Here is a 56,735-nt window from a genome sequence, read left to right on the forward strand (position 1 = left end):
CCCGGAAGCTTAGCCCCACAGCGCCGATGGTACTGCCCTGGTGACGGGGTGGGAGAGTAGGACGCCGCCGGACAACCATTCCCAGGAGGGGGTGGAGTGATAATCCTTGACGGGGTTGTCACTCCACCCCCTACCTGCATTCCCGGAACAATCTCTCGGCGTCGGCATGCGATGCCCAACAGCACGGCACATGCCGGCGTCCGGCATGTGCGCCGGTTGTCGGCCGCGCAGCGGCCGCGGCTATCGTGGCGGTGTGAACGCAGACTCGACCCGCACTGCCGCGGGCTCCACCAGCACCCAGCCCGCAAGCAGCACCGAGGCGGCGTGGCGTCGCGAGCACTTTGTGTCGCTACTGCGGTTCGCCGAGGCCTCGATCCGTACGGACGGCGCTGCTTGCTGGCTCGACGACGAGGGGCACCCCGATGACTCGCACCCGGTCGAGACCTGGATCACCGCGCGCATGGCGCACACCTTCGCCGTCGGGCACCTGCTGGGGGTGAGCGGGGCCGAGCAGTACGCGACACGTGCGATCGCCGGGCTGCGGGAGGTGCTGGCCGACGCCGAGTTCGGCGGCTGGCTCGCCGCACGCGGCGAGGGCGACGAGCTGATCGGGACCAAGGAGGCGTACGCGCACGCGTTCGTCGTGCTGGCTGCCTCGACCGGCAAGGTGGCCGGCATCGCGGGCGCCTCCGAGCTGCTCACAAACGCCCTCGCTGTACTGGACGCGCGGTTCTGGGAGCCCGAGCGGAACCTGCACCTCGACGAGCGGTCGCGGGACTGGTCCACCGCGTCGGACTACCGCGGCGTGAACGCGAACATGCACTCCGTCGAGGCGCTGCTCGCGGCCCATGCCGCGACCGGGGACGCCCTGTGGCTGGAGCGCGCGTCGGCCATCGGCGACCGGGTCGTGAGCTGGGCGGAGGCCAACGACTGGCGGATCCCCGAGCACTTCGACGCCGACTGGAACCCGCTGCTGGAGTACAACGCCGACCGGCCGCGCGACCAGTTCAAGCCGTACGGCGCCACGCCCGGCCACGGGCTCGAGTGGGCCCGCCTGCTGCTGCAGATCGACGCCGAGGCGAACACTCCTGGCGTACGCACAGCGGCCGCCGCCGCGCTCTTCGACCGGGCGGTCGAGGACGGCTGGGACGCGCAGGGCGGGGGCGGCTTCGTCTACACGACGGACTGGTCCGGTACACCCGTCGAGCCCCGCCGCTTCCACTGGGTCGCCGCTGAGGGCGCCGCCACGGCCAACGTGCTGGGCCGCGTCACCGGGGACGCCCGCTACACCGAGCTCGAGCGCGAGTGGTGGGCCTGGATCCGGGAGTACCTCGTCGACGGCGAGCACGGCTCCTGGCACCACGAGCTCGACACCGAGAACCGGCCCTCCGGCCTCACCTGGGTGGGCAAGCCGGACGTCTACCACGCGGCGCAGGCCGTGATCCTGCCGGAGCTGCCGCTCACGGGCTCGTTCGCTGCCTCGGCGCGGCAGGCCGGCCAGATGCTGGCCTGACGGGAGTCGGAGCCGACGGCGAGTCAGGGCCTGGACCGCACACCCGTCACGGAGCACACGTACCCAGCGATCACGCCGGGTACAGGTCGACCTCGGTCGCCTTGACGGTGAACCACACCTCGTCGCCCGGCGTGATCGCGAGGTCGGCCGCGGCCTGTGGGGTGATGTCCGCGCTGAGCCGGCCCGCCCGGACCCGGACCAGGTCGCCCTGAGGTTCGAGGGCGGTGACGGTCACAGGCCAGGAGTTGCGCGGCGAACCGGTCGCACGCGCGGGGAACACCGAGACGGTCGCGGGCCGGAACGCGGCGACCATCGGCGTCCCCGCGACCGGGACGCCGCGATCAGCACGGTCGGCTCGCTCGGCGCCCCCGCCGTCGTCGTGCAGGCGGCCGTGGACCAGGTCGCCGGTGGTGGTGCGGACGGCGTCGTCGTCGGCGGACCAGGTGCCCGAGGTGATGTTCAGGCCCGCGATGCGAGCGGCGAAGGCGCTCCGCGGCCGGGACAGCACCTCGCGGGTGGGCCCGTGCTCGACGACGCGGCCGCAGTCGAGCACGACGACGCGGTCGGCGAGCAGCAGCGCGTCCAGGACGTCGTGCGTCGCGATGACGACCGTGCGGTCGGCGAGGACCTCCCGGAGCAGGTGCCGTAGCGCCGGTGTGACGTCCACGTCCAGGGCGGCCATGGGCTCGTCGAGCAGCAGCAGACGCGGCTCGGCAGCCAGGGCCCGGGCCACGGCGACGCGCTGGGCCTGCCCGCCTGACACGGCTGACGGGCGGCGTTCGCCGAGGTCGGGCAGGCCGATGCGGTCCAGCCAGCAATCGGCCTCCAGGGCTGCCGTGCGGCGGGAGGCGCCGCGGGAGCGCGGGCCGAACGCGATGTTGTGCCGCACCGAGAGGTGGGGGAAGAGCAGCGGGTCCTGCGCCAGCAGGGCCACCTGGCGCGCGTGCGGTGGAACCCAGGTGTGGGTGCGGCCGCCCTCGACGTGGGTGAGGGTGCGATCGTGGAGGGTCACGCGGCCGTCCTGCGGGCGCAGGAGCCCGGCGGCGATCGCGAGCAGCGTGGACTTGCCGGCGCCGTTGGGGCCGAGCAGGGCCACGGTCTCGCCGTCGGCGACCTCGAGGTCGACCTGGACGTCGCGTTCGGGCAGGTGTGCCGACAGGGAGAGGCTCACAGTGCGCTCCTGCTGCTCCGGGTCAGGCCGATCACGAGCACCGCCACCGCCACCAGCACGAACGACAGGGCGACGGCGGCGTCAGGGTCGGTCTCCCGCTGCAGGTAGATCTCCAGCGGGAGGGTGCGCGTGACACCCTGCAGGCTGCCCGCGAACGTGATCGTCGCGCCGAACTCGCCCAGGCACCGGGCGAACGACAGCACGGTCCCGGACAACAGGCCCGGCCAGACCAGGGGCAGCGTGACGCGGAACAGGACCGTGGTGGGCCGTGCGCCCAGGGTGGCCGCGACGACGTCGTACCGCGTGCCGGCCGTGCGGACGGCGCCCTCCAGGCTGATCACGAGGAACGGCAGCGCAACGAACGTCTGCGCCAGGACGACGGCGGCCGTGGAGAACGCGATCTGGATGCCCGCCAGCTCCAGGGACTCACCGAGCAGCCCGCGGCGCCCGAACGTGTACAGCAGCGCGATGCCGCCGACGACGGGCGGCAGCACGAGCGGGACCAGCACCAGGGACCGCAACAGGTCGATCCCCGCGAAGCGGGCCCGGGCCAGGACGAGCGCCAGTGGCACACCGACCACCAGGCAGAGCAGCGTGCTCACCGTGGACGTGCGCAGGCTCAGCAGCAGCGCCGCCACCGAGGACTCGCTGGTGATCAGGGTCCAGAAATCGGCCCAGTTGACGCGGGCCGCCATCGTCGCGAGGGGGAGCACCACCAGGAGCGCCCCCACCGCCGCGACGGTGGCGACCCAGCGGGGAATCATGGTGCCGCGAATCCCGCGTCGCTCAGCACCCGCTGCCCGTCCTGGTCCAGCACGGCGTCGACGAACTCCTGGGCGAGCTCGGGCTCCGGGCTCTGCTCGAGGGCGACGATCGGGTACACGTTGACCGCGCTGTCCGACTCGGGGAGCTCGATGCCCTCGACCTTGTCACCCGCGCCGCGGACGTCGGTCACGTAGACCAGGCCGGCGTCCGCCTCGCCGGTGATCACCTTGTTCAGCACGTCGGTGACGCTCTGCTCCTCGCTGACCGGAGCGAACGTCAGACCGGCGGCTTCCTCGACCCGTTCGGTCGCGGCCCCGCACGGCACCTCGGGCGCGCAGACGACGAGGCGCACGTCGTCGTCGGCCAGGTCGGCGAGTGAGGCGACGTCGGCCGGGTGGCCCGGCGGGACCGCGATCATCAGGGCGTTGGAGGCGAAGTCGGTGGGCGTTCCCGCCTGCAGGTCGTCCGCGACGATCTTGTCCATGTTCGCGGTGTCCGCCGAGGCGAGGACGTCGGCCGGGGCACCCTGCTGGATCTGCGCCACGAGGTCGGACGAGCCGGCGAACGACAGCTTCACGTCGACGCCGTCGTGTGCGGCCTCGAAGTCCTCCGCGATCTGCTCGAACGTACTCGTCAGTGACGCGGCCGCGTAGACGGTCAGCGTCCGGTCCGCGGCGCCGTCCGCGTCGGACGTCCCGCCCACCCCGGAACTCGCGCCGCACGCCGTCAGGGCGCCGGCCGCCAGCAGGCCGACGGAGCCGGCGGCGACGATCCGGGCCGACGCCCGGCCCCTGTGCGTGTACCCGGTCATGCGGATCCCCTCTGGTTCTCGGTCTCGATGACGACGTTGGTCGACTTGATGACCGCCACCGCCACCGATCCCGGCTCCAGGCCGAGGTCGCGCACCGCCTCGCTGCTCATCAGCGAGACCACACGGAACGGGCCGCACTGCAGCTCGACCTGCGCCATGACGGCGTCGGCCCTGATGTCGGTGACCAGGCCCACGAACCGGTTGCGGGCCGAGCTGCGCAACCCCGGCGGCAGGCGCGGCGGCGACGCGTGGTCCCGGGCGACCATGGCGACCTCGTAGCCGTCGACCACCTTGCGGCCGGCGTCGTCCGTGCGGGCGCCCAGTAGGCCGCGGTCGATCCAGCGACGCACCGTGTCGTCGCTGACGCCGAGATAGGCGGCGGCCTCCCGAATCCTCATGTGCGGCACGAATTGGATGTTAGCACCGCGATCACGCATTGATGCTGGGTTCTTGTCCTGATCTGCGGAGTCGAGGCGGTTCGGTCCGATGGGCGGGGGAGAATGGACCCATGAGGATCTCCGCACGAGCCGACTACGCCGTCCGGGCAGCTGCCGAGCTGGCGGCCGCCGACCACGACGGGCCCGTCCGCGCCGAGTCCCTGGCCCGGGCGCAGGACATCCCGCACCGCTTTCTGGAGGGGATCCTGAGCGATCTGCGTCGCGACGGCCTCGTGACGAGCCACCGCGGCGCCGGCGGCGGGTACCGCCTGGCCCGGCCCGCCGATGCGATCACCATCGCCGACGTGGTGCGGGCCGTGGACGGGCCGCTGGTCTTCGTGCGCGGCAACCGCCCGTCCGACCTGGAGTTCCAGGGTGCGGCAGCGCCGTTGCTGCACGTGTGGGTGGCCCTGCGGGCCAACGTCCGCGCGGTGCTGGAGACGGTCACCCTCGCGGACCTGGTCAGCGGATCGCTGCCGGACGAGGTGCGCGCCCTGACCGAGGGCGAGTCGGCCTGGTCCAACTCCTGATCTCCCAGGGCGGCCGGCGTCTCGCGGGGCGGCCGGTGCCCGGCTGAACTCTGAGCGGGCGGAGGACTTTCACCCTGGTTTCCATACCTACTTATCCGACCTGTGAGATGGGCATTGTTTCCGACCGGGTTAGGTGGATACCTTGGCAGGGGGCCCGATCGTGCAGGGCCTCGTGTCGTATCCCCCCGGACCTGGAAGGTCACGACCATGAGAACCCTGATCCTGCTGGCGCTCGTCGGCCTCGGCGCACAGCTGGTGGACGGAAGTCTGGGCATGGCCTACGGCGTCACCTCCACGACGTTGCTGCTGGCCATCGGCACGAACCCCGCCGCGGCATCGGCCACCGTGCACCTCGCCGAGATCGGCACGACGCTTGCGTCCGGCGCCTCCCACTGGCGCTTCGGCAACGTGGACTGGAAGGTCGTCGCCAAGATCGGTATCCCCGGCGCGATCGGCGCGTTCGCCGGCGCCACGTTCCTCTCGTCGCTGTCGACGGAGGTCGCGGGACCGGTCATGTCGGTGATCCTGCTCGCGCTGGGCCTCTACGTGCTGCTGCGCTTCACGGTGCAGGGCCTGCCGACCCGCTCGGACAAGCCGCTCCGCAAGCGGTTCCTCGCACCCCTCGGCCTGGTGGCCGGCTTCTTCGACGCCACCGGTGGTGGCGGCTGGGGCCCGGTCGGCACGCCCGCCATCCTCGCGAGCGGCCGCCTCGAGCCGCGCAAGGTGATCGGCTCGATCGACACCAGCGAGTTCCTGGTGGCCGTGGCCGCCAGCGTCGGCTTCTTCGTCGGCCTCTCCGGCGAGGGCATCGACTTCACCTGGGTGCTCGCCCTGCTCATCGGCGGCCTGATCGCGGCGCCGATCGCGGCCTGGCTGGTGCGCCTGGTGCCGCCGCGCATCCTGGGCTCGCTCGTGGGCGGCGTCATCGTGCTCACCAACTCGCGCACGCTGCTCAACAGCGACTGGATCGCTGCCTCCGACGCCGTGAAGATCCCGGTCTACGTGGTGATCTGGCTGGGCTGGGCCGCCGCCGTCGCCTGGTCCGTGCGGGCGCACCGCAACGCCGCGGCCCTCGAGCCCGCGCCCGAGAAGGCGCAGGAGCCGGAGGCCGATAGCGTGTCGGCATGACGTCCGACCAGGTCGCGGTGATCACCGTCTCCGACCGATGCGCCCGCGGCGAGGCCGAGGACCGTTCCGGCCCCGCCGCGGTGCGGGTTCTGCGGGAGGCGGGGTTCACGGACCTGGTCACCCACCTCGTGCCCGACGGCGTCGAGCCGGTCCGTGACGTGCTGCGGACCGCGCTCGACGCCGGCGCGCGTCTGGTGCTCACCACCGGGGGCACGGGCATCACGCCCCGGGACCTCACCCCCGAGGGCACGCGCGAGGTGCTGGACTACGAGGTCCCGGGCGTCGCCGACGCCGTCCGGCAGCGGGGGGTCGATACGGGGATCCCCACCGCCGTCCTGTCACGCGGGCTGGTGGGTGTGGCCCGCGGATCCGGCGGCACGCGTGCGCTCGTGGTGAACCTGCCCGGGTCGTCCGGGGGAGTGCGGGACGGCCTCGACGTGGTGCTCGCCCTGTGGCCGCACGTCCGGTCCCAGCTCGCGGGCGGCGACCATCCTGCCCCGGCGGCGTAGCCGGGGGTTCAGCAGCGGCTCGGTGGCCGCGGCGCGTCAGCCGCCCGCGAAGGGCGGCAGCACGTCGACCGTGACGCCGTCCGGCACCGGGGCATCGTCGGCCGTGGTGCGGGCGCCCGCGACCAGCAGCGCGCACCGCGGGAGCACCGTGATCAGGCCCGGGTGGGCGGCGGCGAGGGCGCCGCGCAGGGCCGCGACCGACGTCGGCCCGTCGAGCTGTTCGGTGGCGCGCCCGGCGGCCTCGCGGGCGCCGGCGAAGTAGCGGACCGTGATCACTGGGTACGCACCCAGTCGCCCGACTTGCCGCCGGTCTTGCGCTCCAGACGCACGTCCGCGAGCGAGACCGACTTGTCCAGCCCCTTGACCATGTCGATCACGGCCAGGCCCGCCACGGACACCGCCGTCAGGGCCTCCATCTCGACGCCCGTGCGGTCGGCGGTCCGGACGGTCGCGGTGACCACGACGCCGTCGTCGGTGACCTCGAGGTCGACCGCCGCGCCGTGCACGCCGATCACGTGGGCCAGCGGCAGCAGCTCGGGCGTCCGCTTGGCGGCCGCGATGCCCGCGATCCGGGCCACGGCCAGCACGTCGCCCTTGGGCACGGCGTTGTCGCGCAGCGCCTGGACCACGGCGGGGGCACAGCGGACCAGGCCGGAGGCCGTGGCCGAGCGGATGGTCGGCTGCTTTGCGGTGACATCGACCATGCGGGCCTGGCCGCGGTCGTCAAGGTGCGTGAAGCTCACGGCACCAGGGTGTCATGCCCTCACACGGCGGAGCGGCGGGCGGCGATCCGCACGGCGGCTCGGTGCGCACCCTTGGCCGCGATCCGCTTGGCGAACACTGCGGTACCGGCCGCGACGGCCGCGAACACGGTCGCCTGGAGCAGGTCCAGCTCCGGGTCGTCGGGCTTGTTGGGCGCGTCGTTACCCGTCACGCCCTTCCAGATCATGCTGACCGCCTTCTGAGCGACCCAGCCGGCCGCGATCGTCAGGGCGAGGGTGCCGACCTTCTCGCCGAGTGTCTGTTCCGTCTCAATCTGGGCCATCTCCTCACCGTAGCGCCCGGCGGCCGACTAGGCTGCATGGAAACGACAGGGGAGCGCCCCCACGGCGCTGAGAGTGCGGAAAGCCGCAGACCCTTGAACCTGATCCGGTTGACACCGGCGGAGGAAGTCGGAGGCACGATGTTGCGTCTTTCCGGTGCCCACAGGGGCACCATCACGACCGGCACGATCGCGGGCACGCTGTCAGCGGCGCTGCTGCTCGCGGGCTGCTCGGGCTCTGGTTCCGGCGACGGCGCGTCGGGCGCGGGCGACGAGACCGGGACCGTCACGCTCGTGACCCACGACTCGTGGGCGCTCGACGAGAAGCTGATCGACCAGTTCGAGCAGGAGTCCGGCACCACCGTCGAGGTCAGCGCCGCGGGTGATGCCGGCACGCTGGTGAACCAGCTCGTGCTGACCAAGGACGCGCCGCTCGGCGACGCCGTCTTCGGCATCGACAACACCTTCGCCTCCCGCGCCCTGGACGCCGGGGTGGTCGAGGAGTACACGCCCGCCGACCTGCCCGAGGGTGTCGAGCAGGTCGGCGGGGCGCTCACGCCCGTCGACCAGGGCGACGTGTGCGTGAACGCCGACGACGCCTGGTTCGAGAAGTCCGGCCTCGAGGTCCCGAAGACCCTGGAGGACCTCGCCGACCCCCAGTACAAGGACCTGCTCGTGGTGACCAACCCGGCGACGTCGTCCCCGGGTCTCGCGTTCCTGCTGGCGACCGTCGGGGCGTTCGGCGAGGACGGGTTCGAGGACTACTGGACGTCCCTGGTGGACAACGGCGTCAAGGTCGCCGACTCCTGGGAGGACGCCTACTACGTGGACTTCTCGGGTGCGGGCGAGGGCGGCGAGCGTCCGCTCGCGCTGTCGTACGCGACGTCGCCGGCCTTCACGGTGAGCGAGGACGGTTCGGAGTCGACCACCAGCGCACTGCTGGAGACCTGCTTCCGGCAGGTCGAGTACGCGGGTGTGCTCGCGGGCTCGGACAACCCCGAGGGCGCCCGGGCGCTGGTGGACTTCCTGCTCACCCATGACGTCCAGGCCGCTCTGCCGGAGTCGATGTACATGTACCCTGCCGACTCCGCGGTGGAGCTCCCCGAGGACTGGCAGAAGTTCGCGCCCCAGGCCGAGGCCCCGTTCGAGGTGGACCCGGCCCGGGTGAGCGAGCACCGCGACGAGTGGATCGAACGGTGGACCGAGACAGTCGTGGGCTGAGCCTGAGCCGGCGGCACCGGCCGCGGCTCGCACCGTTCCTGTGGGGAGCGGCCGTCGTCGTCCCCCTCGCCTTCCTCGCGGTCTTCTTCGCGTGGCCGGTGGTCGCGCTCGTCGTGCGGGGTTTCGTGCCCGACGGCGTGCTCGACCTCACCGGCTTCGCCGAGGTGCTGTCCCGGCCGCGCACCTGGCGGCTCGTGGGGCTCACGCTCACCCAGGCGGTGCTCGGCACGGCGTTCTCGGTGGTGCTCGGTCTGCCGCTCGCATACCTCCTGTACCGGCGGGCGTTCCCGGGGCGCACCCTGGCGCGCGGGCTGGTGACGGTCCCGTTCGTGCTGCCGGCGGTGGTGGTCGGCGTCGCGTTCCGCGCGCTGTTCGCGCCCGGCGGCACCCTCGGGTTCCTCGGGCTCGAGGAGTCGCTCGCCGGGATCGTCGTCGCGCTCGTCTTCTTCAACGTGTCGGTGGTGGTGCGCACCGTGGGCGGGCTGTGGGAACGGCTCGACCCCCGCGCCGAGGAGGCCGCGGCCTCGCTCGGTGCGGCGCCCGCCCGGGTCTTCCGCACCGTCACCCTGCCCTCGCTCGCACCCGCGATCACCTCCGCGGCCTCGGTGGTCTTCCTGTTCTGCGCCACCGCGTTCGGGGTGGTGCTCGTGCTCGGCGGCGTGCGGTACGGGACCATCGAGACCGAGATCTGGACCCGCACCACCCAGTTCCTGGACCTGCGGGCCGCCTCCGTGCTCTCGATCCTGCAGCTCGTGGTCATCTCGGGCGCCCTCGCCGTCTCCGCACGGGCCCGGCGGCGCCGCGAGGCCGCCCTGCACCTCGTCTCGGCGCGCCGTGCGGCCCGCCCCCTGTCCTGGCGCTCGCCCGCCGACGTCGCCGCGGCGCTCGCGGGCGTCACGATCGTCGCTGGGCTCATCGTGCTGCCGCTGGCCGGCCTGGTGGCCCGCTCCTTCCGCGAGCCCGACGGCTCGTGGGGGCCGGGCAACTACCTCGCGCTCGGCACCACCGGCGAGCGCAACGCCCTGGTCGTCACCGTCTGGGAGGCCACGGCCACCTCACTGCGGATCGCGCTGGCCGCCACCGTGATCGCGCTGGTCGTGGGCGGTCTCGTGGCCCTCGTCGTGTCGCGCCGGCCGCGGTCCGTGGGGGCGCGCCGCGCCGTCGGGACGCTGGACGGCCTGTTCATGCTGCCCCTGGGCGTGTCCGCGGTGACCGTCGGCTTCGGGTTCCTGATCACCATGGACCAGCCGGTGCTCGGCCTCGACCTGCGCACCTCCGGGCTGCTCGTGCCGGTGGCCCAGGCCGTCGTGGCCGTGCCGCTCGTGGTGCGCACCGTGCTGCCGGTGCTCCGGGCGATCGACCCCCGCCTGCGCGAGGTCGCCGCCGTGCTGGGCTCCGGGCCGGGACGCGTGCTGCGCACCGTGGACCTGCCGATCGCCCTGCGGTCGGTCGGGCTGGCCACCGGGTTCGCGTTCGCGGTGTCGCTCGGCGAGTTCGGCGCCACGTCGTTCCTCGCGCGGCCCGACGGCGCCACCCTGCCGGTGGTGATCTACCGGCTCATCGGTCGGCCCGGGGCGGAGAACTACGGGATGGCGCTCGCGGCGTCCGTGGTGCTGGCCGCGCTGACCGCGACCGTGATGATGGTGGCGGAGCGACTGCGCGACGACCGCGCGGGAGGGGAGTTCTGATGGCGGGGCTGGAGGTCCGGGACGTCTCGGTCCGGTACGGCGGCACGACGGCGGTGGACGGGGTGACGCTCGACGTCGACCCCGGCGAGGTGGTGGCGCTGCTCGGGCCCAGCGGCTGCGGCAAGTCCTCGCTGCTGCGGGCCGTGGCCGGGCTGGAGCCGCTGGCCGGCGGGCGGGTGCTGTACGACGGCGCCGACCTGGCCGGGCTGCCGGTGCACAAGCGCCGGTTCGGGCTGATGTTCCAGGACGGGCAGCTCTTTCCGCACCGGGACGTGCGGCGCAACGTCGCCTACGGGCTGGAGACCCTGCCGCTCACCCGTCAGGAGCGGGACGAGCGGGTCTCTGCCCTCCTGGACCTCGTGGGTCTCGCCGGGTACGAGCAGCGGTCGGTACCCACCCTGTCCGGCGGCGAGCAGCAGCGGGTGGCCCTCGCGCGCGCTCTGGCACCGCGGCCCCGGCTGCTGCTCCTCGACGAGCCGCTGTCGGCGCTCGACCGGCAGCTCCGCGAACGCCTGGCCGGCGAGGTGCGAGCCGCGCTCGTGGAGACCGGGACGACGGCGGTGTTCGTGACGCACGACCACGCCGAGGCCTCCGCGGTGGCCGACCGGGTGGGCGTCATGGACCAGGGCCGGCTGCTCCAGGTGGCCGCGCCGCGGGAGCTGCGCACCGCGCCCGCTTCGGACCGCGTGGCCGAGTTCCTGGGGCTGCGGACCTGACGGCGCCCGGCCGCGTCAGGCCGCGCCGGCCTGCTGGACCAGCAGCGCCACCTGGGTGCGGTTCTCCACGCCGAGCTTCACCAGCACGCTGGAGACGTGTGCCTTCACGGTCGGGACGCTGAGGTAGAGGCGCCGTCCGATCTCCGCGTTGGACGAGCCGCGGCCGATCTCGACCGCGACGTCCCGCTCGCGGCCCGTGAGCCGGTCGAGGGCCTGGCGGGCCGCCCGTGCCTCGCCGCCCCCGGCGGCGACCGTGTCCATCAGGCGGCGGGCGATGTCGGGTGCGAGCACCGGCTCGCCGCCCGCGGCCGCGCGGACCGCCGCTGCGATCCGCGCCGGTGGCATGTCCTTGAGCAGGTAGCCGGCCGCCCCGGCGCGCAGCGCGCCCACCACCTCGGTGTCGGTGTCGAAGGTGGTCAGCACGACGACGGCGGGCGGTGACGGCCGGGCGCGCACCCGGCGGGTGGCCTCGATGCCGTCGACGCCCGGCATCCGCAGGTCCATCAGCACCACGTCGGCCGGGTGCGCGTCGAGCACCTGCGGCACGTCCCCGCCGTCGGCGGCCTCGCCGACCACCCGGATCCCCTCGGCGCCGTCGAGCATGAGGCGCAGTCCCGCGCGAACAAGGGCGTCGTCGTCGACGATCACGAGACGGGTCTCCATCAGGCCCACGGTATCCGCGCCTCCAGGACGAAACCAGCAGGTGAGCGGCCCGCGTCGAGCGTGCCGTCGAGCAGTTCCACGCGTTCGCGCAGGCCGACGAGCCCGGTGCCGGGCTCACCGGCCGCGGCGCGCGCGGGACCGTCGTCGGCCACGACCACCCGGACCTCGTCCGCCGTCGTCGTCACCGCGACCCGGACGCCGGCGCCCGGCGCGTGCCGGCGGGCGTTGGTCAGGCCCTCCTGGACCACGCGGTAGGCGGCGGTCGCGACCGGGGGCGACGGCTCGGCGTCGTCCCGCCCGGCAGTCGCCCGGTCGTCGGACCGGTCGAGCACCACGGTGGTGCCCACGGAGCGGGCGGCGTCCACGAGGCCGGGGATGTCGCGGAGCGTGGGCGGCGGCGCGAGCTGGTCCACCCCGCCGCGCAGGAGCCGCACCAGCCGGCGCAGGTCCTCCAGGGCCTCGGCGGCGCCGGTGCGCACCCGCCCGGCCGCCGCCGCGAGCTGCTCCGGGGGTGCGTCGGGCCGGTACTCGACGGCGCCCGCGGTCGCGGCCAGCAGGGACAGCCGGTGTCCCAGGGCGTCGTGCATCTCGGCGGCGATCCGGTTGCGCTCCCCGGACCGGGCGCCCTCCAGCGCCTGCTCGCGGTCCGCCTCGGCGCGGCGGGCGCGGGCCCGCAGGTCGGCGAGGAGCTGCGCGCGGGCCTGCAGGTAGGCGCCCCAGCCCAGGAGCGCGGCGTGGACGGCGACGTCGCACAGGAGCCACCAGCCGTAGGGGAACGCCGGGGGCCGCCAGAGGCCCTGCACCGCGTGCGCCACGGCGCTCGCCGCCGCGACGAGGACGGCGGTGCGCAGCGGCGACCACCGGGCGATCTGCAGCACCCCGGACGTCGCGGCCGGCGTCGCGCCCGGCGAGAGCGCCGACAGCGCGGCCAGGACGAGCGCCACGGGCACCGACCGGCGGGCCCACATCACGGGCAGCAGCGCCAGCGACAGCACCGCGACCACCAGGTCCAGGACCTCCAGGGGCAGCGCGTCGCCGCCGGTGGCCTGCCGGGTCAGCACCGTCGCGAGGGTCAGCACCCCGAGCAGCACCATGGCGAGCGCCACCGTGCCGCGCGGGGGACGGGGGCGCACGGCGTCGTCGGGCGGGCAGTCCCGCGGGTCGGCTGTCATGCCGAGGACACTACGCACGGCGCACCCGGCTCGGACACCGACCTTGGTCGGGGGTGCCGCTACCGAAGGGTGACCCGGCCCGGTACCCCGGACGGATGCCCCGGACGACGTCGGGCCAGGAGGCTGTGACCAGGCGCGACGGACGTGCCGAGAAGGAGAAGGACGCATGGCCGAGAACCTGGTGACCCGTAGCCCGTGGCCCGCGTGGACGGTGCCGCTCGCCGCCGCCGTCGCCGCCGTGGCGGTCTGGCTCGTCGGCGCGGCGCTCGGCGTGGACCCGGAGGCGCAGGCCGGGGCGAGCACCCAGCCCGTGACCGTCGTCGCGGCGGCGGTCGTCGCGCTCGTGGCCGGCTTCGCCGGATGGGGCGCCCGGGCGCTCGTGGCGCGCCTGACCAAGGGTGGCGGCGAGGTGGCGTGGCTCCTGCTGTGCGGCGCGGCCCTGCTCGTATCGCTCACCGGGGCCGCGAGCGGCACCACGCCGGCGACGGTCGCGCTGCTGGTGACCGAGCACCTGGTGGTCGGCGTGATCGTCGCGCTGGGGCTGCGTCGGGCCTGATCCCGGCCGGATAGCGTGCACCCATGCCCTTCCACGAGACCCCTGCCCGCCCGGACACCGACACCGAAGCCCTGATCGCGGACCTGCGGACGCTGGTCGAGTGCGAGTCACCGTCGTCGGACCCGGGCGCGCTGGCCCGGTCCGCCGACCTGGTGGCCCGGCTCGGCACGGCGCACCTCGGCGTCGAGCCCGAGCGGCTCGGCATCCACCTGCGGTGGCGGCTCGGCGGCCCGACCCGCGTGCTGGTGCTCGCGCACCACGACACGGTGTGGCCGCTGGGCTCGCTCCGGACGCACCCGTTCGGCATCTCGGACGGCGTGCTGCGCGGCCCCGGCAGCTTCGACATGAAGACCGGCCTGGCCATGGCGCTGCACGTGCTGGGCTCCCTGCCGGACCGCACCGGCGTCACCCTGCTGGTCACGGGCGACGAGGAGCTCGGCTCGCCGTCGTCCCAGGCGTTGATCGAGGACGAGGCGCGCGGCGCTGCGGCGGCCCTGGTCCTGGAGGCCTCGGCCGACGGCGGCGCCCTCAAGGTGGAGCGCAAGGGCACCTCGATCTACGAGGTGCTGGTCAAGGGCCGCGCCGCGCACGCCGGGCTGGAGCCCGAGAAGGGTGTGAACGCGGTGGTCGAGCTGGCGCACCAGGTGCTCGCGGTCGCGGCGCTGGGCGACCCGGAGCTCGGCACCACCGTGGTGCCGACGGTCGCCGCGGCGGGCACGACGCGCAACACCGTGCCGGCCGAGGCGTCGTTCGCGGTGGACGTGCGGGCCCGCACGGTCGCCGAGCAGGAGCGGGTCGACGCCGCCCTGCGGGCGCTGGCGCCCGTGCTCCCGGGCGCCGCGCTGGAGATCGAGGGCGGAATCAACCGGCCGCCGCTGGAGCGCGCGCTGTCCGCGGACCTGTTCGAGCGGGCCTCCCGGCTGGCACGGGAGGCGGGCCTGCCGGAGCTCACCGGCGTGGCCGTGGGCGGGGCGTCCGACGGCAACTTCGCCGCCGGCGTCGGTACGCCGACCCTGGACGGGCTGGGCGCGGTGGGCGGCGGCGCGCACGCCGACGACGAGCACGTGCTGGTCGACCGGATCGCCGACCGCACGGCGCTGCTCCGCGCGGTGATCGTGGACCTCGTCGGGGCCTGACGCCAGGCGTCAGGGTTGGCCCGGCGGGCGGAAGCCCGTGGTGCCCCACGGCGACGCCGGCGGGTGCGGCAGCCGCGCCATGAACGCGGCCCGCGCCTGCTGCATGACCCACACGAGGTACTGCCGCTGCTGCTCCAGGCCGTGCGGGTCCAGGTCGCGCTGCGCGCCGGCCCGCTGGTGCAGCAGCGCGAGCTCGGTCGCGGCCTGCTGGTAGTCCGTCATCGCCCGCTCGGCCGGGCGGCCGCCGGCCGCCCGGGCCCAGCCGCGGGCCGCGCGGCGGCCCGGCAGGCTGGACAGCATGCGCAGGTCGTCGGGCGTGACGATGCCGACCGGCCCGTACAGCGGCAGGTAGTGCTCGATGAGCTGGACGATCCGGCGCCGGTCGCGGGCCAGGATCACGATCAGCACGATCAGCACGACGAACCCGACCAGGTAGGCGAACCCGAGGCCGATCAGGCCGAACTTCGTGGATCCGTTCCACAGGCTGTGGAGGGCGATCGCGCCGAGCAGCCCGTACAGGGGCGCGGTGCGGCGCAGGCGGCCCGGCCCGGCCAGGGCGGCGACCGCCACGCCGATACCCGTCATGGCGGTGCACAGCGGGTGCAGCAGCGGCGACACGACGGCCCGCAGCACGAACACGTACCCGAGCTGGTCCGAGTCCAGGGCGTCGATGAAGTACTGCACGTTCTCGGTCGCGGCGAAGCCGAGCCCCACCATCGCGGCGTAGATGACGCCGTCGGTGGGCCCGTTCAGCTCCTGCCGCCGCCACCAGAGCATGCCGAACAGGACGGCGCCCTTGAGCAGCTCCTCCACCACGGGCGCGCCGAACGTCGCGACGACGTACCAGCCCTCCTCCTCGCCCGTGAGCTCGGTCTCGGTGAGCAGCGACAGCCCGAGCGTGTTGAGGATGCTCGCGAACAGCGCCGCGACGCCCGCGCCCCACAGGAACGCGAAGATCAGCGCGTTGGGCGGTTCCGGCTCCAGGCGGTCCAGCGCGAGCACGAGCGGCAGCCAGACGGCGACCGGCAGCAGCGCCAGCAGCAGCCCGACGACGAACGAGCCCCCGCCCGTCACCGCGTCGAACGCGAGGATCACGAGCAGGCAGACCGACGCGAAGACGATCCCGACGATCACTCCGACAGGGGCACGCCCGGGGGCGCGACCCTGGAGGATCGCACTGGGATCGATGGCCATGCCATGGGACCCTACCCACTGCGCACCCGGGACGGCGGGCGAACGGCCGCGCCGCGCCCGGCTACGCTTTCGCACGTGCCCCCACGTGTCGCTCTCGAGCTCGCTGTCCAGGACCCGGCCGGGGCGGTGATCGCAGCCGACGTCGGCGCCCGGCGCGTCGAGCTCTGCTCCGCGCTCGGCGCCACCGGCGGCATCACGCCCAGCGCCGCGCTGCTCGAGGCGGTGATCGACGCCGCGGCGGTGGTGCCGTCGTCGGACAGCGCCCCGATCCTCGAGGTGCACGTGCTGGTGCGCCCGCGGCCGGGCGGGTTCGTCTACTCGCCCGCCGAGCACGAGCTCATGCTCCGCGAGGTGGTGCTTGCGGTCGACGCGGGCGCCGACGGCGTCGTCGTGGGCGCGCTGACGCCGTCCGGCACCGTGGACGTCGCGCGCACGCGCGACCTGGTCTCCGCGGCCGAGGACGCCGAGGTGACCTTTCACCGCGCGCTCGACGTGGTGCCCGACCCGCTCGCGGCGCTGGACGTGCTGGCCGAGCTGGGCGTCGCGCGCGTCCTGACCTCGGGCGGCGCCGCCCGCGCGGCCGACGGCCTCGACCGGCTGGCCGCCCTGGTCGAGCGCAGCGCGGAGCTGGGCATCGAGATCATGGCCGGCGGCGGCGTGACGGCCGCCGACATCCCCGCCCTGGTCGGCGTGGGCGTGGACGCGGTGCACCTGTCCGCGAGGAGGACCGTGGCCGACGCCGGCGGTCCCGGCGGCGGGGGCGACACCGGCTACGAGGTGACGGATCAGACACTGGCCGAGGCTGCGGCCGGCGCCCTCCGCACTACGGTTGAGTCATGACCTCAGAGCCGGCCCGTGTGCCTGTCGACGCCACCACCACCAACGCCTGGGGCTCGCTCACCGAGCTCTCCAAGAACCTCGACCCCGACCTGCGCGGCTGGTTCGCCGCCGACCCCGAGCGGGCCGCCCGGCTGAGCCATCAGGCCGGCGACCTGCACGTGGACCTCTCGAAGAACCTGGTCACCGACGACGTGCTCGCCGCGCTGCTCGCGCTCGCCGAGGAGGTGGGCCTCGCGGAGCACCGGGACGCGATGTTCGCCGGCCGGCACATCAACGTCACCGAGGACCGCGCCGTGCTGCACACCGCGCTGCGCCGCCCCTCGGACGAGCCCTTCACCGTGGACGGCCAGGACGTCACGGCCGACGTCGCCGATGAGCTCGCCAAGGTCTACGCGTTCGCCGAGCAGGTGCGCTCCGGAGAGTGGACCGGCGTCACCGGCGAGGCCGTGCGGACCATCGTGAACATCGGCATCGGCGGCTCCGACCTGGGCCCGGTCATGGCGTACGAGGCGCTCGAGCCCTACGTCCAGGACGGCCTGGAGGTGCGGTTCGTCTCCAACATCGACCCCACCGACGTCGCCCAGAAGACGGCCGACCTGGACCCGACCACCACGCTGTTCATCGTCGCGTCCAAGACCTTCGGCACGCTGGAGACCCTCACCAACGCGCGGCTCGCCCGCGACTGGCTCTGGCGCTCGCTGGTCGCCGCCGGCGCCATCGAGGACTCCGAGGACGGGCGCGCCGACGCCGTCGCCAAGCACTTCGTCGCCGTCTCCACCGCCCTCGACAAGGTCGAGGCGTTCGGTATCGACCCCGCCAACGCCTTCGGGTTCTGGGACTGGGTGGGCGGCCGCTACTCCGTGGACTCGGCCATCGGTACCTCGCTCGCCGTCGCGATCGGGCCGGACGCCTTCGCCGACTTCCTGGCGGGCTTCCACGCCATGGACGAGCACTTCCGCACCACGCCGTTCGAGCAGAACGTGCCGGCGCTCATGGGCCTGCTCAACGTCTGGTACGTGAACTTCCGCGACGCGCACACGCACGCCGTCCTGCCGTACGCGCAGCAGCTCCACCGGTTCCCGGCGTACCTGCAGCAGCTCACCATGGAGTCCAACGGCAAGTCCGTGCGCTGGGACGGCACGCCCGTCACGTCCGAGACCGGCGAGGTCTTCTGGGGCGAGCCCGGCACCAACGGCCAGCACGCGTTCTACCAGCTCATCCACCAGGGCACGCGGCTCATCCCGGCCGACTTCATCGCCGTGGCCAACCCCGCCTACCCCCTGGCCGACGCCGTGGGCGACGGGGGAGCGGTGGCCGCCGGGGCGGACGTGCACGGCCTGTTCCTCGCGAACTTCTTCGCGCAGACCAAGGCGCTCGCGTTCGGCAAGACGGCCGACGAGGTGCGCGCCGAGGGCGTCGCCGAGGACCTGGTCTCGGCCAAGGTGTTCAGCGGCAACCGGCCCACGACGTCGATCCTGGCGCCCGCGCTGACCCCGTCCGTGCTGGGGCAGCTCGTGGCGCTGTACGAGCACATCACGTTCGTGCAGGGTGTCGTGTGGGGCATCGACTCGTTCGACCAGTGGGGCGTGGAGCTCGGCAAGAAGCTCGCGCTCGAGATCGCCCCGGCGGTGGCCGGCGACGAGGCCGCGCTCGCCGCGCAGGACCCGTCGACCGCGGCGCTCATCGCGAAGTACCGCGAGCTGCGCGCCTGACGACGCCGGCCTGAGCCCGGGGAGACGTGCGCGTCTCCCCGGGCCTTCCGTGCAGGGTTAGAGGATTCTCATCCGGATCGGGGCGCTTCTGCCCCGCCCGGCTGCGAGGATGACGTGATGACCACGCACCTCGATCTGCTGACCGGCGAGTCCGCCGCGGGGCTCCTCGACGCCGCCGTGGCGACGGCGGGCGGAGAGCTGGTCGACTGGCGGGTGCGGCAGGTGGACCACCGACCCGGCTCGACCACGACCGTCGCCTACCGCGCCACCGTGCGCTGGAACGGCGTGGAGCGCTCCGAGACGCTGGGCGCGAGCGTCGGCCGGGCGCGGGACGGCCGCAAGCCGGGCGTGGTCACGCTGTCCGACGGCGACGCGACGGTCACCGTCTGGCGGTTCCCTGGCGACCCCGCGCTGCCGGCCCTGCCGCGCGCGTTCGACCCGGCCGCCGTCGAGGAGCTGCTGGCGGGGCTGGGCGTGGGCCCGCGCGAGCGCGCGCATCCTGAGCTCACGGTCCGCGCCTACCGGCCCACGCGGCGCGCGGTGCTGGAGGCCACGGCGGCGTCGTCCCGGGTGTTCCTCAAGGTGCTGCGACCGCGCAAGGTCGCGGACCTGCACCAGCGGCACGCGCTGCTGTCCCGGGCCGGGCTGCCGGTGCCGCGCCCGCTCGGCTGGTCCGACGACGGCCTGCTGGTGCTGTCCCCGCTGCGCGGCACCGAGATGCGCGCTGCCGTCCGCGACGGCGGGCGCATCCCGTCCCCGGCGGAGATCCTGAACCTGCTCGACCGGCTCCCGGCCGAGGTGCGCGACCTGCCACGCCGTCCGGCCTGGAGCGAGTCCGCGCAGCACTACGCGGGCGTGATCGGCGCGGCCCTCCCCGCCGAGGCCGGGCGGGCGAGCGACCTGGCGGGCGCCGTCGCGGAGCGCCTCGCAGAGCGGGGAGTCGGCGCCGACCCGACGCACGGCGACCTGTACGAGGCGCAGATCATGCTCACCGACGGGCACGTCACCGGCCTGCTCGACGTCGACTCCGCGGGGCCGGGGCACCGGGCCGACGACCTCGCCTGCCTGGTGGCCCACCTGGACGTGCTGTCGCTCGTGGGCGGCTCCGACCCCGAGCAGGTGGCCCGCGCGGCGCGGATGCACCGGCTCGCGGCCGACTACGCGGCCGGGTTCGTGACCGCGCCCGGCAGCAGGGGTGCCGACCGGAGCGACCTGGCCGCGCGCGTCGCCGGCGTGCTGCTCTCGCTGGCCACCGGCCCGCACCGCGTGCAGGAGCGGCACTGGCAGGCGGCCACGTCGCGCCGGCTGGACGTCGTCGCCGCCTGGCTCGACGGCTCGCGCCTCGCGGCCGCGGGCGTGGGCCACGCATGAGCCTGCGCCGGCCCTCGGTCCGGGCCAAGGTGGTCGCGGTGGTCGTGGCGGTGACCGCGATCGGGCTGCTCGCGGCCGGGCTGCTCACCCATGCCATCCAGTCCCAGCAGATCATGGACGACATCTCCGAGGACTTCGACCAGGAGATCCGCGAGCTGCAGGCACTCGCGAAAGAGGGCGTCGACCCGGAGACCGGCGAGGACTTCCGTGGCGCCGGGCGGCTGATGAGCGTCGCCATGGAGCGCAACGTCCCGGGCACCAACGAGATGTTCGTGAGCTATCTGGACGGCGTGTACCAGCAGTCCAGCCCGCCCACGTTCAGCAGGGTGGTCGCGGACGACCCGGTGGTCCAGGAGGTCGTCGCCGGGCTGACGCCACAGTCGGCCACAACCGTCGAGCAGGAGATCGAGACCGAGATCGGCCGGGTGTGGTTCGTCGTCGTGCCGGTAACCGTGGCGGACAGGCAGGAGGTGGGCGCATACGTCATGGCGGCCGCGCTGGACCGGTCGCTCGCCGCCGAGACCGCCGTGATGCGCACGTACGCGATCGTCTGCTGCGTGGCGCTCGTCCTGCTGGGGCTGTTCGCCTGGCTCGTGGTGAGCCGCCTCCTGCGCCCGCTGCGCCAGCTCAGCGCCACCGCGGCGCGGGTCACCGAGACCGACCTGTCCCAGCGTGTCCCCGTCGCGACCGACGACGACCTGGGCGAGCTCGCGGGCGCGTTCAACACCATGCTCGACCGGCTGTCGACGGCCATCGAGACGCAGCGCCGGTTCCTGGACGACGCCGGGCACGAGCTGCGCACGCCGCTGACCGTGCTGCGCGGCCACCTCGAGGTGCTCGACCCCGACGACCCGGAGGACGTGCGCGAGACCCGTGACCTGCTGCTCGACGAGACGTCCCGGATGGGCCAGATCGTGGAGGAGCTCGTGCTGCTCGCCAAGGCGGAGCGGTCCGACTTCGTCTCCCTCGCGCCCGTGGAGCTGGGCCGGTTCACGGACGACGTGCACGACAAGGCGCGGGCGCTGGGCGCCCGCCGCTGGGTGGTGGACGCGCGGGCCGACGTCGAGGTGGCAGCCGACGCGCACCGGCTCACCCAGGCGGTGCTCCAGCTCGCGGACAACGCCGTGAAGTTCACCGGGGCCGACGACGAGGTGGGCATCGGCACGCAGGTGTACGACGGCCCGGCCGGCCGTACCGTGCGGCTCTGGGTGCGCGATACCGGGCCGGGCGTGCCGCCCGAGGAGGCGGAGCGCATCTTCGACCGGTTCGCCCGCGGCAGCACGACGGGCGGCGTGCCGGGCTCCGGCCTGGGCCTCGCGATCGTGCGGGCCATCGCGCAGGGGCACGGCGGCGACGTCGTCGTGGAACGGTCTGACGGTGGTGGCGCACGCTTCGTGATGACGTGGCCCCTCGGCGGGCCCGGGCAGCGGGCGGTCCCGCCCGAGACCAGGCGTGCGACGGCGGAGGAGGCGGCGTGAACCAGATCCTGATCGCGGAGGACGAGGAGCGCATCGCGCAGTTCGTGCGCAAGGGCCTCAAGGCGCACGGCTTCCAGCCCACGGTCGTGTCCGACGGCGCCTCGGCGCTCGGCCACGCCATGTCGGGCGGCTACGACCTCATGGTGCTGGACATCGGGCTGCCCGTGCTGGACGGGTTCACCGTGCTGCAGCGCCTGCGCGACGTCGGCTCCACGCTGCCCGTGGTGATCCTCACCGCGCGTGACTCGCTGTCCGACCGGGTGGCGGGTCTGGAGGGCGGCGCGGACGACTACATGTCCAAGCCGTTCGGCTTCGACGAGCTGCTCGCTCGGATCCGGCTGCGGCTGCGCAAGGCGGCCGGCGACGCCGCGCCGTCCGACCGCCTGGAGCACGGGGGCGTGGGGCTCGACCTGCGTACCCGCACCGCCACCGTGGCGGGCCGGGAGGTGGAGCTGTCCGCACGGGAGTTCGCGCTCGCGGAGGTCTTCCTGCAGCACCCGGGTCAGGTCATGTCCCGGGAGCAGCTCCTGTCGCGGGTGTGGGGGTACGACTTCGACCCCGGGTCCAACGTGGTGGACGTGTACGTGCGGTACCTGCGCAAGAAGCTCGGCGCCGACCGCATCGAGACCGTGCGCGGCGCCGGCTACCGGTTCCGCGGCTGATGCGGGGCGGTCAGGACAGGGCACGCCGGCACATGAGAACCGTCTCATCCTCGTCTCCTCGTCGCCTCATCCTGGCGGGGCAGACTCGTGGTCAGCGGGCATCCGACCGAGGTGCCAGGAGAAACCGGGAGGCACGCACATGAACCCCTCGTCCATGAAGAAGCGCTGGGTCGTCGTCGGGACGGCCGCCGTGCTCGGCGTCGCCGGCGCGACCACAGCCGCCGCGCTGAACGACCCGGCCCCGCACACCGCGTCCTCCGACGCCGTCGCGCTGTCCGGCGGCACCGGGGCCGACGACGGCGCGGCCGCCGCCGACCCGTCGCCCGAGTCGGCGGACTCGCCGAACGAGTCGGCCGTCGACACCCCGGGCTCCGCGCAGTCCGCGGACTCGCCGGGCGACGCCAACTACGACCCGTCGCCGGAGTCGGCGGACTCGCCGAACGAGTCGGCGGTCGACACGGCGGGCTCGGCGCAGTCGGCGGACTCGCCCGACGACGCGAACTACCAGAGCCCGGCCGACAACACGCCGGACGACGCCGACGACGACGCGGACGACCGCGGCGACGACTGACACCGCCGCGCAGGCGCCCGACAGGACCTCAGGCCACCGGGGTGACCTGAGGTCCTGTCGCGTCCGGGCGGGTACGGACCGGTTTCGCCGGGGACGAACAGGTACGAACCGGTAACCCACCCCGCCTACACTGCGCGCGTGACCCGTACCCACCAGAGACCGCGGATCGCGATCTGCGGCATGGCCATCGAGTCCAGCACGTTCTCCCCGCACCGCTCGGGCTGGGAGGCGTTCACCCTGCTGCGCGGCAACGAGCTCGTCCGGCGGTACCCGTTCCTGCGCGACGGCACGGCGCTGCGCCGCGAGGCCGAGTGGGTGGGGATCCTGCGCGCCGGGGCGCTCCCGGGCGGCGCCGTCCTCACGGACGTCTACGAGACGGTCCGCACGGAGATCGGCCTGGCGCTGGAGGCGCAGGGTCCGTTCGACGGCGTGCTGCTGGAGATCCACGGGGCCATGGCCGTGCTCGGGTACACCGACGCGGAGGCGGACCTCGCGCGGGCGGTACGCGCCGCCGTCGGGCCGGACTGCCTGGTCTCGGCGTCCATGGATCTGCACGGCAACGTGTCGCGGGAGCTTGCGGCGACCGTCGACCTCATCGCCTGCCACCGCACCGCCCCGCACGAGGACGAGGACGAGGCGCGCGAACGCGCCGCCACCGACCTGCTGCGGCGCATCCACGGGGCGGGCCGGCCGCGCAAGGCCTGGGTGCAGGTGCCCGTGCTGCTGCCGGGGGAGCGGACGAGCACCCGGCTGGAGCCCGCGAAGGGCATCTACGAGGACGTCGCGCGGGTCGGCGAGCTGGACGGCGTGCTCGACGCCTCCCTCTGGGTCGGGTACGCCTGGGCGGACGAGCCACGCAGTCGGGCCGCCGTCGTGGTCATGGGCGACGACGACGCCGTCATCACCCGGGAGGCCGCGCGGCTGGCACGTCGGTACTGGGACGCGCGCGACCAGTTCGCGCTCGTCGCCCCGGCGGGCACGTACGAGGAGTGCCTGCGGGCGGTCCTGGCGAGTGACGCGCGGCCGTTCGTCCTGTCGGACTCCGGCGACAACCCCATGGCCGGCGGGGCGGGCGACGTCACCTGGACCCTCGCGCGGCTCCTCGCGGAGCCCGTCTTCGCGGCCCCGCCCGCCGACGGCGGCCGCACCGCCATCTACGCCGCCCTGCCCGACGCCGACGCCGCCCGAGCGGTGGCCGCCGCCGGGGTGGGTGCCGACGTCGAGGTGGAGGCCGGGGCCCGGGTCGACGCCGGGCCGCACGGGCCGGTCACGCTGCGCGGCGTGGTCGAGCACGTACGCACGGACGACCCGCTCGCGGGGATCGTGTGCGTCGTGGCCGCAGGCGGGCTGCGCGTGGTCCTGACCGAACGCCGCCGGCCCTACCACCTGGAGTCCGACTTCACGGCGATCGGCCTGGACCCGCGCGGCACCGACGTCGTGGTGGTGAAGATCGGCAACCTGGAGACCGAGCTCCACGACATGGCCGAGGACTGGATGCTGATGCTCAGCCCCGGCGGCGTGGACCAGAACCTGCTCCGGCTGCGCCACACCGCCCTGGGTGGCCCCGTGCACCCGTTCGACGACGACACGGCGTTCGGTGACGGCCCCGATCTCACGCCGGAACTGCTCTGACGAGCGGGCCCTGGGCTACAGCGGGCCCTGGAAGTCCGCGCTGCCGCCCGCGGGGACGAACCCCAGCGCGATGTTGATCGCGAGCATGTGCGGGTTCTCCTCGTTGTTCCAGGTGTAGATCCGCTGCGCCTCCGGGCGCAGCCGCGCGTGCTCGCGCAGGTTGACCGCCTTCACGAGCATCCCGAGCCGGTGCCCCCGGTGCTCCTTGAGCACCACCGTGGCCTGCTGGTTGGTGTGCTCGGGCTGGAGGTCGTTCCACTGCAGCATGGTCATCGCGACCAGCTTGCCCGTGGCCACGTGCTCGGCCGCCGTCACCACGTACTGGTCGCCCTTGGCGGCGATGGCCGCCTCCTCGCCGCGGATCCGCTCCACGTCCCAGACGTCGGACTCGACCTCGAGGCCGCCGCGCGGCTCGTCGTCGGCCAGGGCCTGCTCCAGCGCCGCGTACTGCTCGATCCACTCCTCCGGCATCGGCGCCGTCCAGGTGTGCACGCGATACGAGTCGCCCGCGACGGCGCGCGCCTCGGCCTCGAACCGCGAGATCGCCTCGGGCAGGACAGGCAGGTCGACGCGCGAGCGGCGCTCCACGAGCTGGAGCGTCAGGCCCAGCTTCCGCGCCCTCCGCACGCCCGGCAGGGCGGCGTCGACCTCGCCGGTGCCCGACGCCGGGGTCAGCGTCTCGCCACCGGGCCCGCCCACCTGCCGGGGACCGAAGTCGACGGGGGCCAGGAGCGTCGTCCGGCCCTCCGCACGGGCCGTCTCCTGGGCCCACTCCGCCAGGGCCGATCCGATGCCCTGCCGCCGGTGCTCCGGGTGGACCGCGACGAAGCCGATCGCCAGCTCCGGGTTGGACCGCACGTGGAAGAACATGAAGGCGCTGCCCACGACCTGCGGCCCGTCGGGCGTGTCCACGACGGCCACCTGGCGCACCTTGCGCAGGTAGTCCTGGTTGTTCATCCCCACGAGGATCCCGATCGCCGTCGGCGCGCCGTCCGCGTTGCCGACGTCCACGACTGCCGCCGCCGCGTGCACGTCCGCGATGCCGCGGTACGCCCAGGCGTCGGGTTCGTCGAGCGTGGTCGGGTGCGGAGGGTCCATGAGCCGCCACGCCGACGTCGCCGGGGCGGGTGCTGCGGAGGATGTGGTCATGGGACCAGGGTGCTCCGGGTGGTTCGGGGACGCACGGCTTTATCGCCGGCCCGCTAGCGTGACCGCATGACGAAGAGGTCGCGTGCCCGGGCGGTCTCGGCCGCCGCACCGGCGGGCCCCGCCGACGTCGTCCGGCGGCTCACCCTGCAGCAGAAGGCCCGGCTCCTGTCCGGGGCCTCGTTCTGGACCACCGCGGAGGCGCCCGGCGTCCCGCCCGTCTACCTTGCCGACGGCCCGCACGGCGTGCGGCGGCTCGCGGCCGACGTCGGCGACATCGAGGGGGCGCTCCCCGCCACCTGCTTCCCGCCCGCAGTGGCCCTGGGCAGCACGTTCGACGTCGACCTCGTGCGCCGGGTCGGCGCGGCCGTCGGCACGGAGGCCCGGGCGCGGGCCGTCGACGTCGTGCTCGGCCCGGGCGTCAACATCAAGCGCAGCCCGCTGTGCGGCCGCAACTTCGAGTACGTCGCGGAGGACCCGCTGCTCGCCGGCGAGATCGGTACCGCCCTGGTCACCGGCATCCAGGGCCAGGGGGTAGCCGCTTGCGTCAAGCACTACGCCGCGAACAACCAGGAGACCGAGCGCATGCGCGTCTCCGCCGACGTCGACGAGCGCACCCTGCGCGAGATCTACCTGCGCGCGTTCCAGCGCGTGGTGACCAGGGCGCGGCCAGCCACGCTCATGTCGTCCTACAACCGGGTCAACGGCACCCACACCGGCGAGGACCGCCGGCTGACCACCGACGTGCTGCGCGGCGAGTGGGGCTTCGAGGGCCTGGTCATGTCCGACTGGGGCGCCGTCCACGACCGCCTCGCCGGCATCCGGGCGGGCCTGGACCTGGAGATGCCCGGCGCGGGCGAGGCCCGGGTCGAGGAGATCGTCGCGGCAGTCCGCTCGGGCGGCCTCGACGTGGCCGACGTCGACAGGTCGGCCGCCCGGGTGGTCGCGCTGGCGCTCGGGGCCGAGGCCGCGCGGGGTGCGGCTCCCGGGGCGGACGGGGCCGCGGCCGCGTCGTCGGCGGAGCTCGGGGACCGGGGCGACGATCCCGAGGCCTGGCACGACGCCGCGCACCACGCGCTCGCCCGCGAGGCGGCGAGCCGCGCGGTCGTGCTGCTCAAGAACGACGACGGCCTCCTGCCCCTGGCCGCGCGCACGCGGGTAGCCGTGCTCGGCGAGCTCGCCCGGGCCCCGCGCTACCAGGGCGCGGGCTCGTCCCAGATCGTGCCCACGCGGATCGACGACGCCCTGTCGGCGATCAGCGACTCGGCGGCCGACGTCGTGTTCGCGCCGGGGTACGAGCTGGGGCCGGGGGACGGGCCCGTGCCGGCGAGCCCCCGGGTAGGAGGCCGGAAGCGTGTGACCGCCCGCCGCCGCGTGCGGGCCGCCGCCGCGCTGGCCGACGAGGCCGTCGCCACGGCCCGGGAGGCGGGCGTCGTCCTGTTCTTCGCGGGGCTGCCGCAGTCGGCCGAGGCCGAGGGCCGCGACCGCACGCACATCGAGCTCCCGGCGGACCAGCTCGACCTGCTGGACCGGGTGCTCGCGGTCAACCCCCGCGTGGTCGTGGTGCTCTCCAACGGGTCGGTGGTGCGGCTGTCCGGGTTCGCCGACCGGGTGCCCGCGATCGTCGAGGGCTGGCTGCTGGGCCAGGCCGGCGGCGGGGCGCTCGCCGACGTCCTGTTCGGGCGGGTGAACCCGTCCGGGCGGCTGGCCGAGACCGTCCCGCTGCGCATCGAGGACACCCCCGCGTGGACGAGCTTTCCGGGCACCGGCCTGCGCGTGACCTACGGCGAGGGCATCTTCGTGGGCTACCGCTGGTACGACGCGCGGGACCTGGCGGTGCAGTACCCGTTCGGCCACGGGCTCTCGTACACGACGTTCGGGTACTCGGGGCTGGTGGTCTCGACAGGCTCGACCACCCGGGCGGGCTCGGCCGGCGGGTTGGCCGTGCGCGTGACCGTCACCAACACCGGCGGCGTGGCCGGGCGCGAGGTCGTGCAGTGCTACGTGTCCCTGCCGGGCTCCGCCGTCCCGCGGGCGCCGCGCGCGCTCGCGGCGTTTGCCGTCGTCGACCTGGAGCCGGGGGAGTCGCGGGAGGTCGAGCTGGTCGTGCACCGGCCGGACCTCGCGTACTGGGACGTCCGCGCCGACCGGTGGCGCGTCGAGGGCGGCACCTACCGCGTCGAGGTGGGCGCCTCCAGCCGCGACCTGCGCGGCACCGCCGAGGTGGAGGTGGCGGGCGATCCCGGCGCGGCGCCGCTCACCCCGGAGTCGTCGGTGGGCGAGGCGATGGCGCACCCGGTGATCGGTCCCGCGGTGACGGCGCTGCTGCGGGCGGCCGGCCTGTCCGACGACGTCATGATCATGACCATGGCGATGCCCCTGGAGCGCCTCCCGTACCAGCCGGGCTCGGGCATCACGCACCGACGCGTCCGCCAGCTGCTGAGGATCGCGAACGGCCGGCTGGCCGCTCGCCTTCGCGGTAGCAAAGACTCCTGACCCGTGGGCGAAGTGCATGATCTGTAGCACTCAAGCTGCAGGATTCGAAGGTAGGCCGCCGCGGCTGAATGTCTGATGTGGGCGGCACCAGCCGGTTCGTGACTCGCGCATCGCAGCGCGCCTCACCGTTCCCTCCTGAGGTTCTGTTCAGGCCACGATCTCCTGCCCGCGGGAACGGGTCTGAAACGTTGCAACATCGTGGCTTGAACAGAACCTCGGTAGAGGTCGCGCTGCTCGTTCCCTGAGCAGGACTCCTGCGTTCGGGACCGTCAGAGGCGCTTCTGCAGGGCGGCCTCCGCGCCCGAGGGGCGGAAGCCCAGGGCCACGTTGATGCCCAGCATGTGCGCGTTCTCCTCGGCGTTGAAGGTGTGGACCCGTTCCGTCCGCGGGTAGCGGGCGGCGAGCTCACGGAGGTTCACGGCCTTGACGAGCATCCCGAGCCGGTGCCCGCGGTGCGCCTTGAGCGCGATGGTCTCCTCCTGGAAGACGTACGCCGGCTTGCCGTCCTGCAGCAGGAACGAGGTGCCGGCCGCGATCTCGCCGGACGGGACGTGCTCCACCAGGGTGGTCAGCAGGCGCTGGCCGCTGTCGGCACGATCCTGGAGGTAGACCCGCACGCGCGCGGCGTCCCAGGTCTCCTCGCCGAAGTCGAGGTCGCCCTGCGGCACGTCCGTCGACATCCGCGTCATGAGCTGGGCGTACCCCTCGTGCCATTCCTCGGGGATGCCCTCCCAGGTGTGCGTGACGTAGTCGGGGCCGGCCTTCTCCCGTGCCTCGGTCTCGAAGGCGGCCAGCGCTTCCGGGTCCGCGGGCAGGTCGAGGCGCGACATGCGCTCCACCTGCTCCAGCGTGTACCCGCGGCCCAGCGCGAACCGCACGCCGGGGGCGTCGGTGGGCAGCCGTCCGGCGCCGGTGGCCGGCACCAGGGCGTCCTCGCCGTCGGACGCCTCGCGGGAGGAGAGCGACCAGCCGAAGAACGTGGTCCGGCCCGCGTCGGCCGCCACCCTTTCCGCCTGATCGGCGAGGGCGCTGCCGATGCCGCGCCGGCGGTGGTCAGGGTGCACGCCTACGTAGACGTCGGCGGTGTGGGTGTTCTGGTCGCGGTTCATCGCCAGCAGCCCGAAGCCGACGACGTCGTCGCTGGTGGGCGCGGCGCCGTCCGCCCGGTCGAGGACCGCGACGAACCGCCGCTTCTCGGCGTACTCCTGGTGCAGCATGCTGCTGACGAGCTGCTGCTCGGTGTGGGCGAGGTCGTCGTAGCCCAGGTTCGCGGTCTCGACGGCGCGGTCCACGGCGGCGATGCCGTGGTAGGCCCAGGCGTCCGGGTGGTCGGCCGACGGCGCGGGGGCCACGTCGAGGATGCGCCAGGTCGTCGGCTCGGGCGCGATGCCGGTCGGGGAGGTCATACGACCAGGGTGCCCCGCACGCCGCCGGGCGGCGAGAGATTATCGACGGCGTGCGGGGCACCCTGGTCAGGCGGCCACGGAGATGGCCTGCCCGACGGCGGTGCGGTCGGTCAGCGCGTCGCGCATCGCCAGGGCGAGGTCCGGGCGGGCGATCGTCCAGGCCCAGCGCACGTTGCCGTCGCGCCGGGCCTTGTAGCGACCGGTGCCCGGGCGGTCCTGGAGGCGCGGCGGGCGCATGATCGTCCAGTCGAGGTGACTCGCACGGATCACCTGCTCCATGGCCTCCAGGTCGGCGTTCGCCACCGCAAGCGCCCGCTTGAGGATCGGCTTGGCGACGTAGCGGGAGAGCGGGTCGTCGCCGTCGACCAGCCAGCCGCTCGCGCTGATGGCGACCAGGCGGCGCACGCCGGCCTGCTCCATGGCCGCGAGGACGGCCGAGATCCCGTCCCGCAGCACGTGCGGTGACTCGCCGGGCACCGGGCCCAGGCAGCTCGCCACGGCGTCGACGCCGTCGAACGCGGCTGACAGCGCCGCGACGTCGGTGGCCTCGGCGACCCGGACCTCGCCCGGTGCTTCGGCCAGGCGGGACGGGTCGCGCACGACGGCGACCACGTCGTGGCCGGCCGCCGCGAGGACCCGGACGAGCTCGCGCCCGGTGCGGCCACTGGCTCCGACAACTGCGATCTGCATGACGTCTCCTCGGTCTGGGTGGTGCTCGAAATAGGTGTGAGTGAATACTTACTTACACCGTGGCACGAGCCAGGACCGCTGGTCAAGGGAACAGGGGGCGAGAATGTCTGCCATGAGCACACGGGAGCGGATCCTCGACGCGGCGGCGCGGGTGATGCGCGAGCAGGGTGTCGCGCACGCGACGACCAAGGAGATCGCCCGCGCGGCCGGCTGCTCGGAGGCGCTGCTCTACCGGCACTTCGACGACAAGCAGGGCCTGTTCATGGCGGTGCTGCAGGAGCGTCTGCCGCGGTTCGACCTGCCCGACGACGCCGTGGGCACCGCGACCGTCGCCGACAACCTCGAACGGCTCGTGTCGGGGCTGCTGGACTTCTACGTGGACAGCTTTCCGATCTCCGCCTCGATCTTCTCCAGCAGCACGCTGCTGGCCCGGCACCGCGAGTCGATCGCGGCGAAGGGGGCGGGCCCGGCGACGCCGCAGCTCCGGGTGGTGGCCTACCTGGAGGCAGAGCGTGCGGCCGGCCGGGTGCGCGCCGACGCCGACCCCGAGGCCGTGGCCCGCCTGCTCGTGGGCGCGGCGCTGCACCAGGCGTTCCTCGCCACGTTCTGGGGCGACGGCAGCGCCGACGAGCCGGACCTGGCCCGGCGGTTGGTGGCCCCGGTCCTGCCGGGGCTGCTGACGGACTAGGCCCTACACTCCCGGCGGCGCCGTGCTCGATCGTTGCACCAGGCGCGTGGGCAGGCGGGTGTGGTGGCCGGCGGACGGGCCCGACTCCAGCATCGAGATGACCATGCGGAGCGCCTCGGCGCCCATCTCGTGCAGGGACTGCGCCACCGTCGTCAGGGGCGGCGTGCAGCCGGCGGCCTCGGGGACGTCGTCGAACCCGATGACCGAGAGGTCCTCCGGCACGCGCAGGCCCAGCTCCTGGGCCACCTGGATGACGTGGATCGCCGACAGGTCGTTGGCGGCGAAGACGGCCGTGGGGCGGTCGGGGCGTTCGAGCAGGTCGTGCGTGGGTCGGTCGGAGCGGTCGGGGCGGTAGCCGCCCTCCAGCACCAGGCTCGGGTCCGGCGTCAGCCCCGCCGCCCGCATCGCCTCGAAGAAGCCCAGCTCGCGCAGGCGGGCCGACTCCAGGTCGGAGCGTCCGCCCAGGTAGCCGATGCGCGTGTGGCCCAGGCCGATCAGGTGCTCGGTCGCGGTGCGGGCGCCGCCCAGGTTGTCGGAGTCCACGGTGGCCGGTCCGGTGGGCCCGGTGTGCGGGTCGATCGCGACGATGGGCACGCCGTCCTGCTGCGGGAGGGCGAGCGTCGGCGTCACGATGACCACGCCGTCGATCAGCGTGCCGGCGAGGCGGGACAGCGAACGGCGCTCCCAGCCCACGTGGTCCGACCGTCCGGCGTCGCCGCAGTAGGCGAGGAGCTCGTAGCCCGTGCCTGCGATCGCGGCGGAGATGCCCTTGAGGAGCTCGGTGCTGAACGGCTCGAACTCGGCCACGAGCACGCCGATCACGTTGGTCTGCCGGCGGCGCAGGCTGCGCGCGACCAGCGACGACTCGTACCCGAGGTCGGCCACGACCCCGAGCACCCGCTCGGCCGTGGCCGCCGCCACGCCGTACCGGCCGTTGACGACCTTCGACACGGTGGCGACCGAGACTCCGGCGACGCGCGCGACGTCGGTGATGGTGGCGCGGCCGGTCGCGCGCTCGTCGACGGCCGGTTCCGGGAACCCCGGACCGTCCGTCGTGCCGCCACCCGGTCCGGCAGTGGACCCGGGTGAGTCTGTCCCACTGTGCACGGAAGAGACAGTACATCCGGGCAACGCTGTGTGTGCGCCAGGCCCATTCGTTTCGAAATCGATATCGAAACCGTTTGACTAAACCATGACCCGACTGCCAGTCTCCTGATCGACGGACTCCGTGGTCCGTCGAACCGGCAGGCTCCTGCCGACCGTCGATGACGACTACAAGGGGTTCCACAATGATGAGGAAGACGCGGGCCACGGGCATCCTTGCCCTGGGTGCCACCGTTGCCCTGCTGGCCACGGCTTGTTCCGGCGGCGGCAGCGAGGGAGGTTCGGACGGCGAGGTCTCGATGACCTTCTGGCACAACTCCACCACCGGGCCGGGCAAGGCGTACTGGGAAGACACGGTCGCCGCCTTCGAGGAGGCCAACCCCGGTGTGACGATCGACGTCCAGTCCATCCAGAACGAGGACATGGACGGCAAGCTGCAGACCGCCCTCAACTCGGGCGACGCACCGGACATCTTCATGGCGCGTGGCGGCGGCAAGCTCGCCGACGTCGTCGAGGCCGGCCAGATCATGGACCTCACCGACACGGTGGACGAGGCCACGAAGACCAACGTGGGCGCCGGCTTCGACGCCTTCACCGTGGACGGCAAGATCTACGGCATGCCGACCGCGGTGCTCCCGGGCGGCATCTTCTACAGCCAGGACCTCTTCGACGAGGCCGGCATCACCGAGACGCCCACCACGATCGACGAGCTCGACGACGCGGTGTCGGCCCTCAAGAGCGCCGACATCTCCCCGATCGCCCTGGGTGGCAAGGACGCGTGGCCCGCCGCGCACTGGTACTACTTCTTCGCGCTGCGCGAGTGCTCGCAGGACACCCTCGAGTCGGCCGCCGCGTCCCGCAGCTTCGACGACCCGTGCTGGCTGGCCGCAGGAGAGAAGCTGCAGGCCCTCGCCGAGACCGAGCCGTTCCAGAAGGGCTACCTCACCGCGACGGCTCAGCAGGGCGCCGGCTCGTCGGCCGGTCTCATCGCGAACCACAAGGCCGCCATGGAGCTCATGGGCGCCTGGGACCCGGGTGTCATCGCCGGCCTGACCCCCGACGAGAAGCCGCTCAAGGACCTCAACTGGTTCCCGTTCCCGGCCACCGGTGACGGCGAGGGTGACCCGGCCGCGTTCATGGGCGGCGTCGACGGCTACTCCTGCTTCGTCGAGGCACCGCCGGAGTGCGCCGACTTCCTGAACTTCTTCATGCAGAAGGAGCACCAGGAGGCGTACGCCGAGGCCTTCGTGACGCTGCCCGCCAGCAAGGAGGCGCAGGGTGTCGTGACCGAGCCCGCGCTGCAGTCCATCCTCAAGGCCTACAACGAGGCCCCGTACGTGTCCGTCTGGCTGGACACCCTCTACGGCCAGAACGTGGGCAACGCGCTCAACGCCGGCGTCGTGGAGATGCTGGCCGGCGACGGCACCCCGCAGACCATCGTCGACGCCGTGAACGCCGCGGCCGCAATGGAGTAACGAGCCAGATGACTCAGTCCCTGGGCGAGAACTCAGCAACCCGGACGGCCTCGCCTGAGGGTCCCACGGAGGCCGGGGGTGGCGTGCAGACGTCGTCCCCGGCCCCCCGGCCGCGGCGAGGCAGGCGAACCGACTGGCGCAAGGCGTTCGAGATCACCGTGCTCTCGGCACCCGCCATCATCGTGTTCCTCGCGTTCGTCATCTTCCCCGTCTTCCTGGCGGCCTACTACGGGTTCTTCAAGTGGAAGGGCTACGGGCCGCCGACGGAGTTCGTCGGGATCGACAACTACCTGACGATCTTCCAGGACACCGCCTTCCACGAGGCGCTCCTGCACAACGGCTACATCGTCGTGCTGTCCCTGATCCTGCAGGGGCCGGCCGCCGTGGCGCTCGCGCTCCTGCTGAACCAGAAGATCCGTGGACGCTCGATCATCCGCGTCCTGATCTTCGTGCCGTACGTGATCTCCGAGGTCATCGTCGGTACCGGCTGGAGCTTGATGCTGCAGAGCGCCGGCGCCGTGAACGACCTGCTGGAGAAGCTGGGCCTCGGGTTCCTGGCCGTCGACTGGCTGTCCGATCCCAAGATCGCGCTCTGGTCGCTGATGATCATCATCAGCTGGAAGTACATCGGCTTCGCCGTGATCCTCTTCCTCGCGGGCCTGCAGAGCATCCCCGAGGAGCTGTCCGAGGCGGCCTCGATCGACGGCGCGTCCTACTGGCAGATCCAGCGGACCATCACGCTCCCGCTGCTCGGCCCGACGCTCCGCATCTGGGCGTTCCTGTCGATCATCGGCTCGCTCCAGCTGTTCGACCTCGTCTACATCATCTGGGGCCAGTACATCTCCGCGACCGCGGGGACGTCGACGATGGCGACCTACATGGTCCTGAACGGGCGCCTGGCCGGGAACTTCGGCTACGGCAACGCCGTCGCCGTCGTGCTGTTCGTCATCTCGCTCGTCATCGCGCTGGTCTACCAGCGGTACGTGCTGCGCCGGGACACCGAGGGCGCACTCACGGAAGGGAAGAAGTGATGGCGACGCTCCTCGTAGCTCCCACGAAGTCCTCGCAGACGCTGCGCCGGGCGCCGAAGGTGGCCTGGGGGAGCCCGATGACGTACGTCATCGCCTTCCTGTTCGTCGGCATCTGCATCGCCCCCGTGCTGTACATCATCGTCGGCGGGTTCCGCACCAACGCGCAGATCACCAACAGCCCGTCGGGCCTGCCCAGCCCGTGGGTGGTCGACAACTACGTCAGTGTGCTCGTGAGCGACGTGTTCTGGCGGCAGGTCGCCAACTCGGCGGTCGCCGGGATCCTGACCACCGTCGGCGTGGTGGCGCTCGGGCTCATGGTGAGCTTCGTGCTGGCGCGGTACGACTTCAAGCTCAACGGGGCCATGTACTCGCTGTTCGCGGCCGGCCTCATGTTCCCCATGACGGTCGCTATCACCCCGCTGTACATCCTGATCCGCGACCTGGGCCTCATGAACACCATCGGCGGCATCGTGCTGCCGCAGATCGCGTTCGCACTCCCGACCACGATCATCATCCTGGTGCCGTTCCTACGTGCCATCCCGAAGGAGATCGAGGAAGCGGCCTCGATCGACGGTGCGAGCCGCATCGGGTTCTTCTTCCGGATGGTCGTGCCGCTGTCGCTGCCCGGCGTCATCACGGTCGGGATCCTGGCGTTCGTCGCGTCGTGGAACTCGTACATGCTGCCGCTGTTCATCCTGAACGACGAGCTGTCGTACACGCTGCCGCTGGGCGTCCAGGCGTTCGCGTCGCAGTACTCGGTCGACACGGCGCGCGTGCTGGCCTTCACGTCGCTGTCGATGATCCCCGCGCTCATCTTCTTCTCGTTGTTCGAGCGTCGCATCGTCGGCGGCCTCACCGGAGCCGTGAAGGGCTGACCGGGCGCGGTCGCGCCGCGCCATCTCCCCACAGGGACGTACAAGCAGGTCGTACAAGCAGGTCGAGGAAGGAAATTCATGACGGAGCTGCCGGTGGCGCTTCGGGCGATGCCCGAGGTGTCGGAACGCGTGCGTGAGCTGCACGCCCAGATGACGCTCGAGGAGAAGCTGGCCCAGCTCGTCGGGTACTGGCTGGATCAGGGCGGCAACGTCGTGGCCCCGATGCAGGGCGAGATGGCGGGCGGCCAGGGCAGCACCGCGCTCCCCGACATCACCCGGAACGGGCTGGGGCACTACACCCGCGTGTACGGCACGCGGCCCGTGGACCCGGCCGAGCGTGCGGCCTGGCTCTGGGCCGAGCAGCGGCGGCTGAAGCGCGAGACGCGCCTCGGCATCCCCGCGCTCGTCCACGAGGAGTGCCTCACGGGCCTGGCGGCCTGGAAGGCGGCGACGTTCCCGACGCCGCTCGCCTGGGGCGCGTCGTTCGACCCGGAGCTCGTCGAGGAGATGGGCCGCCTCATCGGCGAGTCCATGCGGGAGCTGGGCATCCACCAGGGCCTGGCACCGGTGCTCGACGTCGTCCGCGATCCCCGCTGGGGCCGTGTCGACGAGTGCATCGGCGAGGACCCGTACCTCGTCGGCACGGTCGGCACCTCGTACGTCCGCGGCATGCAGGGCGCGGGTGTGCACGCCACGCTCAAGCACTTCGTGGCCTACTCCGCCTCCAAGGCGGGGCGCAACCACGCCCCGGTGAGCGCCGGCCCGCGCGAGATCGCCGACGTCTTCCTCCCGCCGTTCGAGATGGCCGTGGTCGACGGCAACGTCCGGTCCGTCATGGCGTCGTACAACGACGTCGACGGCGTGCCGATGCACTCCTCCGGCGAGTACCTCACCGAGCTGCTCCGCGAGAAGTGGGGGTTCGACGGCGTCGTGGTCGCCGACTACTTCGGCGTCGCGTTCCTGAGCGTCATGCACGCCATCGCGGCGGACCGGGGCGCGGCCGCCGCTGCGGCCCTGGAGGCCGGCGTCGACGTCGAGCTGCCCTCGGGCGACGCATACCTCGAACCGCTGGCCGCGCTCGTCAAGGACGGCGAGGTGCCGGTCGAGATCGTCGACCGCGCGGTGCTGCGCGCCCTGGCGCAGAAGGAGGAGCTCGGGCTCCTGGAGCCCGGTGCGTACGAGGACGAGCCGCCCGCGGTGGTCGACCTCGACTCACCCGCGCACCGCGACGTCGCCCGACGTCTCGCCGAGGAGTCGGTGGTGCTGCTGTCCAACGACGGCGTGCTGCCGCTCGGCGGCTGGCACGACAAGCCGGCCCGCGTCGCCGTCATCGGCCCCAACGCCGACCGGCCCGAGGCCCTGATGGGCTGCTACTCGTTCGCCAACCACGTGCTGGCGCACCACCCCGGCGTGCCCAACGGGTTCGAGATCCCTTCCCTCGCGGAGGCCCTGGGCGCGGAGTTCGAGCGCGCCGGCCTGCCCGTGCCCGAGCTCACCCACGCACGCGGCTGCGACGTCGAGGGCGACGACACCTCCGGCTTCGCGGAGGCCGTCGCCGCCGCGGAGGCCGCCGACGTCGCGGTCGTCGTCGTGGGCGACCAGGCCGGTCTGTTCGGCCGCGGCACCGTGGGCGAGGGCAACGACAGCGAGTCGCTCGACCTGCCGGGCGTGCAGCGCGAGCTCGTGGAAGCGGTGCTCGCCACCGGCAAGCCCGTCGTCATGGTGCTGCTCACCGGCCGGCCGTACGCGATCGGCTGGGCCGTCGACGCACGGAAGCCGGGCGCCGTGCTCCAGGCGTTCTTCCCCGGTGAGGAGGGCGGGTCGGCGCTCGCGGGCGTGCTCTCCGGCCGGGTGAACCCGTCGGGGCGCCTGCCCGTCTCGCTCCCGCGCTCCGCGGGCGCGCAGCCGTACTCGTACCTGCACCCGATTCTGGGTGGGGCGTCCGAGGTGACCTCGACCGACTCGACGCCGGTGCGGTCCTTCGGGTTCGGTCTCTCGTACACGACGTTCGAGCGTGAGCTCGTGGACGTCGAGCGGTCGGTCGAGGCGGGCGGCACGTTCCGCGCCGTCGTCGCGGTGACGAACTCGGGTCAGGTGGCCGGCTCCGACGTCGTGCAGCTGTACGGGCACGACGTGGTGAGCTCGGTGGCGCGGCCCACCGCGCAGCTGCTCGGCTACCACCGGGTGGACCTGCAGCCGGGGGAGTCGACGACCATCTCGTTCGAGGTGCCGACCACCCGGTTCGCGTTCAGCGACCGCAGGATGGTGCGAGTCGTCGAGCCGGGGGACGTCGAGGTATGGGTCGGCGCGCACGCGGCTGACAACGTTGTCAGAGTGGTCGCCGAGGGCATCGCCGACCTGGACGAGCCGAACGACATGCTCGGTGCCACGTCGCGGGCCGGCGCAGTGCCGGTCCGCCGGGTCGTCACCATCACCGGTGACGTGCACGAGGTCACGACCGCGGACCGGCGCTGGGTCGACACCACGGTGACTCCGTGACGGATGTCGGCAACCCGATCCTGCCGGGCTGCTACCCCGACCCGACGATCTGTCGGGTCGGGGCGGAGTACTACCTCGTCACCTCGACGTTCGAGTACTTCCCCGGCCTACCGGTGTTCCGCAGCCGCGACCTGGTGCACTGGGAGCAGATCGGTCACGCGCTGGACCGGCCGGGGCAGCTCGACATGCAGGGCATCGCATCGTCGGGCGGGCTCTACGCGCCGACCCTGCGGCACCACGACGGGACGTTCTGGCTGGTCTGCACGCTCGTGGACCAGCAGGACAGCTCGCGCGGCGGCAACTTCGTGCTCACCGCGACCGATCCGGCGGGGCCGTGGTCCGATCCGGTGTGGTTGGGCGAGGACGGCATCGACCCGTCCCTGTTCTTCGACGACGACGGCCGGGTCTGGCTGCAGGGCACCCGGCTCGCCCGCGAGCCGGAGTGGCACGACCAGACCGAGGTCTGGCTGCGTGAGCTGGACCCCGCCACGATGCGCCTGACCGGACCGGAGCACGTGCTGTGGCGGGGCGCCGTGCTGGGCGCGGTGTGGGCCGAGGGACCGCACCTCTACCGGGTGGACGGAACGTACTACCTGCTCGCCGCTGAGGGCGGCACCGAGTTCCACCACGCGATCTCCGTGGCCCGGTCGGACTCGGTGACCGGCCCGTACGTCGGCAACAGGGCCAACCCCGTGCTGACGCACCGGCACCTCGGGCGGGACGTGGACGTCGTCGGCGTGGGGCATGCCGACCTCGTGGAGGCGCCCGACGGATCATGGTGGGCCGTGCTGCTCGGCATGCGCCCGTACGGTGGCTACCACTACAACCTCGGCAGGGAGACGTTCCTGGTGCCGGTGACGTGGGAGGACGGCTGGCCGGTCTTCGCGCCCGGCCAGGGCCGGGTGCCCATGGTGGTGGAGGTGCCGGACGGCGTCCGGGCGGACGGCGGGGCTCTCGGACCGCATGCGCCGTGGCCGTCCGCGGGACCCGTGCTGCCCGGCGACCTACGGTGGACCGGCCTCCGTGGTCCCGCCGACTTCGCCGAGCCGCACGGCACCGGCTGGCTGCTGCGCGTGCGTCCCGAGAACCTCACGGACGCGGCCACGCCCGCGTTCCTCGGTGTACGCCAGCAGCACCAGGACGTCACGGTGCGGACCACGCTGCGGTTCGACCCGGCGGGACCCGACGAGCAGGCAGGTCTCGCGGTGCGGCAGTCCGAGAAGGACCACGTGCTGCTGGTCGTGGCGGGTGGGGCTGACGCCACCGGCCGCCGCGTGCTCGCGGTGCACCGTCGGGCAGGTGTGGCCACCGTGCTCGGGGAGCGGTCGCTACCCGACGGCGACGACCCGGTCACTCTGGCCGTGCGGGCGCGCGGGCAGGACTACGCGTTGCTCGCGGGGGTCGGGGACGAGCCGCCGACGCCGGTCGCGACCGCTGACGGGCGCACCCTCGACAGCGTCTCGGCCGGGGGCTTCCTGGGCGCGTGGCAAGGGCTGATCGCGACGAGCAACGGCGCGCCGTCGGACTCGGTGGTGACTGTGGAGCGGTTCGAGTACCAGCCGTACGTCTGACGTGCGTCTCACAGCCGGCGTCGGTGGGAGGATGGGCCGATGCGCATCGACGTCTGGCTGTGGGCGGTGCGGCTGACCAAGAGCCGGTCCGTCGCCGCCGAGCTGTGCCGCAGCGGCCGGGTACGGATCAACGACAAGGTGGCCAAGCCGTCGTCGTCCGTGGCGGTGGGTGACCGCGTGACCTGGCGCGACCCCCTCCGGGACCGGCTCATCGAGGTGGTCGAGCTGCTGCCCAAGCGCGTCGGCGCGCCGATCGCGGCCAAGGCCTACCTCGACCACAGCCCCGCGCTCCCCACGCGCGTGGAGCGGGAGGCGGTCGGCCTGCGCGACCGCGGCACCGGGCGCCCGACCAAGCGCGAGCGGCGCGAGATCGACCGGCTGCGGGGGCGGCGCGAAGGCTGAGAATCACCCGGGTGAGATCTGGGATTCTTCCGATCTTTGCGCCGCACTAACGGTACTTTCGCGACACATCCCTGCCCCGCGCAGGTCCCCGTGCGCCTCGGTACCCCGGGCGCCTCAGCCCGGAGAGCACATGCCTCGTCGCACCCGAGCACGCACCAGGACCTTGGCCTCGGCCACCGTGCTGGCACTGCTGGCAGTACCCGGAACGGCGTTCGCCGCTCCCACCCCCGACCCGGAGGGCCCCGGCAGCGTTGCCCTGCGGCCTGTGCCGGACGCCGCGCAGCGCACGCCCAGGATCGTCCCCGCCGACCCAGCGGACAAGATCACGCCTGCCGCCCGGAAGGCGTTCGCCGCTCCCGGCGACACGACCTTCTGGCTGCGGTTCGCCGACACCGCGGACCTGTCCGCGGCCGAAGGCATCACGAGCTGGTCCGAGCGCGGCGAGTACGTCTACGAGACGCTCCGCGCGACGGCGGAGGCCGCCCAGAAGGACGCCGTCGCGGAGCTCGAGAAGTCGGGCACGGAGTACACCTCCTACTGGGCCACGAACGCGATCCTCGTCGAGGACGCCTCGCTCGGCCTGGCCACGGACCTGGCCGCCGACAACGAGGTCCTGGAGATCCGGCCGACGGCGCACTACGAGGCGCCCGAGCCGGTCGAGGTCGTCGACGCCGCGGACGTCACGCCGTCGGCGGCGGGGAAGCCGACCTGGGGCATCACCGCGATCAACGCGGACGACGTGTGGAGCCGGGGCTTCACGGGCGAGGGCATCGTGGTGTCCAACATCGACACCGGTGTCAACACCGCGATCCCCAGTGTCCGGGACCGGTACCGCGGAGCGGCGACGGGCAGCGACGACTACAACTGGTACGACGCGGCGGGTCTCGGCCACGCTCATCCCGAGGACACTGACCAGGACGGGCACGGCACCCACACCATGGGCACCATGGTCGGCGGCACACAGACGTGGAACCAGGTGGAGCACCAGTTCGGCGTGGCCCCCGGGGCTCAGTGGGTCGCCACCAACGGGTGCGCGGACCAGTGCGCGGACCAGGCGCTGATCAGCTCCGGGGAGTGGATCCTCGCACCGACCCGTGCCGACGGCACCGATCCTTCACCCGCGATGCGCCCGCACGTCGTGAACAACTCCTGGGGCAGCATCGTCCCCTCGACGGACCCGTTCATGGAGGACATCCTCACGGCCTGGGAAGCCGCGGGTGTCTTCGCGACCTTCTCCAACGGCAACCTCGGCGAGGAGGGCTGCCAGTCGTCGGGCAGCCCGGGTTCACGGCAGGCCACGTACTCGGTGGGTGCGTTCACGTCGGGCGGCGTGATAGCCCCGTACTCCGCACGAGGCTCCGGTGAGGCCGGCGCGGTCAAGCCGGACATCGCCGCGCCCGGCACCAGCGTGTTCTCCTCGCTGCCCGGCGGGCTCATGGGCTACCTGTCCGGCACGTCGATGGCGGCACCGCATGTCGCGGGCGCCGTGGCGTTGCTGTGGGACGCGGTTCCCGAGCTGGTCGGCAACGTGCCCGCGACCCGAGCGATTCTGGATGGCTCCGCGCGGGACGTGGACAACACGACCTGCGGCGGCACCGCTGACGACAACAACGTCTGGGGCGAGGGCAAGCTCGACGTGCTCGCGGCCTACGAGCTGGCGCAGGGCGAACAGTTCGAGACGGCCACCGCTCCCGTCGTCTCGGGCGCCGGGTACAAGGTGGGCGAGCCGCTGACCGCGACGGTCGGCGCGTGGAGCCCTGCCGCGACGTTCACCTACCAGTGGCGCCGGGACGGCCGGATGATCCCGGGTGCCACCGAGGCCGGCTACACCCCACGGGACGCGGACCGGGGGCTGCCCCTCTCGGTCACCGTCGTCGGCACCGCCGAGGGCTACATCCCCACCGCCGTCGAGAGCGCCGAGACTCCGGTGATCGGCGTCGGCGACCTCACGGCATCCACCCCGAAGATCGACGGCACCGTCCGCGTGGGCTCCACGCTCCGGGCGCTCGCGGGCTCGTGGACGTCGGGGGCCCGCTTCACCTACCAGTGGTACGCGGACGGCGCGGCGATCAGCGGCGCCACCGGGTTCTCCTTCACGCCGACGGCGTCCCAGCAGGGCAAGAAGCTCACGGTCCGGCTCAACGGCTCCCGGGCGGGCTACACCGCAGCGACTCGCACGAGCGCGGCCTCCGCCGCCGTCGCCGCAGGTGTGTTCTCGCAGTCGGCGCCCGTGATCGTGGGTCCGGCGACGCCCGGTGCCACCCTCACCGCCTCGCGGCCCCAGTCCACCCCTGTCCCGAGCACGGTCACCTACCGGTGGCGGCTCGACGGCACGGCCATCCGGGGCGCGACGAAGAGCACGCTGACCATGCGGTCGGAGTGGAAGGGCCGTCTCCTCACGGTCGGCATGACCGTGAGCCGGTCCGGGTACACCGCGAAGTCCGTCACGTCCTCGAGCCTGCGCATCGGCGGGAAGTACTCGAAGTCGCCGAACCCGGTGATCTCCGGGACCCAGCGGGTGGGCTCCACGCTCACTGCTACGCGCGGCACCTGGTCGCCCACGCCGACGACGTTCTCCTACCAGTGGTACGCGAACGGGCAGCCGATCTCCGGTGCCACGGCGTCGAAGTACACGCTGAAGGGCAGCGACTACCAGAAGAAGATCACGGTGTCCGTGCGCACCTACCGGGCGGGCTACGGCACCGTGCTGCGGCGCAGCGCGGCGACCGGCGAGGTGTTGGCGTCGGCCGTGCGCTGGCGGGGTGACGACGAGCAGGCCTGGTTGGTGGGTTCGGGCAGCGTGGCTCCGACGACCTACATCGCGCAGGCGGGCTCGGCCTACTGCGAATGGGGGCGGCAGTCTCCCACCGAGGTGATCGCCCATGACGTCGGTTCGGGCCAGCGCCTGTTCAGGGTGGTGGGCACCGACGACAGCGTCTTCGCGAGCGAGAGCTGCGGTATCTGGATCAAGTACTACTCCGGGATGGCCAGGACGGGCGCCTCGACGGCCGCGAACGGCGTCTACGTCCTCGGCGACCACCTCGAGCGGGGGGCGTACTCCACGTCCGGTCCGGCCGACACCGACACGTCGTGCACGTACATCTTCCTCAAGGGGTTCTCCGGCCACGACGAAGTCATCGGCTGGGGCGAGGTGACGGAGGCCACGACCATCACGATGCCGTCCTCCGCGACCGGCTTCGAGACGGTCAACTGCACCTGGAAGCGCATCGGCTGACCTGAGCATCGCTGGAGGTCCGGGAGCCGCGCCGAGCATGTCTCGGCGTGGCTCTCCGGCTTTCCGGCGGCGCGAAGGCTGAGAACTTGCTGGGTGATTTCTCGGGAGTTAAGGGGACTTTGACCGTGCCGGAGCGTACGTTCTCGGCATAAATCCTGCCGAGCGCAGGCCCAGTACGTCCGGCACGCCCGGCACGCCCGGGCGCCTCAGTCTGGAGAACCCATGCAGCGACGCATCCGTTATCTGTCCGGAACGCTCGCCTCGGCCACCGCCCTGGCGCTCCTGGTTCCTCCGGCGGCGATCGCCGCGCCGGAACCCGACGGAGAGGCACGTGGCACCGTCGCCGCGACGCCTCTCGACGGCACGGCTGACGTCGTCCCCACTACGGACCCGGCGGACCCGGTCGACCCGGCGGACAAGATCAGCCGCGCCGCGGAGAAGACCTTCGCGGCGCGCGGCACCACCGACTTCTGGCTGCGGTTCGACGAGAAGCCGGACCTGGCACCGGCCGACGGGATCACCGTGTGGTCCGAGCGCGGCCGGTACGTCTACGACGCGCTCACGGCGGCGGCCGAGAAATCCCAGGCGGGCACGATCGCCGAGCTGGAGAAGGCGGGCGCCGAGTACACGTCGTACTGGGCCGCCAACGCGATCCTCGTCGAGGACGGCACGTTCGACCAGGCGGTCGAGCTCGCGGCGGACCGCGATGTCGTCGAGGTCCGCCCCACGGTGCGGTACAGCGCCCCGGAGCCCGTCGAGGTCGCCGACGAGGCCGCCGTCGCCGCGGCCGAGGCGGACGCCCTGACGACGTGGGGCGTCGGTGCCATCAACGCGGACGACATGTGGGCGGAGGGCTTCACGGGTGACGGCGTCGTCGTCGCCAACCTGGACTCGGGCGTCGCCCCGCACAGCGCCCTGTCGGCGAGGTACCGCGGCGCCGGGGCGAGCAACCCGAACGCCTACAACTACTTCTCGGCCGACGGCCTGTACTACCCGCACGACACCAACGCGGTGAGCCACGGCACCCACACCATGGGCACCATGGTGGGCGGCATGGTCGTCCGCAACGAGGTCGAGCGGGCCGTCGGCGTCGCGCCGGGCGCGCAGTGGATCGCCGCAGGGGTCGGGGACGACCTGTCGGACGAGAACCTGGTCGCGGCAGGCCAGTGGCTCCTCGCGCCCTACGACCAGGCCTCCTCGAGTCCGACGCCCGACCCCGCCCGCCGGCCGCACGTGGTCAACAACTCCTGGGGTGCCGAGTTCTCGACGGACCCGTTCATGGAGAACCTGATCACCGCCTGGGAGGCAGCGGGCATCTTCTCCACCTTCTCCAACGGCAACGCCGGTGAGGCAGGCTGCACCTCGGCGGGCAGCCCGGCCTCGCGGCAGGCCAACTACGGCGTCGGCGCGTACGACATGGACGGCGTGATCGCGCCCTTCTCGTCGCGCGGCCCCGGCCAGAGCGGCACCGTCAAGCCGGACATCGCCGCCCCGGGTGTCCACGTGCTGTCGACGACGCGGACCGGGACGGCGTACCTGAACGGCACGTCGATGGCTGCGCCGCACGTCGCGGGCGCGGTCGCGCTGCTCTGGGACGCCGTCCCCGAGCTCGTCGGCGACGTGCCGGCGACTCGGGCGGTTCTCGACGCCTCGGCCCACGACGAGGACGACACGACCTGTGGCGGCACGGCCGACGACAACAACGTGTGGGGCGAGGGCAGGCTCGATGTCCTGGCCGCGTACCGGCTGACCCAGGACGAAGAGGAGTTCGAGTCCACACCCGCCCCGGTCATCTCGGGTGACGACTACCGGGTGGGCGTGCCGCTGACCGTGGCCACCGATGCCTGGACGCCTGCGGCGTCGTTCACCTACCAGTGGCGCCGGGACGGCAGGGCGATCTCCGGCGCCACGGAGACGACCTACACGCCGACCGGCGCCGACGCGGACACACGTCTCACGGTCACCGTCACGGGCACGGCCGACGGCCGTATCCCGACCACCGTGACGAGCGCGGAGACGCGCGAGATCTCCGACGGCCTCCTGGAGCGGTCGACCCCGACGATCAGCGGCACCGTGCGCGTGGGTTCGACGCTCCGGGCGCACGCGGGCTCGTGGACGCCGGGCACCACGTTCACCTACCAGTGGCTGGCGAACAGCGAGGAGATCGAGGGCGCGACAGGGTCCACCTTCACGCCGACCGTGGAGCAGTACGGCGCGCAGCTCACCGTCCAGCTCAACGGCTTCCGGCGGGGCTACCTCCCGACGATCGCAACCAGCGAGGGCAGCTCCCGCGTCGCCCTCGGAGTGATCTCCCAGGCGGCACCAGTGATCGTGGGGGAGGCGACGCCCGGTGCCACACTCACCGTCTCCCGGCCCCCGTCCGTCGCCTCGCCCGTCGCCGACTCCTACCGGTGGCGGCTCGACGGGCAGCCCATCCGGGGTGCCACGAAGAGCACGCTGACCGTGCGGTCCGCCTGGAAGGGGCACCTCCTCACGGTCGGCGTGACCGTGCACCAGTCCGGGTACACGTCCAGGTCCGTCCCGACTCCGAGCGTGCGGGTGGGCGGGAAGTACACGAAGTCTCCGAACCCGGTGATCTCCGGCACCACCCGGGTGGGCTCCACACTCACTGCTACGCGCGGCACGTGGTCGCCCACGCCGTCGTCGTTCTCCTTCCAGTGGTACGCCGACGGCCGGCCGATCTCGGACGCCACCACGTCGAAGTACACGCTGAAGGGCAGCGACTACCAGAAGAAGATCACCGTGACCGTGCGCACCTACCGGGCGGGCTGGGGCACGGTGCTGCGGCGCAGCTCGGCGACCGGCGAGGTGCTGGCGTCGGCCGTGCGGTGGCGGGGTGACGACGAGCGCAACATCTCCGTGGGTTCGAAGGGCCTGACCACGACGACCTACATCGCGCAGGCCGGCTCGGCCGGGTGCAGCTGGCAGCAGAACCAGTTCGGCGGGCCGCTCGGCTCCAGCACGGGATCGGGGCAGCGCATGTTCACCGTGCTGCCCAACGCCACCAACGTCTTCTCGAGCGAGAGCTGCGGCCTCTGGATCAAGTACTACCCCGGGATGGTCAGGACGAGCGAAGCGACCGCCGCGAACGGTGTCTACGTCCTCGGCGACCACATCGAGCGCGGTGTGTACTCCACCTCGGGCCCGGCCGACGCCAACATCCCGTGCGAGTACTTCTTCTACCGGGGCTTCGAGGGCAACGAGGCCGCGGTGATCGGTCACGCCACGGTGTGGGAGCCCACGACCATCACGATGCCGTCGTCCGCGACCGGCTTCGAGACCATCGGCTGCAGCTGGAAGCGCATCGACTGACCGGGTGATCTCCGCGGACTTTCGGGGGCACCGACCGGCTCTGAGGTCTACGTTCTTGGAAAGAGTCCTGCCGAACGCAGGACCAGCGCGCGCACGATCCTGAACGTCCCGAGTAAGGAGTAACCATGCACCCGCTCATACGACGACTCGCCAGGACCCTCGCCTCGGCCACGGCTCTGACGCTCCTCGTGACGCCCGCGGTCGCCGTCGCCGCGCCGGGCATCCCGACCACCGTGGCGAGGGCGGCGATGCCCGCGATCGTCGACGACCCCCCGCTGGAGGCGTCGACGCCGACGATCGACGGCACCCTCCGCGTCGGCTCCACGCTCCGGGCGCTCGCGGGCGACTGGACCTCCGGCACCAGCTTCACCTACCAGTGGTACTCGAACGGTGAGGCGATCAGCGGCGCGACGGGGTTCACCTTCACGCCGACCTGGGAGCACCGTGAGACGAGGCTCTCCGTCCGGCTCGACGGCACCCGGGAGGGTTACACCCCGGTCAGCCGGACCAGCGCGGCCACGTCCCTCATCAACCCGGGGTACATCTCCCAGGGGCTGCCCGTGATCGTCGGCAGCGCGACGCCCGGTGCCACACTGACCGCCACCCGGCCCCCGTCCGTCCCCGCGGACGCCACCCTCTTCTCCTACCGGTGGAGGCTCGACGGGGAGTCCATCCGGGGTGCGAACAAGAGCACGCTGACCATGAGGGAAGCCTGGAGGGGCCATGTCATCACGGTCACCGCGACCGTGGAGAAGTCCGGGTTCTTCGTCGAGAGGGTCACGTCCGCGGGCGCGAGGGTCGGCGGCGCCTATTCGAAGTCCCCGAACCCGGTGATCTCCGGCACCAAGCGCGTGGGTTCCTCGCTCAAGGTCACGCGCGGCACCTGGTCGCCCACGCCGTCGTCGTTCTCCTTCCAGTGGTACGCGGACGGTCAGCGCATCGCCGGGGCCACGAAGTCGGTGTACACGCTGAAGGCCGCCGAGTACGGCAAGAAGATAACCGTGACCGCGCGCTCCTACCGCGCGGGCTACGGCACGGTGCTGCGGCGCAGCGCGGCGACCACTCCGGTGCTGGCGTCAGCCACGCGGTGGGTGGGCGAGGGCGAGCAGGACCTGGCGGTGGGGCCGGACGACGTGCGTGCGACGCTCTACATCGCGCAGGCGCGCTCGGCCGAGTGCGCCTGGAGCCGCAGGGTCGGCACCGAGGTGGTCGGCTCCGGCCTCGGATCGGGCCAGCGCATGTTCAAGGTGATCGACACCGATGACACCGTCCGGGCGAGCGAGAACTGCGGCGTCTGGATCAAGTACTACCCCGGGATGGTCACGACGACCGCAACGACGGCCGCGGACGGCGTCTACGTCATCGACGACCACATCGAGCGCGGTGTGTACACCACCTCCGGCCCGGCTGTCGCGGGTGAGCCGTGCACATACACCTTCTACCGGGGCTTCTACGGCCAGGACGCGGTGATCAGCGAAGGCACCGTGACGGAGCCCACGACCGTCACGATGCCGTCGAACGCCGTCGGGTTCGAGACGGCCGGCTGCAGCTGGACGCGCGTCGGCTGATCCATCGGCGGGGGGCGCCGGGCGCGCGGGGGAGACCCCGCGCTCCCGGCGCGCTGTCGTCTCCAGGGCGCGCGGTCGCGTCGCCCACCAGAACAAGCCCCCAGGAGTAGTCATGTACCCCCACGTACGCCGTCTCTCCAGAGCCGTGGTCTCGGCCGCCGCGCTGACCCTCCTCGTGACGCCCGCGGCCGCCGTCGCCGCGCCCGACGGGAATGCCGACGGAGGCGTCCCGGCCACCGTGACCAGGGCGGAGACGTCCGCGATCGCCGACGTCCCCCTGGAGACATCGCTTCCGACGCTCGACAGCACCCACCCCCGGGTGGGCTCGACCCTGCGAGCACTCGCGGGCTCGTGGACGTCGGGCACCCAGTTCACCTATCAGTGGTTCGCGAGCGGCGAGGCGATCAGCGGCGCGACGAGGTCCACCTTCACGCCGACCGCGGCGCAGCTCGGCAAGAGGCTCTGGGTCCGGCTCGACGGTTCCCGGGACGGCTACCTTCCGGCGAGCCGGGCCAGCGAGCCCTCGCTCGGCGTCGTCTCTCCGGGGTCCATCTCCCAGGGGCGGCCGGTGATCGTCGGCAACGCGACACCCGGTGCCACGCTGACCGTCGCCCGGCCGCCGGCCGCCCCCGCGCCCGACTCCGTCTCCTACCGGTGGCGGCTCGACGGTGAGTCCATCCGGGGCGCGACCCGGAGCGAGCTGACCATGAGGTCCGAGTGGAGGGGCCACGACATCACCGTCAGCGCGACCGTGGAGAAGACCGGCTACGTCGCCAAGACCGTCAGGTCTGCAGGGGCCCGGGTCGGGGGCGCGTACACGAGGACGCCGAGGCCGGTGATCTCGGGCACCAAGCGGGTGGGTTCCACGCTCACGGTGACGCGCGGCACCTGGTCGCCGACGCCGTCGTCGTTCTCCTTCCAGTGGTACGCGGACGGCCGGCCGATCTCCGGGGCCACGACGTCGAGGTACACGCTGAAGGGCACCGACTACAAGAAGGAGATCACCGTGTCCGCGCGTTCCTACCGGGCGGGCTACGGCACGGTGCTGCGGCGCAGTGCGGCGACGAACGAGGTGCTGGCGTCGGCCGTGCGGTGGGAGGATGTCGGGTCCTTCCTGCCTGTGGGGCCGGGCGGTGTAGCTCCCGCGATCTACATCGCGCAGGCGGACCTCCCACACGGCTGCTACTGGGAGCGCTACGTTTCCCCCGACACAACCGCCGACTGGAGCGGCTCCAGCAACGGATTCGGCCAGCGTTTGTTCGAGGTGCTCGACATCGACAACAGAGTCGGGGCGATGCCGGGCTGCGGCGTCTGGATCAAGTACTACCCGGGGATGGTCAGGACCAACGACGCGACTGCCGCGCACGGTGTCTACGTCCTTGGCGACCACCTCGAGCGCGGTGTGTACTCCACCTCCGGTCCGTCTGTCGGCGGGGAGTCGTGCAGGTACACCTTCTACACGGGCTTCTACGGCAGCGAGAGCGCGGAGATCGGTGGAGGCTCCGTGACGGAGGCCACGACCATCACGATGCCGGAGAACGCAGTCGGTTTCGAGACGCGCTACTGCAGCTGGAAGCGCATCGGCTGATCACCTGCTGCCGGTGCCATGCCGGAACGCCCGGGTGATTTCGGGGATTCCGACCGGCTGGCTGGGCTACTTTCTTGACAGGAGTCCTGCCAGTTGCAGGGCCCAGCGCGCCTGGGCAGCCTGGGCGCACCAGCCCCGGGAGCAACCATGCATCCAGTCGTACGACGGTTCTCCAGAGCCCTGGCCTCGGCCGCCGCTGTGGCCCTCCTCGTGACACCCGCGGTCGCCTTCGCCGCGCCTGACGTCCCCCTGGAGTCGTCCACCCCGACGATCGACCCGAATATCAGCGAACTGGTCCAGGTGGGCGCGACGCTCAAGGCGCACGCGGGTACGTGGACCTCCGGCACCACCTTCACCTACCAGTGGTACGCGGACGGCGTGCCGATCAGCGGCGCGACCGAGTTCGACTTCAGACCGACCGTGGCGGAGCGCGCCAAGCGACTCACCGTCCGGCTCGAGGGCTCCCGGGAGGGCTACACCTCGGTGAGCCGGACCAGCGGGCCCACGGACGCCGTCGAATGGGGGAGGTTCTCCCAGGCGCCCCCGAGGATCCTCGGCGTCGCGACGCCCGGTGCCACGCTGACCGCCTTCCGGCCGTCGGCCGTGCCCGCGCCCGACTCCGTCGAGTACCGGTGGTGGCTCGACGGGGAGCGCATCCGGGGCGCGACGCGGACCACACTGACCGTCAGGCCCGAGTGGAGAGGTCGCGCTCTCTCGGTCAGGGTGTACCTGACGAAACCCGGGTACCTGGGGCGGCTGGTCCCGCCGTCCGCGGGCGTGCGGGTCGGGGGTGCGTACTCGAAGTCCCCGGCCCCGGTGATCTCCGGCACCAAGCGCGTGGGTTCCACGCTCACGGTGACGCGCGGCACCTGGTCGCCGACGCCGTCGTCGTTCTCCTTCCAGTGGTACGCCGATGGCCGGCCGATCTCCGGGGCCACCACGTCGAAGTACACGCTGACAGGCGCCGACTACAAGAAGCAGATCACCGTGATCGTGCGCACCTACCGGGCGGGCTACGGCACCGTGGCGCGGCGCAGCGCGGCAACCAACGAGGTGCTCGCGTCGGCCGTACGGTGGCAGGCCGACGATCTCGGCGAACCGATCTATGTGGGGGAGGAACCGACCGGCGTGGTCCCGACGACCTACATCGCGCAGTCGGGCCCCACCAGCGTGTGCGTCTGGGAGCGCCGGCGAAGCGACGGGACCGAGATCGCCCAGGACGTGGGATCGGGCCAGCGCATGTTCACGGTTCTTCCCATCGACTACTCGGTATACACGAACCACCAGTGCGGCGTCTGGATCAAGTACTACCCAGGGATGGTCAGGACGAGCCACTCGACGGCCCCGGACGGCGTCTACGTCCTGGGCGACCACCTCGAGCGCGGCACGTACTCCACGACCGGTCCGGTCGTCGCCGGCGAGCCGTGCACCTACACCTTCTACGAGGGCTTCTACGGCGAACCTGCCGTGGTCAGCCGCGGCGTGGTGACGGAGCCCACGAGCATCCGCCTGGGTGGCTCCGGGCACCTGGCCGGGTTCGCGACCACCGGCTGCAGCTGGCAGTGGATCGACTGACCGTCCCGCCCGCAACGCGTCAGACGTGCAGGTCACCCCGGTGATCTGCACGTCTGACACGTTTCCCGGTACTGGGTACTCTGGCGTCCGGCGACCTGGAGGCACCTTGTCCGATGCTTGGCACCCCGACATCAGGCGTGAGCTGCTCCCCGGACCGTCCGAGGTCGTGCTGTCCAACTGGTCCCTCGCCTGCACGCTGACCGGGATCGGCGCGGCGGTCGTCGTCCTCGCCGTGCTGTTCGTGGAACCGATGCTCTGGGTCTGGGCGCTCGCGCCCGCCGCGGTCGCCGTCGCCTGCATCGCGGCGGGCGGATTCCTGGACAGCGCGGCCGCGGCGCGGCAGGCGGACGAGGCACGGGCCGGGTACACGACCGTCCTGACGGAGTCGGCCGACCTCGACTTCGTGGACGACCGGACGGCGCGGCTGGTGCGCCGAGCGGGGGAGCCGCTCACGGTCCACGAGGTTCGACTCCGGCTCAGGCGCGTCCGGGAGGCGCGGTAGCGTCGCCCGCATGACGACCGCAGACCGCATCACCGCGCTCCTCCAGAAGCACCCCGTCTGGGACGGGCACAACGACCTCCCGTGGGAGCTGCGCGAGCAGTCGTCCTACGACCTGGACGCGGTCGACATCGCGCAGCGGCTCACCACCACCCACACCGACCTGCCGCGCCTGCGCGACGGCGGCGTCGGCGCCCAGTTCTGGTCGGTCTACGTGCCTTCCACGCTCCAGGGCGGCGCCGCCGTGACGGCTACGCTCGAGCAGATCGACTGCGTGCACCGCATGGTCGAGAAGTACCCGGACAGCCTGCGGCTCGCCCGGACCGCCGCCGACGTCGAGCAGGCGTGGAGCGAGGGCCGCATCGCGAGCCTGATGGGCGCCGAGGGCGGCCACTCCATCGACGAGTCCCTGGGAGTGCTGCGCATGCTCCGCGCGCTCGGCGTGCGCTACATGACCCTCACCCACAACGACAACGTGCCGTGGGCGGACTCCGCCACCGATGCCGAGGTGCTGGGCGGCCTCTCGCCGTTCGGCGAGGACGTGGTGCGCGAGATGAACCGCATCGGCATGCTGGTGGACCTCTCGCACACCTCGGCTGGCACCATGCGTCACGCGCTGCGGGTCACGTCGGCCCCGGTCATCTTCAGCCACTCCAGCGCCCGCGCCGTCTGCGACGTCCCGCGCAACGTGCCCGACGACGTCCTCGGCGCCCTCGCGGCCAACGGCGGCGTCTGCATGGTGACCTTCGTGCCGCAGTTCGTCTCGCCCGCCGTCGCCCAGTGGCGGGCCGAGGGGGCCGAGGCCGCCGCGGCCGAGGGCATCAGGAATACCGACCTCGCCGCGTTCGAGCCGTTCATGGCGCGCTGGCGCGCCGACCACCCGCAGCCGCCCAGCACGCTGTCCGACGTCGTGGCGCACGTCGAGCACGTGCGCGAGGTCGCCGGCGTCGACCACGTGGGTCTCGGCGGGGACTACGACGGCACGCCGAACCTGCCCGAGGGGCTGGAGGACGTGACGGGCTACCCCCGGCTCCTCGCGGCACTGGCCGACAAGGGCTGGTCGGACGCCGACCTCGGCAAGCTCACCAGCGGCAACGTGCTGCGGGTGCTCCGGGATGCCGAGCAGGTGGCGGCCCGGGCCGCCGAGGGCTGACTCAGCTGGGGAGCTGAACCACCTTGCGCTGGAAGCCCAGGGCCACCTTCTGCAGGGACTCCAGCGGCTCCTGCTCGTTGTGGTAGCTGATCTGCCGCAGCATCGACCCGGACGACGCGAGCAGCGCGACGATCACGTCGCGTGCGTCCTCGCGCGTCTCGAGCGCCTCCTGCAGCAGGTCCTGGACGTGAGGTGATCTGAGGCCGTCTTCTTCGGGATCGAGCAGCGCTGTCAGGAGCGCGATCGACAACGAGCTCCCGTGGATGCTTGCCATGGTGGTCTCCCCCGGTCGGGGCCCGGGAGTCCCGGGCATCAGGCACCCGCGGGCTGGCCCGCGGGGTACTCGTCCGATGCCCCACCCCCTGTGGCCTCGGCCGTGCACCCTTGTGTACCGCAGGTCAGGGCGTCGCGCCTGTTGACAGGGGCGAAATAGTCTCGATCGTGCCGCGTGGCGAAAGATCCGCCGGCCGCTTCAGCCGTGCAGGATGAGCTGGAAGACGACGTGGTCCTGCCACTCGCCGGCGATCTTGAGGTAGCTGGGCGCGAACCCGATCCGCTCGAACCCGACGTGCGTCAGCACGGCCTGGGAGGCCGTGTTGTGCGGCAGCGTAGCCGCCTGCAGGCGGTGCAGGCCGAGCTCGTCCCGGGAGTGGGCCACCATCGCCCCGACGGCCCGGGTCATCAGCCCGCGCCCGGTGAACCCGGCGTCCAGCCAGTAGCCGAGGTGCCCGTTCTCGAAGGCCCCGTGCACGACGTCGGTGAGGTTCAGGCGGCCCACGATCCGCCCGTCGGACTCGAGCACGGTGTGGAGCGCGCGGCCGGTCGAGTTGTCCAGGACCTGGGTCCACAGCCGCTCCCGGTGCCAGTCCGCGGTGTAGAACTCCGCGGGCCGCTCGGGCTCCCAGGGCGCGAGGTGCTCGCGGTTGCGGACGTAGGCGTCGGCGAGCGCGTCGGCGTCGTCCTTGCTGAGCTCGCGCAGCGTGACGTCGTCCGTCAGGAGGGTCTCGAAGGGCATGGCGTCACGATAATCCCGCCGGGAACTATTTCGCCCCCGCCGTAGTTGAGTGAAGTAGGCTCAACTTTACGAGCGTCAGCTTGCTTCCTCGCGAGCTCCGGCTTAAGTTGAGTGCAGCAGACTCAATCTGTCGTAGGAAGGCAGTAGACATGGCACGCGCAGTAGGTATCGACCTCGGAACGACGAACTCGGTGGTGGCGGTCCTCGAGGGTGGGGAGCCCACCGTCATCGCCAACGCGGAGGGCTCGCGGACCACCCCCTCGGTGGTCGCGTTCTCCAAGACCGGCGAGGTCCTGGTCGGTGAGGTAGCCAAGCGGCAGGCCGTCACCAACGTGGACCGCACCATCTCCTCGGTCAAGCGCCACATGGGCACCGACTGGACCGTCGACATCGACGACAAGAAGTACACCGCGCAGGAGATCTCGGCCCGCATCCTGGGCAAGCTCAAGCGTGACGCCGAGGAGTACCTGGGCGAGCCCGTCACCGAGGCCGTCATCACGGTCCCGGCGTACTTCAACGACGCCGAGCGCCAGGCGACCAAGGACGCCGGCCAGATCGCCGGCCTCGACGTCAAGCGCATCGTCAACGAGCCCACCGCGGCCGCCCTCGCCTACGGCCTGGAGAAGGGCAAGGAGGACGAGCTCATCCTCGTCTTCGACCTCGGTGGCGGTACGTTCGACGTCTCCCTGCTCGAGGTGGGCAAGGACGAGGACGACTTCTCGACCATCCAGGTGCGCGCCACCTCCGGTGACAACCGCCTCGGCGGTGACGACTGGGACCAGCGCGTCGTGGAGCACCTGATCAAGCAGGTGAAGAACTCCTCGGGCGTCGACCTGTCGAAGGACAAGATCGCGCTGCAGCGCCTCCGTGAGGCCGCCGAGCAGGCCAAGAAGGAGCTCTCGTCCGCGACGAGCACCAACATCTCGATGCAGTACCTGTCGATGAGCGAGAACGGCCCCATCCACCTGGACGAGAAGCTCACGCGAGCTCAGTTCCAGCAGATGACGCAGGACCTCATCGACCGCACCAAGGCGCCGTTCCACGCCGTGATCCGTGACGCCGGCATCTCGGTCTCCGACATCGACCACGTGGTCCTCGTGGGTGGTTCCACCCGCATGCCCGCGGTGACCGAGGTCGTCAAGGAGCTCACCGGCGGCCGCGAGCCCAACAAGGGCGTGAACCCGGACGAGGTCGTCGCCGTCGGCGCCGTGCTGCAGGCCGGTGTCATCTCCGGTGACCGCAAGGACGTCCTGCTGATCGACGTCACCCCGCTGTCCCTCGGTATCGAGACCAAGGGTGGCGTGATGACCAAGCTCATCGAGCGCAACACCGCGATCCCGACCAAGCGGAGCGAGGTCTTCTCCACGGCCGACGACAACCAGCCGTCCGTGGCGATCCAGGTGTTCCAGGGCGAGCGCGAGTTCACCCGCGACAACAAGCCGCTGGGCGTCTTCGAGCTCACCGGCATCGCGCCGGCTCCGCGTGGCGTGCCGCAGATCGAGGTCACCTTCGACATCGACGCGAACGGCATCGTGCACGTGTCCGCCAAGGACCGCGGTACGGGCATGGAGCAGTCGATGAAGATCACGGGCGGCTCCGCGCTCCCCAAGGACGACATCGACCGCATGGTCAAGGACGCCGAGCTGCACGCCGAGGAGGACAAGAAGCGGCGCGAGGAGGCGGACACCCGCAACCAGGCCGAGGCCTTCGCGTACTCCATGGAGAAGCAGATCGCGGACAACCGCGACAAGCTCCCGGCCGAGGTCGTCACCGAGGTCGAGGCGGACATCGCCGCCGTGAAGTCCGCGCTGGAGGGCGAGGACCCCGACGCCGTGAAGAGCTCGTACGAGAAGCTCGGCGCGTCGTCGCAGAAGATCGGCGAGGCCCTGTACGCGGCCGAGCAGCCCGCGGCGCAGGGTGCCGACGGCGCCCCGCAGGCGGCGAACGCCCAGTCCGCCAAGGACGAGGACGTCGTGGACGCCGAGATCGTGGACGACGAGGACGAGCGCAAGTGACGGACGAGCACCAGCAGGGACCCCCCGAGCCCGAGGGCTCGGGGGAGCACCCCTTCCAGTTCACGGACAAGCGCAAGGTGAACGCCTCCGGCGACGAGGCGCGACCGGCCGAGCCCGCTCCGGCGGACGACGCCGCGGACGAGCCCGCCGCGTCTCCCGCTCAGGGGGACGCGTCGGGCGACCCGCTGGCCGGCCTGGACTTCGAGCCCTCGGGTGACGCCGCAGAGGCGTCCGAGGTGCTCAAGGCCAAGGCGGAGGCGGCGGAACACCTGGACGCCCTGCAGCGCGAGCGGGCCAGCTTCACGAACTACCGCAACCGGGCGCTGCGCGACCAGGAGGCCGCGCGCAACCGGGGCGTGCAGGACGTGCTCGCGGCCCTGCTGCCCGTGCTCGACGACGTCGAGCGCGCCAAGCAGCACGGCGAGCTGAGCGGTGCCATGGCCGCGATCGCCGAGAAGCTCGACCAGAGCCTGCAGAAGTTCGGCGTCGAGCGGTTCGGCAAGGTGGGGGAGGAGTTCGACCCCAACCTGCACGAGGCGCTCATGCACTCGACCGACGCGGACGCGACGGCAGCCACGGTGAACCTCGTGGTCGAGCCCGGGTACAAGATCGGCGACAAGGTGGTCCGGGCGGCACGCGTGGGCGTCGTCGGACCGGAGTAGTAGCCCCCGGTGGTCGAGCTTGTCGGGGCCCAGGTCTCGACGAGCCCGACCACCGGTATCGACGCGGAAGTGAGGTGCCATGACCGGTCAGGACTGGATGGAGAAGGACTTCTACGCCGTGCTGGGCGTGTCCAAGGACGCCGACGACGCCGCCGTGAAGAAGGCCTACCGCAAGCTCGCGCGCCAGTACC

At 72.5% G+C, this 56,735-nt stretch carries 50 protein-coding genes and 1 riboswitch (1 of these 51 running past the window's edge); of the genes, 34 read left to right on the forward strand and 16 right to left on the reverse strand.

The window, feature by feature from the left end; translation table 11 throughout:
* Positions 1-253: 253 nt before the first annotated feature.
* Positions 254-1,513: an AGE family epimerase/isomerase gene (locus ACH47X_RS25775; RefSeq protein WP_397408138.1), complete on the forward strand. Its 1,260-nt coding sequence runs from the start codon at positions 254-256 to the stop codon at positions 1,511-1,513.
* A 70-nt stretch (positions 1,514-1,583) separates the two neighbouring features.
* On the opposite strand, the gene ACH47X_RS25780 is transcribed toward ACH47X_RS25775, so the two are convergent.
* Genes ACH47X_RS25780 through ACH47X_RS25795 form a run of 4 tightly spaced genes read right to left on the reverse strand, consistent with a single transcriptional unit; the run spans position 1,584 to position 4,667 of the window.
* Positions 1,584-2,684, reverse strand: a complete 1,101-nt coding sequence (locus tag ACH47X_RS25780; protein ID WP_397408140.1) for a sulfate/molybdate ABC transporter ATP-binding protein — start codon at positions 2,682-2,684, stop codon at positions 1,584-1,586.
* Positions 2,681-3,448 (reverse strand): ABC transporter permease, encoded by a 768-nt coding sequence (locus tag ACH47X_RS25785; RefSeq protein WP_397408142.1) that lies wholly within the window; start codon positions 3,446-3,448, stop codon positions 2,681-2,683. The genes ACH47X_RS25780 and ACH47X_RS25785 overlap by 4 nt, the downstream gene beginning before the upstream one ends.
* Positions 3,445-4,260 (reverse strand): molybdate ABC transporter substrate-binding protein, encoded by an 816-nt coding sequence (gene modA, locus ACH47X_RS25790; RefSeq protein ID WP_397408144.1) that lies wholly within the window; start codon positions 4,258-4,260, stop codon positions 3,445-3,447. Before modA ends, ACH47X_RS25785 begins: the two co-directional genes overlap by 4 nt.
* On the reverse strand, positions 4,257-4,667 hold the full coding sequence (locus ACH47X_RS25795) for a molybdopterin-binding protein (RefSeq protein ID WP_397408145.1): 411 nt from the start codon (positions 4,665-4,667) through the stop codon (positions 4,257-4,259). The genes modA and ACH47X_RS25795 overlap by 4 nt, the downstream gene beginning before the upstream one ends.
* 101 nt (positions 4,668-4,768) lie before the next feature.
* Between ACH47X_RS25795 and ACH47X_RS25800 the strand changes: the two genes are divergently transcribed.
* From ACH47X_RS25800 to ACH47X_RS25810, 3 genes are all read left to right on the forward strand, one after another.
* The gene (locus ACH47X_RS25800) at positions 4,769-5,227 is read left to right on the forward strand and encodes an RrF2 family transcriptional regulator (protein WP_020017752.1); all 459 of its coding nucleotides are present in this window, start codon (positions 4,769-4,771) and stop codon (positions 5,225-5,227) included.
* A 207-nt stretch (positions 5,228-5,434) separates the two neighbouring features.
* Positions 5,435-6,355, forward strand: a complete 921-nt coding sequence (locus tag ACH47X_RS25805) for a sulfite exporter TauE/SafE family protein (RefSeq protein ID WP_397408147.1) — start codon at positions 5,435-5,437, stop codon at positions 6,353-6,355.
* A complete protein-coding gene (locus ACH47X_RS25810) occupies positions 6,352-6,864 on the forward strand; it encodes a molybdenum cofactor biosynthesis protein B (protein WP_397408149.1) in 513 nt (170 codons plus the stop codon). Before ACH47X_RS25805 ends, ACH47X_RS25810 begins: the two co-directional genes overlap by 4 nt.
* Positions 6,865-6,900: 36 nt before the next feature.
* Here the strand turns inward: ACH47X_RS25810 and ACH47X_RS25815 are convergent, their stop codons facing one another.
* The 3 genes from ACH47X_RS25815 to ACH47X_RS25825 are packed head-to-tail and all read right to left on the reverse strand — an operon-like array spanning position 6,901 to position 7,909.
* Positions 6,901-7,140: a MoaD/ThiS family protein gene (locus tag ACH47X_RS25815; RefSeq protein ID WP_397408150.1), complete on the reverse strand. Its 240-nt coding sequence runs from the start codon at positions 7,138-7,140 to the stop codon at positions 6,901-6,903.
* The gene (moaC, locus tag ACH47X_RS25820) at positions 7,137-7,607 is read right to left on the reverse strand and encodes a cyclic pyranopterin monophosphate synthase MoaC (RefSeq protein ID WP_397408152.1); all 471 of its coding nucleotides are present in this window, start codon (positions 7,605-7,607) and stop codon (positions 7,137-7,139) included. The genes ACH47X_RS25815 and moaC overlap by 4 nt, the downstream gene beginning before the upstream one ends.
* Positions 7,608-7,627: 20 nt before the next feature.
* On the reverse strand, positions 7,628-7,909 hold the full coding sequence (locus ACH47X_RS25825) for a DUF4235 domain-containing protein (RefSeq protein ID WP_036958858.1): 282 nt from the start codon (positions 7,907-7,909) through the stop codon (positions 7,628-7,630).
* Between the two features lie 37 nt (positions 7,910-7,946).
* Positions 7,947-8,052: riboswitch (TPP riboswitch) on the forward strand.
* Between ACH47X_RS25825 and ACH47X_RS25830 the strand changes: the two genes are divergently transcribed.
* The 3 genes from ACH47X_RS25830 (at position 8,048) to ACH47X_RS25840 (ending at position 11,531) form a co-directional block, all read left to right on the forward strand.
* Positions 8,048-9,127: a thiamine ABC transporter substrate binding subunit gene (locus ACH47X_RS25830; protein ID WP_397408154.1), complete on the forward strand. Its 1,080-nt coding sequence runs from the start codon at positions 8,048-8,050 to the stop codon at positions 9,125-9,127. It overlaps the preceding riboswitch by 5 nt.
* The gene (locus ACH47X_RS25835; RefSeq protein WP_397408234.1) at positions 9,124-10,815 is read left to right on the forward strand and encodes an ABC transporter permease; all 1,692 of its coding nucleotides are present in this window, start codon (positions 9,124-9,126) and stop codon (positions 10,813-10,815) included. The genes ACH47X_RS25830 and ACH47X_RS25835 overlap by 4 nt, the downstream gene beginning before the upstream one ends.
* Positions 10,815-11,531, forward strand: a complete 717-nt coding sequence (locus ACH47X_RS25840; RefSeq protein ID WP_397408156.1) for an ABC transporter ATP-binding protein — start codon at positions 10,815-10,817, stop codon at positions 11,529-11,531. The genes ACH47X_RS25835 and ACH47X_RS25840 overlap by 1 nt, the downstream gene beginning before the upstream one ends.
* A 15-nt stretch (positions 11,532-11,546) precedes the next feature.
* On the opposite strand, the gene ACH47X_RS25845 is transcribed toward ACH47X_RS25840, so the two are convergent.
* Together ACH47X_RS25845 and ACH47X_RS25850 are read right to left on the reverse strand one after the other, a co-directional pair.
* Positions 11,547-12,194, reverse strand: a complete 648-nt coding sequence (locus tag ACH47X_RS25845) for a response regulator (protein ID WP_142040942.1) — start codon at positions 12,192-12,194, stop codon at positions 11,547-11,549.
* Entirely contained in the window at positions 12,194-13,366 is a 1,173-nt protein-coding gene (locus tag ACH47X_RS25850; RefSeq protein WP_397408159.1) for a sensor histidine kinase, read from the reverse strand. The genes ACH47X_RS25845 and ACH47X_RS25850 overlap by 1 nt, the downstream gene beginning before the upstream one ends.
* Before the next feature lie 166 nt (positions 13,367-13,532).
* Between ACH47X_RS25850 and ACH47X_RS25855 the strand changes: the two genes are divergently transcribed.
* Both ACH47X_RS25855 and ACH47X_RS25860 read left to right on the forward strand, forming a co-directional pair.
* Positions 13,533-13,922: a DUF6069 family protein gene (locus tag ACH47X_RS25855; protein ID WP_397408161.1), complete on the forward strand. Its 390-nt coding sequence runs from the start codon at positions 13,533-13,535 to the stop codon at positions 13,920-13,922.
* 23 nt (positions 13,923-13,945) lie between these two features.
* Positions 13,946-15,058: a M20 family metallopeptidase gene (locus ACH47X_RS25860; protein ID WP_397408163.1), complete on the forward strand. Its 1,113-nt coding sequence runs from the start codon at positions 13,946-13,948 to the stop codon at positions 15,056-15,058.
* A gap of 9 nt (positions 15,059-15,067) precedes the next feature.
* Here the strand turns inward: ACH47X_RS25860 and ACH47X_RS25865 are convergent, their stop codons facing one another.
* Positions 15,068-16,252: a PrsW family intramembrane metalloprotease gene (locus tag ACH47X_RS25865; protein ID WP_397408165.1), complete on the reverse strand. Its 1,185-nt coding sequence runs from the start codon at positions 16,250-16,252 to the stop codon at positions 15,068-15,070.
* A 75-nt stretch (positions 16,253-16,327) separates the two neighbouring features.
* Between ACH47X_RS25865 and ACH47X_RS25870 the strand changes: the two genes are divergently transcribed.
* From ACH47X_RS25870 to ACH47X_RS25900, 7 genes are all read left to right on the forward strand, one after another.
* Complete coding sequence (locus ACH47X_RS25870; RefSeq protein WP_397408167.1) at positions 16,328-17,092, forward strand: copper homeostasis protein CutC; 765 nt, start codon at positions 16,328-16,330, stop codon at positions 17,090-17,092.
* Complete coding sequence (pgi, locus tag ACH47X_RS25875; RefSeq protein ID WP_397408169.1) at positions 17,089-18,804, forward strand: glucose-6-phosphate isomerase; 1,716 nt, start codon at positions 17,089-17,091, stop codon at positions 18,802-18,804. The genes ACH47X_RS25870 and pgi overlap by 4 nt, the downstream gene beginning before the upstream one ends.
* Positions 18,805-18,921: 117 nt before the next feature.
* Positions 18,922-20,175 (forward strand): phosphotransferase, encoded by a 1,254-nt coding sequence (locus ACH47X_RS25880; RefSeq protein WP_397408171.1) that lies wholly within the window; start codon positions 18,922-18,924, stop codon positions 20,173-20,175.
* On the forward strand, positions 20,172-21,653 hold the full coding sequence (locus ACH47X_RS25885; RefSeq protein WP_397408173.1) for a sensor histidine kinase: 1,482 nt from the start codon (positions 20,172-20,174) through the stop codon (positions 21,651-21,653). The genes ACH47X_RS25880 and ACH47X_RS25885 overlap by 4 nt, the downstream gene beginning before the upstream one ends.
* A complete protein-coding gene (locus ACH47X_RS25890; RefSeq protein WP_036967718.1) occupies positions 21,650-22,315 on the forward strand; it encodes a response regulator transcription factor in 666 nt (221 codons plus the stop codon). The genes ACH47X_RS25885 and ACH47X_RS25890 overlap by 4 nt, the downstream gene beginning before the upstream one ends.
* 139 nt (positions 22,316-22,454) lie before the next feature.
* Positions 22,455-22,886 (forward strand): hypothetical protein, encoded by a 432-nt coding sequence (locus ACH47X_RS25895; protein WP_397408176.1) that lies wholly within the window; start codon positions 22,455-22,457, stop codon positions 22,884-22,886.
* Positions 22,887-23,024: 138 nt separating this feature from the next.
* Positions 23,025-24,518: a M81 family metallopeptidase gene (locus ACH47X_RS25900; RefSeq protein WP_397408178.1), complete on the forward strand. Its 1,494-nt coding sequence runs from the start codon at positions 23,025-23,027 to the stop codon at positions 24,516-24,518.
* Between the two features lie 15 nt (positions 24,519-24,533).
* On the opposite strand, the gene ACH47X_RS25905 is transcribed toward ACH47X_RS25900, so the two are convergent.
* Positions 24,534-25,667, reverse strand: a complete 1,134-nt coding sequence (locus ACH47X_RS25905; protein WP_397408180.1) for a GNAT family N-acetyltransferase — start codon at positions 25,665-25,667, stop codon at positions 24,534-24,536.
* Positions 25,668-25,733: 66 nt separating this feature from the next.
* Between ACH47X_RS25905 and ACH47X_RS25910 the strand changes: the two genes are divergently transcribed.
* The gene (locus tag ACH47X_RS25910; protein ID WP_397408182.1) at positions 25,734-28,160 is read left to right on the forward strand and encodes a glycoside hydrolase family 3 C-terminal domain-containing protein; all 2,427 of its coding nucleotides are present in this window, start codon (positions 25,734-25,736) and stop codon (positions 28,158-28,160) included.
* Between the two features lie 269 nt (positions 28,161-28,429).
* On the opposite strand, the gene ACH47X_RS25915 is transcribed toward ACH47X_RS25910, so the two are convergent.
* Positions 28,430-29,566 carry a GNAT family N-acetyltransferase gene (locus ACH47X_RS25915; RefSeq protein WP_397408184.1) on the reverse strand — a complete coding sequence of 379 codons (1,137 nt, stop codon included), beginning with the start codon at positions 29,564-29,566 and terminating at the stop codon, positions 28,430-28,432.
* A gap of 66 nt (positions 29,567-29,632) precedes the next feature.
* On the reverse strand, positions 29,633-30,256 hold the full coding sequence (locus tag ACH47X_RS25920) for an NAD(P)-dependent oxidoreductase (RefSeq protein WP_397408186.1): 624 nt from the start codon (positions 30,254-30,256) through the stop codon (positions 29,633-29,635).
* Between the two features lie 112 nt (positions 30,257-30,368).
* Here ACH47X_RS25920 and ACH47X_RS25925 point away from each other — a divergent pair, with 112 nt between their 5' ends.
* Positions 30,369-30,944 (forward strand): TetR/AcrR family transcriptional regulator, encoded by a 576-nt coding sequence (locus tag ACH47X_RS25925; protein ID WP_397408187.1) that lies wholly within the window; start codon positions 30,369-30,371, stop codon positions 30,942-30,944.
* 3 nt (positions 30,945-30,947) lie between these two features.
* On the opposite strand, the gene ACH47X_RS25930 is transcribed toward ACH47X_RS25925, so the two are convergent.
* Positions 30,948-32,051: a LacI family DNA-binding transcriptional regulator gene (locus ACH47X_RS25930; RefSeq protein WP_084800286.1), complete on the reverse strand. Its 1,104-nt coding sequence runs from the start codon at positions 32,049-32,051 to the stop codon at positions 30,948-30,950.
* A gap of 182 nt (positions 32,052-32,233) precedes the next feature.
* On the opposite strand from ACH47X_RS25930, the gene ACH47X_RS25935 reads away from it, so the two are divergent.
* From ACH47X_RS25935 to ACH47X_RS25995, 13 genes are all read left to right on the forward strand, one after another.
* Entirely contained in the window at positions 32,234-33,523 is a 1,290-nt protein-coding gene (locus ACH47X_RS25935; RefSeq protein WP_397408189.1) for an extracellular solute-binding protein, read from the forward strand.
* Positions 33,524-33,531: 8 nt separating this feature from the next.
* Positions 33,532-34,554 (forward strand): carbohydrate ABC transporter permease, encoded by a 1,023-nt coding sequence (locus ACH47X_RS25940; protein WP_397408191.1) that lies wholly within the window; start codon positions 33,532-33,534, stop codon positions 34,552-34,554.
* Positions 34,554-35,429 (forward strand): carbohydrate ABC transporter permease, encoded by an 876-nt coding sequence (locus ACH47X_RS25945; protein ID WP_397408193.1) that lies wholly within the window; start codon positions 34,554-34,556, stop codon positions 35,427-35,429. The genes ACH47X_RS25940 and ACH47X_RS25945 overlap by 1 nt, the downstream gene beginning before the upstream one ends.
* Before the next feature lie 78 nt (positions 35,430-35,507).
* A complete protein-coding gene (locus tag ACH47X_RS25950; RefSeq protein ID WP_397408194.1) occupies positions 35,508-37,928 on the forward strand; it encodes a beta-xylosidase/alpha-l-arabinosidase in 2,421 nt (806 codons plus the stop codon).
* Positions 37,925-39,499: a glycoside hydrolase family 43 protein gene (locus ACH47X_RS25955; RefSeq protein ID WP_397408197.1), complete on the forward strand. Its 1,575-nt coding sequence runs from the start codon at positions 37,925-37,927 to the stop codon at positions 39,497-39,499. Before ACH47X_RS25950 ends, ACH47X_RS25955 begins: the two co-directional genes overlap by 4 nt.
* Before the next feature lie 39 nt (positions 39,500-39,538).
* A complete protein-coding gene (locus tag ACH47X_RS25960; RefSeq protein WP_036960899.1) occupies positions 39,539-39,901 on the forward strand; it encodes an RNA-binding S4 domain-containing protein in 363 nt (120 codons plus the stop codon).
* A 130-nt stretch (positions 39,902-40,031) separates the two neighbouring features.
* A complete protein-coding gene (locus ACH47X_RS25965) occupies positions 40,032-43,136 on the forward strand; it encodes a S8 family serine peptidase (protein WP_397408199.1) in 3,105 nt (1,034 codons plus the stop codon).
* Positions 43,137-43,358: 222 nt separating this feature from the next.
* A complete protein-coding gene (locus ACH47X_RS25970) occupies positions 43,359-46,469 on the forward strand; it encodes a S8 family serine peptidase (RefSeq protein ID WP_397408201.1) in 3,111 nt (1,036 codons plus the stop codon).
* A 125-nt stretch (positions 46,470-46,594) separates the two neighbouring features.
* Positions 46,595-48,037 carry a hypothetical protein gene (locus ACH47X_RS25975; RefSeq protein ID WP_397408203.1) on the forward strand — a complete coding sequence of 481 codons (1,443 nt, stop codon included), beginning with the start codon at positions 46,595-46,597 and terminating at the stop codon, positions 48,035-48,037.
* 112 nt (positions 48,038-48,149) lie between these two features.
* Positions 48,150-49,625 (forward strand): hypothetical protein, encoded by a 1,476-nt coding sequence (locus ACH47X_RS25980; protein ID WP_397408205.1) that lies wholly within the window; start codon positions 48,150-48,152, stop codon positions 49,623-49,625.
* Positions 49,626-49,772: 147 nt separating this feature from the next.
* The gene (locus tag ACH47X_RS25985; RefSeq protein ID WP_397408207.1) at positions 49,773-51,200 is read left to right on the forward strand and encodes a hypothetical protein; all 1,428 of its coding nucleotides are present in this window, start codon (positions 49,773-49,775) and stop codon (positions 51,198-51,200) included.
* A gap of 106 nt (positions 51,201-51,306) precedes the next feature.
* Positions 51,307-51,702, forward strand: coding sequence for a hypothetical protein (locus tag ACH47X_RS25990; protein WP_397408209.1), 396 nt, complete (start codon positions 51,307-51,309; stop codon positions 51,700-51,702).
* Between the two features lie 10 nt (positions 51,703-51,712).
* On the forward strand, positions 51,713-52,852 hold the full coding sequence (locus ACH47X_RS25995) for a dipeptidase (protein WP_397408211.1): 1,140 nt from the start codon (positions 51,713-51,715) through the stop codon (positions 52,850-52,852).
* A gap of 1 nt (position 52,853) precedes the next feature.
* Here the strand turns inward: ACH47X_RS25995 and ACH47X_RS26000 are convergent, their stop codons facing one another.
* Positions 52,854-53,126: a hypothetical protein gene (locus ACH47X_RS26000; protein ID WP_026366117.1), complete on the reverse strand. Its 273-nt coding sequence runs from the start codon at positions 53,124-53,126 to the stop codon at positions 52,854-52,856.
* A 198-nt stretch (positions 53,127-53,324) separates the two neighbouring features.
* On the reverse strand, positions 53,325-53,867 hold the full coding sequence (locus ACH47X_RS26005; RefSeq protein WP_142040863.1) for a GNAT family N-acetyltransferase: 543 nt from the start codon (positions 53,865-53,867) through the stop codon (positions 53,325-53,327).
* A gap of 149 nt (positions 53,868-54,016) precedes the next feature.
* On the opposite strand from ACH47X_RS26005, the gene dnaK reads away from it, so the two are divergent.
* From dnaK to ACH47X_RS26020, 3 genes are all read left to right on the forward strand, one after another.
* The gene (gene dnaK, locus ACH47X_RS26010) at positions 54,017-55,882 is read left to right on the forward strand and encodes a molecular chaperone DnaK (protein WP_397408214.1); all 1,866 of its coding nucleotides are present in this window, start codon (positions 54,017-54,019) and stop codon (positions 55,880-55,882) included.
* A complete protein-coding gene (gene grpE, locus ACH47X_RS26015) occupies positions 55,879-56,544 on the forward strand; it encodes a nucleotide exchange factor GrpE (RefSeq protein ID WP_397408216.1) in 666 nt (221 codons plus the stop codon). The genes dnaK and grpE overlap by 4 nt, the downstream gene beginning before the upstream one ends.
* 79 nt (positions 56,545-56,623) lie before the next feature.
* Positions 56,624-56,735, forward strand: partial view of a DnaJ C-terminal domain-containing protein gene (locus ACH47X_RS26020; RefSeq protein WP_397408218.1) — the start only. It continues 896 nt past the right edge of the window; only the first 112 of its 1,008 coding nucleotides appear in the window; its start codon is at positions 56,624-56,626; the stop codon falls past the right edge of the window.

Origin of the sequence: Promicromonospora kroppenstedtii (assembly GCF_044389675.1) — a bacterium.
GTDB lineage: Bacteria > Actinomycetota > Actinomycetes > Actinomycetales > Cellulomonadaceae > Promicromonospora > Promicromonospora kroppenstedtii.

Excerpts from the sequence above, each read along its gene's own strand:
- dnaK (WP_397408214.1), top strand. The coding sequence starts at position 54,017 with ATGGCACGCGCAGTAGGTATCGACCTCGGAACGACGAACTCGGTGGTG.
- ACH47X_RS25840 (WP_397408156.1), top strand. The coding sequence starts at position 10,815 with ATGGCGGGGCTGGAGGTCCGGGACGTCTCGGTCCGGTACGGCGGCACG.
- ACH47X_RS25905 (WP_397408180.1), bottom strand. The coding sequence starts at position 25,667 with ATGACCACATCCTCCGCAGCACCCGCCCCGGCGACGTCGGCGTGGCGG.
- ACH47X_RS25970 (WP_397408201.1), top strand. The coding sequence starts at position 43,359 with ATGCAGCGACGCATCCGTTATCTGTCCGGAACGCTCGCCTCGGCCACC.
- ACH47X_RS25800 (WP_020017752.1), top strand. The coding sequence starts at position 4,769 with ATGAGGATCTCCGCACGAGCCGACTACGCCGTCCGGGCAGCTGCCGAG.
- ACH47X_RS25850 (WP_397408159.1), bottom strand. The coding sequence starts at position 13,366 with ATGACAGCCGACCCGCGGGACTGCCCGCCCGACGACGCCGTGCGCCCC.
- ACH47X_RS26000 (WP_026366117.1), bottom strand. The coding sequence starts at position 53,126 with ATGGCAAGCATCCACGGGAGCTCGTTGTCGATCGCGCTCCTGACAGCG.
- ACH47X_RS25935 (WP_397408189.1), top strand. The coding sequence starts at position 32,234 with ATGATGAGGAAGACGCGGGCCACGGGCATCCTTGCCCTGGGTGCCACC.
- ACH47X_RS25910 (WP_397408182.1), top strand. The coding sequence starts at position 25,734 with ATGACGAAGAGGTCGCGTGCCCGGGCGGTCTCGGCCGCCGCACCGGCG.
- ACH47X_RS25885 (WP_397408173.1), top strand. The coding sequence starts at position 20,172 with ATGAGCCTGCGCCGGCCCTCGGTCCGGGCCAAGGTGGTCGCGGTGGTC.
- ACH47X_RS25950 (WP_397408194.1), top strand. The coding sequence starts at position 35,508 with ATGACGGAGCTGCCGGTGGCGCTTCGGGCGATGCCCGAGGTGTCGGAA.
- ACH47X_RS25940 (WP_397408191.1), top strand. The coding sequence starts at position 33,532 with ATGACTCAGTCCCTGGGCGAGAACTCAGCAACCCGGACGGCCTCGCCT.
- ACH47X_RS25895 (WP_397408176.1), top strand. The coding sequence starts at position 22,455 with ATGAACCCCTCGTCCATGAAGAAGCGCTGGGTCGTCGTCGGGACGGCC.
- ACH47X_RS25855 (WP_397408161.1), top strand. The coding sequence starts at position 13,533 with ATGGCCGAGAACCTGGTGACCCGTAGCCCGTGGCCCGCGTGGACGGTG.
- ACH47X_RS25880 (WP_397408171.1), top strand. The coding sequence starts at position 18,922 with ATGACCACGCACCTCGATCTGCTGACCGGCGAGTCCGCCGCGGGGCTC.
- pgi (WP_397408169.1), top strand. The coding sequence starts at position 17,089 with ATGACCTCAGAGCCGGCCCGTGTGCCTGTCGACGCCACCACCACCAAC.
- ACH47X_RS25785 (WP_397408142.1), bottom strand. The coding sequence starts at position 3,448 with ATGATTCCCCGCTGGGTCGCCACCGTCGCGGCGGTGGGGGCGCTCCTG.
- ACH47X_RS25995 (WP_397408211.1), top strand. The coding sequence starts at position 51,713 with ATGACGACCGCAGACCGCATCACCGCGCTCCTCCAGAAGCACCCCGTC.
- ACH47X_RS25965 (WP_397408199.1), top strand. The coding sequence starts at position 40,032 with ATGCCTCGTCGCACCCGAGCACGCACCAGGACCTTGGCCTCGGCCACC.
- ACH47X_RS25980 (WP_397408205.1), top strand. The coding sequence starts at position 48,150 with ATGTACCCCCACGTACGCCGTCTCTCCAGAGCCGTGGTCTCGGCCGCC.
- ACH47X_RS25925 (WP_397408187.1), top strand. The coding sequence starts at position 30,369 with ATGAGCACACGGGAGCGGATCCTCGACGCGGCGGCGCGGGTGATGCGC.
- ACH47X_RS25810 (WP_397408149.1), top strand. The coding sequence starts at position 6,352 with ATGACGTCCGACCAGGTCGCGGTGATCACCGTCTCCGACCGATGCGCC.
- ACH47X_RS25805 (WP_397408147.1), top strand. The coding sequence starts at position 5,435 with ATGAGAACCCTGATCCTGCTGGCGCTCGTCGGCCTCGGCGCACAGCTG.
- ACH47X_RS25945 (WP_397408193.1), top strand. The coding sequence starts at position 34,554 with ATGGCGACGCTCCTCGTAGCTCCCACGAAGTCCTCGCAGACGCTGCGC.
- ACH47X_RS25915 (WP_397408184.1), bottom strand. The coding sequence starts at position 29,566 with ATGACCTCCCCGACCGGCATCGCGCCCGAGCCGACGACCTGGCGCATC.
- ACH47X_RS26005 (WP_142040863.1), bottom strand. The coding sequence starts at position 53,867 with ATGCCCTTCGAGACCCTCCTGACGGACGACGTCACGCTGCGCGAGCTC.
- ACH47X_RS25865 (WP_397408165.1), bottom strand. The coding sequence starts at position 16,252 with ATGGCCATCGATCCCAGTGCGATCCTCCAGGGTCGCGCCCCCGGGCGT.
- ACH47X_RS25985 (WP_397408207.1), top strand. The coding sequence starts at position 49,773 with ATGCATCCAGTCGTACGACGGTTCTCCAGAGCCCTGGCCTCGGCCGCC.
- ACH47X_RS25975 (WP_397408203.1), top strand. The coding sequence starts at position 46,595 with ATGCACCCGCTCATACGACGACTCGCCAGGACCCTCGCCTCGGCCACG.
- ACH47X_RS25825 (WP_036958858.1), bottom strand. The coding sequence starts at position 7,909 with ATGGCCCAGATTGAGACGGAACAGACACTCGGCGAGAAGGTCGGCACC.
- ACH47X_RS25920 (WP_397408186.1), bottom strand. The coding sequence starts at position 30,256 with ATGCAGATCGCAGTTGTCGGAGCCAGTGGCCGCACCGGGCGCGAGCTC.
- ACH47X_RS25830 (WP_397408154.1), top strand. The coding sequence starts at position 8,048 with ATGTTGCGTCTTTCCGGTGCCCACAGGGGCACCATCACGACCGGCACG.
- modA (WP_397408144.1), bottom strand. The coding sequence starts at position 4,260 with ATGACCGGGTACACGCACAGGGGCCGGGCGTCGGCCCGGATCGTCGCC.
- ACH47X_RS25960 (WP_036960899.1), top strand. The coding sequence starts at position 39,539 with ATGCGCATCGACGTCTGGCTGTGGGCGGTGCGGCTGACCAAGAGCCGG.
- ACH47X_RS25860 (WP_397408163.1), top strand. The coding sequence starts at position 13,946 with ATGCCCTTCCACGAGACCCCTGCCCGCCCGGACACCGACACCGAAGCC.
- ACH47X_RS25845 (WP_142040942.1), bottom strand. The coding sequence starts at position 12,194 with ATGGAGACCCGTCTCGTGATCGTCGACGACGACGCCCTTGTTCGCGCG.